The organism is Litorisediminivivens sp. KMU-197, from assembly GCF_056858395.1.
This window is the reverse complement of record NZ_JBXEQG010000014.1, coordinates 1-57671: the sequence shown is the minus strand read 5'-3', so window position 1 is coordinate 57671 and position 57671 is coordinate 1. Positions and strand designations below refer to the sequence as shown.

Here is a 57671-nt window from a genome sequence, read left to right as displayed (position 1 = left end):
TGTCGATCATGTCGGGGTCGGCCCAGCGGTCGTTGAGCTCGCTGACGTCCAGCTTGAAAGGCTTTTTCGAGAATTCAAGCAGGTGAAACAGGAACAGTGGCGCGTCGGCATGGGCAAAGGCCGCATGGTTCGTCATCGAAGAGGCCCCGGTAATGCGGGGGTTCAACTCGCCCAGCCAGATGTCGCCGGTCTTCTTGTCGATCAGGAAGTCCAGTTCGAAATACCCGCGATAGCCCTCTTTCCGCAGCTGTTCGCCGAACTTGAAGGTCAGCTCGCGGGCCTTCTGACGGGTCTTGGGCGGAAAGGCAGTCGAAAATATCTCGTTTCCGCACCAGCCACCGCGATAGGGGGTCAGTTCCTTGAAGCCCACCAGTTCGGTCATCAGCGGCCCGACGATGGTGCCCTGCTTGGTGGCGCAGGCCTCGATGGCGGACCCGCGGCAATCGATCCGCTTCATGATCTTGATCTCGCCCTCGCCGACGATCTCGCTTTCATGCTTGCGGAAATCGGCTTCGGACTTGATGAAGAACGTGGTGTGGCCGGAGTCGCCGAAGGCCGACTGCAGCACCAGATCATGGCCAAGCCCGGCCTTTTCGCAGATCTCGAGCAGGTGGGCGTAGTCCTTCACCTCGGACAGGGTGTTGGGCACTGAGGGCACGCCGGCCTTGTTGCCGATGCGCACGGTCTCGATCTTGTTGTCCATGTTGGTGCGCAGCTTGGCCTTGGGGAACCAGACTTCGCCGCCCAGCTCCTTGACCAGCTCTTCGGTCTTCTCGTCAAACATAAGGAACACAAACTTGGGCTTGCCGCCGCGTGCCTTGACGTAGTCGATGACCTCCTTGTGCTGGAGCAGGTAGTTGTTGATGTCCTCGATCGACTCAAATTCGTCATGCGGCACTTCCGAAGGCACCAGCACGTTGGGATGGCGGCCGTCGAAGCAATCCATGTAGCAGATGTACTTGAAATTCTTCACCCATTCATCCAGCCCCAGCAGGTTGAAGTTGGTGGCCGAGACAAAATAGATCGGGTCCGCATTGGTGTGGAAATGGCGCCGGATCTCGGAAATGTTCTTCAACGTCTTTTTCGGCATCTGTCATCCCTCTCCGTTGGATTTTTCTGTCAGGTTGGCAAGCGCTTCCGGCGTGAATACCCGCAGGCCCAGATCGGGGCGGAAGCCATGGATTTCGCTGACGTCCAGCGCCTGCATGAAGGTCATGATCTCGGGGCTGATCACCTGTCCCGGCACAAGGATCGGAAAGCCCGGCGGATAGGGAATGATGAACCCGGCCGAGACCAGTTCGTCCCCATCCGACAATCTCTTGATGAGCTGCGCGTCGATCGGCAGGTAATCGCAGTTGTCCTCGTCATAGGCGAGGAAAAAGGCCGAGCGGATGTCGCCCTCGGGCGTTTCGGCACACCGGCGGAACGCATCGTGGAAGCGGCTGAAATCCGGCAGCGGCGGGACATGCTCGATCAGTGCGGAGACGCGGTTCTCGAAGCTGCGTTTCTCCATTTTAGAGGCGTCGTCGAGCAGGTCGTCCAGTTCGTTGGCGATCTCGACCAGCACCTCGATCAGGTAGGCCACTGACGACCGCGTGGTGCCGATGTTGGTCATGAACAGCACGGTATTGCGCGAGGTCTTGTTGATCTGGATGCCGTATTTGTCCATCAGGATCTTGGTCTTGAAGGTGTCCCCGTCCCACCCGGTTCCACCGACCGCAAGCGTGATACGCGTGGGGTCGAGCACGAATTCGTCGAGGTTCCAGACCGTCCACTGATCGACCCAGCCGTGATCGGGATCGTAATACGTCTCCATCCCGCTTTCGCGATAGGCTTCGGGGATCATGTCGCGGGCGCTGAGCACGCGGAAGTATTTCTTCAGCAAGGGATGCGTGCCGATGGCACGACGGATCGACATCGCGCTTTCGACCTGCCGCTGCACGAACTCGTAGCCCTCAAGCTCGACCTGCCTGCGGCCCACATCGAGCGAGGCGATGATCTGGTAGTTCGGGCTGGTCGAGGTGTGGGTCATATAGGCCTCATGGAAGGCTTGTTCGACTTCGCCCTTGAAGTCCTGATCGTTGACGTGGATCATCGACCCCTGCCTGAGCGAGGTCAGCGTCTTGTGCGTCGATTGCGTGGCGTAGGCCCGCACACGCGCGTCGGGCGGCGGCACCAGCCGGGTGTCCAGCCAGGTCTCTTCGTCGGCGTCCTTTAGCTCTTCCTGCTGGCGTTCCCATGCTTCGGCTGTCGCCGGCGTGCGCAGGGTCTCGCGTAGCTGGTTGGCGACGCCCATGGCTGTGCGCTGGCGATAGGTCGGGTTGAAGCGCGCAAAGGCGAACCAGGCCTCGTCCCACAGGAAGATCAGGTCTTTCTTGATGGCCAGGCATTCCTCCATCACCCGCTGCACGTTGTAGACCAGCCCGTCGAAGGTGCAGTTGGTCAGAAGCACCATGCGCACCCGGTCCAACTGACCGGCGGCCTTGAGCCTCAGCAGGTGGTGCTTGATCTCGCGCAGCGGCACCGCGCCATACATCGAGAACTGGTGCAGCGGATAGCTGTCCATGTAGACCACGTTGGCACCGGCCAGCACCATGCCGTAGTGGTGCGACTTGTGGCAGTCGCGGTCGACCAGCACGATGTCGCCGGGCCGCACCACCGATTGCACCACGATCTTGTTGCAGGTCGAGGTGCCGTTGGTGGCAAAGAACGTGTGCTTGGACCCGAAGGCCCGTGCCGCCATGTCCTGCGCTTCCTTGATAGGACCGCGCGGCTCCAGAAGCGAATCCAGCCCGCCAGAGGTAGCCGATGTCTCGGCGAGGAAAATGTTGGGGCCATAGAAGGCGCCCATGTCCTGAATCCAGTGCGACCGCGTGATCGACTTGCCCCGGCTGATCGGCATCGCATGAAACACGCCTGTGGGCTGGCGGGAATACTCCTTGAGTGCGGTGAAGAACGGCGATTTGTAGCGCGCGCTGACGCCGCGCAGGATGTTCAGGTGCAGCTCGAGGAAGTCTTCCTGATTGTAGAACACCCGCCGGCAGCGGCCCAAATCCAGCCCGGCGATGTCTTCGGCCGAGCGGTCGGTGACAAGGTAGGCGTCCAGTTCGGGGCGGATCTTCTCGATCAGGCGGCAGGCTTCCGGCCCGTATTCATGCGGCTGGATCTCGTCCATGCCCTCGGCGTTGTTCACCCGGCTCAGATACTGGCTGAGGATCGGCAACTCGAGCCGCGATTTCAGGCTGAGACCGGGGCGGATCACCACCGCCTGGACGTTGTAGTTGAACAAGATTCCGATCAGCGCATCTTCGAGCGATGGCACCACCACCGGCTCGTAGATGAACGGATCCTCAGACCGGCGCATCCGTTGCAGGCTCTGGCGCAGGAAACGGTCCTGTTGCTCGCTCACGTCGTCGACGATCAGAACCTCGAAATAGGGCCGCCCCAGCGCGCGGGCCTCGGGCGAAAGTGCGGATTCGTCTTCGAAGTCCTCGTTGTCAGTATCCTCGGCGTGCAGCGGAATGGTCCGCCGCCGATAAGCACCCGAGGTCAGGGCACGGGCGATGCGGCGCACGGCGGTCGAGAGGTCTTCGACATTGCCGTGATGGAGCATGCGCCGAAGCATTTCGAAGGCATGACCGCCGGGAAAGGCCCAATAGCGTTCAATTGGCTCCAGCACCTCGAAGAGGGCGTCCGCCGTGGCGATGAGCTTCTTGCCCTTCGCCCCCTCCGCGCCAAATCTATGCAATCCTTCCGCGGCTTCCCGCAGGGCGCTCCACCTGTCCGCGCGCAACTGGGTTGCGCTGTAATAGTCGCGGATCGATGGCAGTTTTCCGTCCGAAGATTGCGCGCTCACGTCGCCCTCCTTGCATGGGCCGGCTAATTGCCAGCCCTTATTGTTGTCTAATCGGCCCCCGTCTTGCCGTGAAACACAGCGAAGTTGTGCGGCGGCACACCGGGTTCGTCGACCGGGCCGAGTGTGGTCCGCGGATCGGCGGCCGCAAGCCCGCGCGCGGTGCCTTTGCGTGGGATCTCGAGCGGGCCCAAGGTGTTGAGATAAGCGTCGGTGCCGCTGGCGCGGTCGTAGACGCTGAAGTTGGCCTCGCGGTCACGGAAGCTTTTGAGCACCTGACCCAGGCCCTTCATCCCGGTCTCGCGTTGGCGGCGGACCTGATCGAGGTCGATCTCGATCGGAAACATGTCCTCCTGCCCTGCCGACTGGTGCAGCACCGTGGCCGAGGGATCGACCACAAGCGACCGCCCTACCCCGCCGGAGCCCAGACCGTTGACGTCGAAGACGTAGCACTGGAACTGCGCCGCGGTGGCCCGCGCGATGGCAAGCTCGGCGTCGCGATCGGTGGTGCCTGTCAGGACCGGGTGCAACAGCACCTCGACGCCCTGCGAGGTCAGCTGGCGCGTGGTTTCCGGGAACCAGATGTCATAGCAGATCGACAGGCCGAAACGGCCGACGTCCGGAATGTCGAAGACGCAGAATTCGGTGCCTGCGCTGATCCCGGCCTCGTAGGGGCGGAACGGGAACATCTTGGAGTATTTCTTGACGATCTCGCCCTCGGGGTTGATCACCACCGAGGTGTTGAAGATCCGGCCGTCCGGCATCTTTTCGAACATCGAGCCGGGTATCAGCCAGATGCCGTGACGGCGGGCGTCGTCCTGAAACTGCGACAGCGTGTCGTTGGGGAACGGCTGCGCGAAACGGTCCAGCGGACCGAACGGCGCCAGTTCGGAAAACATCACCATCTGGGTCCAGGGAAACCGCGCCATCACCACGTCGATCCGTTGGCGCATGCCTTCGACGTTCGAATGAAGCGCGCCCACGTGCATCTGGATGCCGGCAATCGCAAAGGGAGTCATCTTACGGGTATCTCCTGAGGCGGGGCACTGCTCTGATCGGCCGCCGCCCTCTTGTTATCTGTAAAGCGGCACACATTGCATCAGCGCACCACCATGACCGGCCGGTCCGCATGGCGCACCACGCGGTCGGCGTTCGACCCCACGAGCAGGGTCATGAATTCGTCGGGCGGGTGCGAGGCGACGACGATCACGTCGGCATCCACATCCCGCGCGGCGGAGAGGATATGCTCGGCGACGTGACCATGGCCGACATGGGCCACTGCCTTGGCGTCTCCGGGCAGGTTGTCTTCGATGAACGTGTCCAGATCGTCCTTCATCTTTTGGAGCGCCTTCGTCTCGAAGTCTGCTGGCAGATAGGTCGAGACATAGGCCGCGCCAAGGTCATGCACGATACCGAGCACATGCAGCGTACCATTATTGCCGCAGAGTTTTTGCGCAATCGGCAGAGCCTTGGACCACGAAGAAGGGTGATTGAGGTCGATGGGCAGCAGGACGTTGTCGAACATCTGGTTTCTCCTCAGGCCGTTACCGGCTCTGGCTCGGCCCGGCGGCGTTGCAGGACCACCACCAGAGCCAGCAGCAAGAGCGCCGGGATGAACATCCAGTATTTCGAAGGCTGTTGGGCAGGCACCTGCACCGCGTCGATGGTCTGATCCCAATCGAGACCGGCTTCCGCCGCCGGGGACCCGAAGGCCACGTTGTCGATGATAACATCGTCGCCTGTTATGATCTCAAGCCCCGCAGCCGCCATCCGCTCTTCTCCGGTCTCGCCCGCAGGCACTGGCAGGAGCGCGGTGAACGTCACCGGGTCGCCCACCGCGTTAAGGCCCGAGATGGTCAGGCGGACATCTTCGCCGACCGGCGTGTCGGCCATGGCCTGTTCGATCTGCGCCGGCGGCACGTTCTCGAACGGGTCGACCACCATGTCCATCCAGAACCCGGGCCGGAACAGCGAAAAGGCGATCAGCAGCAGCAGCACCGTTTCCCAGATCTTGTTGCGTGCCAGGAACCAGCCCTGCGTCGCCGCGGCGAAGAGCAGCATCGCTATGGTTGCGGTTATGAAGACGAATATGCCCTGAAGCCACGTCACCTCGATCAACAAGAGATCGGTGTTGAAAATGAAGAGAAACGGCAAGGCCGCCGTGCGCAGGCTGTAGAAGAATGCCACCACCCCGGTTCTGATTGGGTCACCACCCGACACGGCGGCGGCCGCGAAACTGGCCAGGCCGACCGGTGGCGTCACGTCGGCCATGATCCCGAAGTAGAACACGAAGAGGTGCACCGCGATCAGCGGCACGATCAGCCCGTTCTGCTGGCCCAGCGTCACGATCACCGGCGCAAGCAGCGCCGAGACAACGATGTAGTTGGCCGTAGTCGGCAGACCCATCCCGAGGATCAGCGACAGGATCGCCGTCAGCACGAGGATCGCCATGATATTGCCACCTGACAATACCTCGACCACATCCGCCAGCGCCGAGCCCACGCCGGTCTGGCTGACCGATCCCACGATGATGCCTGCCGTCGCCGTGGCGATGCCGATGCCGATCATGTTGCGGGCGCCCGCTTCCAAGCCCTCGATCAGCTCGCCGACGCCGCGCTTGATCGCGCCGCCGAAGTCGCCTTCGCCACGGAACATCGCCTCGATCGGACGTTGCGTCACGAGGATGAAGATCATGAAGGCCGCCGCCCAGAAGGCTGACAGGCCGGGCGACAGGCGGTCCACCATCAGCGCCCAGACCAGCACCACCACCGGCAGCAAGAAGTGCAGGCCCGACCGGATGGTCGGCCCCGGCAGCGGCAGCTTGGTGACCGGCGCGTTGGGATCCTCCATTTTCAAGCGCTTCTCTTTCGACGAGACCCAGAGCAAGCCCACGTAGACCGCCACCAGCAGCACGAAGATGATGTAGCCGGCGGTTTCAGGAAAGGCAGGGCGGATCCAGCCCATACCGTAGTAAACCGCGAAGCTCAGCGCGCAGATCACCGCGATGGTGAAGGCAAGCGACAGCAGCCAGGCCACCAGCGGTTTCGGCTCATAGGCGCGCGGCAGGCCCTGAAGGTTGGCCTTCATCGCCTCGAGATGGACGATATAGACCAGCGCGATGTAGGAAATCACCGCCGGCACGAAGGCGTGTTTCACCACGTCGAAATAGGGAATGCCGACATATTCCACCATCAGGAAGGCCGCGGCGCCCATCACCGGCGGCATGATCTGGCCGTTGACGGAACTCGCCACCTCGACCGCGCCGGATTTCTCTGAACTGAAGCCCACCCGTTTCATCAGCGGAATGGTGAATGTCCCTGTCGTCACCACGTTGGCAATGGATGAGCCCGAGATCAGCCCGGTCATCGCCGAGCTCACGACAGCCGCCTTCGCCGGTCCGCCGCGCATGTGGCCCATCAGCGAAAACGCGACCTGGATGAAGTAGTTGCCCGCGCCCGCCTTATCCAGAAGCGAGCCGAACAGCACGAACAGGAACACGAACGAGGTCGAGACGCCCAACGCGATGCCGAAGACGCCTTCGGTGGTGATCCACTGGTGGTTCACGACTTCCGAAAGCGAATTGCCCTTGTGCGCAATGATGGACGGCATAAGCGGGCCGAGGAAGGTATAGGCCAAGAACACGGTGGACACGATCATCAGCGCGGGTCCAAGCGCCCGGCGCGTGGCCTCGAGCAGAATCAGCAGGCCGATTACCGCGACCACGAAGTCCTGCAGGATCGGGGCGCCGACCCGCGTGGCGATCTGGTCGTAGTAGACATAGAGATAGAGCGATGACAGCGCTCCGATGATGGCCAGCGCCCACTCCCATGGCGGCACCCTGTCCTTGGGCGAGCCCAACAAGATGGCGGCTACGATGGCGATCCCTATCAGGGGTATCCACCAGATTGGCGTGTCGTCCTTGGCGCCGTAGATGAACAGAGCGCAAAGCAGGATGGGCACACCGATGGCCAGCACCATCTGCACGGTCGTCCTTGCCGACGGATAAGCGGCATAGGCAAGAAACAGGGCGAAAGCCAAATGGAAGGACCGCGCCTCGGTGTCATTGAAAACGCCCCAGTTTATAATGAAGGGCAAAGGGCTGGCGATCCAGAGTTGAAACAGCGACCAGACGATAGCTGTGATCATTATCAGGCGCGATATGGCGGCAGATGGCGACCGCCCCCCGGTATCGGACGAGGCGACGAGCTCGTCCAGTTCGGCCTGACTGAGCCCCCCATGACCTGCCGCCGTGTTCTCGACCGCGGCCGCTTCGAACTGGTTCCTGTCGTCTGTCATGAGGTCACCCATTTACTGTAGGACGGTTCCGAGCCCGCCCCGTCAGGGAGGAGGCACCCCCGCATTGCAGGCGGAGGCGCGTTTGTCAGAAGGCTGCGCGGATCATTCGATCCAACCGCGCTCCTTGTAGTATTGCTCGGCGCCTGGATGCAGCGGCGCTGAGAGACCGGCCGAGATCATGTCCTCTTCCGCAAGGTTCTCGAACGCCGGGTGCAGCCCCTTGAAGCGATCGAAGTTGTCGAACACGGCCTTCACGACAGTGTAGACCACATCGTCCGGCACGTCCGCCGAGGTCACAAAGGTCGCACGGACACCAAAGGTTTCGACGTCTTCGTCGTTGCCCTTGTAGAGCCCGCCGGGAATGGTCGCCTTGGCGTAATAGGGGTTCTCATCGACCAGTTTGTCGATCGCATCGCCCGTCACGTTCACCAGCTTGGCGTCGACGGTCGAGGTCGCTTCCTGAATCGAGCCGTTGGGGTGGCCGACGGTATAGACGATGGCGTCGACCTTGTTGTCACCCAGCGCCGCCGACTGCTCGGCCGGCTTGAGTTCCGAGGCCAGCGCGAAGTCTTCGGTCGACTTGCCCATGGCGTTCAGCACCACTTCCATCGTACCCCGCTGGCCGGAGCCGGGGTTGCCGATGTTGACGCGCTTGCCGAACAGATCATCGAAATTGGAAATCTCGCTGTCGGCACGGGCCACGACGGTGAATGGCTCGGGGTGAACCGAGAATACCGCACGCAGATTCTCGAAGGCGTCGCCTTCGAACTGCGATGAGCCGTTGAAGGCGTGATACTGCCAGTCGGACTGGGCCACGCCCATGTCCATGTCCCCGGCCTTGATGGCGTTGATATTGGCAATCGAACCACCGGTCGAAGGCGCGGTGCACTTGAGGTTGTGCTCCGAGGTCCCGCGATTCACCAGACGGCAGATCGACTGGCCGACCACGAAGTAAACGCCGGTCTGACCGCCGGTGCCGATGGTGATGAAACGTTCCTGCGCGGAGGCAACCGATGCTGATACCGATAGAGTCGCGGCAAGTGCCACCTTAGTTAACTTGTTCATTTGTCTCCCTTTCTTGCGCTTGGTTCTTACATGCGGCAAAGCGCTGCCGGTTTTTACGTTAACAGGTTGTCACCGTTGCGCAACTCCACCGGAGCTGCGACAACAAAACACTTGATTTTCAGGACCTGCGATTGCGCCCCGCCTAAAAGGTCGGCGGCGTGCAGGCACTGACTATGACGCACCTCTCGCCGCCAAGGTTGCGGAAGCGGTGCGGAATGCGGCTGTCGAAGAGGTAACTGTCGCCGGGGTTGAGCACCCGGATATGATCGCCGACGGTGATCTCGATGATGCCCTCGATCACCACGCCGGCCTCTTCGCCCTCGTGCGTCAGCATGTCTGGGCCGGTATCGGCGCCCGGCGGATAGACCTCGTGCAGCATTTGCAAGGAATGGCGCGAGGCATTGCCCACCTGCCGCAGCGACACCCGGCTGGCGCCGTCACCCATACCCATGTCCTGTGGCGACAGCTCGACCAGCTCGTCGGCCGTGTAGAAATACTTCGGAACGCCCTCGGCTTCGACCTCGGAAAAGAACTGCGACATGGTCATGGGGATCGCGTCGACAAGGCTTTTCAGGGAAGCGACAGAGGGGCTCGACTTGTTTTGCTCGATCAGCGAGATCGCGGCGCTGGTCAGCCCTGCCCGTGCGGCCAGATCGCGTTGGGACATGCCCTGCGCTTCCCGTATCGCCCTGAGCCGACTGCCGATATCCATTCGCGATTCTCCGTCCTGACCCGTCAATTAAAGTTGTCAGGCCGCGCAGGCCTTCGTCAAGGGGAATTCAGGCGATTGATTTCAAACGTATTATTTCTCAGAAACGCGGAAATTGACAACTAAACTAGACATGCGATAAACATATTTATCACGCCAAACCGTTCTGGGGAGACCCGTCATGACTGCCACCAAGAAGCCCGCGAAGCCGCGGACCCGCACCGCCAAAGCCAAGACTGCCGCAAAACCGGCGTCGAAGTCCGGCGCCAAACCGTCGCAGGCCGAGAAGGTCACGACCAGCGCGCTGGAAACCGTCGGCGTTGCCGCCACAGGCTCCAACGCCGACCTGCTGGCCCGGCGCGAAGCTGCCGTGCCGCGCGGGGTTGCCTCTGCCGCGCCGATTTTTGCATCCTATGCCGAAAACGCCGAGCTTTGGGACGTTGAAGGCAATCGCTTCATCGACTTCGCCGGTGGCATCGCGGTTCTGAACACCGGACATCGCCATGCTGGCGTGGTTGCCGCCGCGAAGGCGCAGGAAGATCGCTACACCCACACCTCGTTTCAGGTCGTCCCCTACGAGCCCTATGTGGCGCTGGCCGAGAAGCTGAACGAACTGGCCCCGGGCGACTTCGCCAAGAAGACCCTGCTGGTCACCACCGGCGCCGAGGCGGTGGAAAACGCCGTCAAGATCGCCCGCGCCCATACCGGCCGCCCCGGCGTGATCTGCTTCAACGGCTCCTATCATGGCCGCACCCTGCTGACGCTGGGCATGACCGGCAAGATCAGCCCCTACAAGAAGGACGTCGGCCCCTTCCCGTCCGACATATTCCGCGCGCCCTTCCCTGACGCCCGCCAGGGCATCACCGTCGAAGACAGCCTGAAAGCGCTGGAGATGCTGTTCCTGACCGACGCGCAGCCTGACCGCGTCGCCGCCATCATCCTCGAGCCCGTGCTCGGCGAGGGCGGCTATCACCCTGTCCCGGCCGAGATGTTTCAGGCGCTCCGCGCCATCTGCGACAAGCACGGCATCCTTTTGATCTCCGACGAAATCCAAGCCGGTTTTGCCCGCACCGGCACCTGGTTCGCCATCGAGCATTCCGGCGTCGCACCTGACCTCATCACCTGCGCCAAATCGATGGCCGGCGGTTATCCGGTGGCTGGCGTGATCGGCCGCGCCGAGGTGATGGATTCGCTCGCGCCCGGCGGGCTGGGCGGCACCTATGGCGGCAATCCGGTGGCTTGTGCCGCAGCGCTGGCGGCGATCGAAGCCATTGAGGCGGAGGGCCTGCTGGCCCGCTCCAGCGCCATTGGTGAAACCATGCGCACCCGCTTCGCCGACATGGGCGCCCGTGTGACTCCGTTCCGCATGTGGGACATCCGCGGCCTCGGCGCGATGCTGGCAGTCGAGTTCGTGACCGACTTCGACACGGCCACCCCGGATGCGACCTTCACCAAGTCGGTGATCGGCCACGCGATGAAACGCGGGCTGATCCTGCTGGCCTGCGGCATGCACGGCAACGCGGTGCGGATAATGGTGCCGATCACGGCATCGGACGCGATCATCGACGAAGGCATGGCGATCTTCGAAGCCGCGCTGGCCGACGCTGTGGCCGACGAGCAGCGTCTCGCCGCTGAATAAGACAAAACGGGCGCGGGGTATTCTCCGCGCCCTTTGCTCTTCTGCCGTCCGCCACCTAAACTGGTTCGCGTCGCTGCCGTCCCTGATGCAGGAGATCCCCCAATGTCGCACATATTTCCGCGCCACTGCCGCTCGCAACCGCCCGTCGCGGTTGGGGGCGATGGCTGTTATTTGATCGATAGCTCCGGCAAAAGCTATCTGGACGCCTCAGGCGGGGCTGCGGTGTCCTGCCTCGGGCATTCGGACGATGCGGTTCGCAAGGCGATCAAGGATCAGGTCGACACGCTGGCCTATGCCCACACAGGTTTCTTGACTTCGAAACCCGCGGAGGCGTTGGCAGACCTGCTGGTGAAACATGCCCCGGGTGATATAGACCGGGTATATCTGGTCTCGGGTGGTTCGGAGGCCACCGAGGCCGCGATCAAGCTGGCCCGTCAATACTGGGTCGAAAAGGGCGAACCGAAGCGCGGCCGTCTCATCGCCCGCAAGCAGAGCTACCACGGCAATACCATCGGCGCACTGTCGGCCGGTGGCAACGAATGGCGCCGAGCCCAGTTCGGCCCTTTGCTGCTGGACGTCAGCCACATTGACCCTTGCTATGACTATCGCCTTCGCCGCGCGGACGAAACGCCCGAGGAATATGGCCTTCGCGCCGCCCAGGCGCTCGAGGACGAGTTGCTGCGTGTCGGCCCCGAGACCGTCATGGCCTTCATGGCCGAGCCGGTGGTCGGAGCGACGGCCGGCGCCCTGCCCCCTGCCCCGGGTTACTTCAAACGCATTCGCGAGATTTGCGATCAATACGGCATCCTGCTGATCCTTGACGAGGTGATGTGCGGCATGGGCCGGACCGGCAGCCTGTTCGCCTGCGAACAAGACGGTGTCGCACCCGACATCCTCTGCATCGCCAAAGGCCTGGGCGCGGGCTATCAGCCCATAGGCGCGATGCTTTGTACCGCCGAGATATACAAGGCCATCGAAGCTGGCAGCGGGTTTTTTCAGCATGGTCACACCTACATCGGTCACCCCACCGCTGCGGCCTGCGGCCATGCAGTTGTCAGCGCGATTCTCGACCGGGACCTGGTGACGCGGGTTCAGGTTCAGGGCGACAAGCTGGCGGCGAAGCTGGACGAGGTCTTTGGCCAGCACCCGCACGTGGGCGACCTGCGCGGGCGCGGGCTGTTCCGCGGCATCGAACTGGTCGCCGACCGCGCCAGCAAGGAGCCCTTCGATCCGGCCAAAGGCGTCGCCGCCAAGATCAAGAAGGCAGCGTTCGAGGCCGGTCTGATCTGCTATCCGATGTCCGGCACCATCGATGGGCGCAAGGGCGACCATATCTTGCTTGCGCCGCCCTTCATCATAGAGGATGAGCAACTGGACGAGCTTACGACCAAGCTCTCTGGCGCGATCGATGCGGTGATCTGAAATTGGGCTCTCATGAGGCGATGTCCGGCTTCCTTCCTCTTCTGCCGTCCGATTGGCCGCCAGCCATATCCGATATGCGCTCGGGTTTCGCCGGCGGGTTGAACGTTTATCGCGTCATTGCGCATCATCCGCAGCTTCTGCGCGCTTGGGCGCCGCTGCGCGACCACGTGGTCAATGGCACGGCCCTCGGCCCGCAGTCGTCCGAGATCGCGATCCTGCGCACCGGGCATCGGCTCGGGTCGTCCTATGAATGGGCACAGCATGTACAGCGCGCGCGGGCGCGGGGGTTGTCGGACGTGCGGATCAGCGCGGTGGCCGGGCCGATCGCCACGATGACACCGGCGGATGCCGTGGTGTCGAAAGCGGTCGACGACCTGTTCGATGGCAACGCTCTGTCTTTCGCATCCGCCGAGGCGCTGGAGCGAGACTTCGGCAAGGCTGGCGTGCTCGACCTTGTTGCCACCGTGGGGTTCTACTGCGTGCTGGGATGGGTCCTAAATTCATTCGATGTGCCGCTGGACGACGACATTTCCAAGGCGTTGCAGGCGCAACCCCTCGACCCGGACCGCACCTGAATACATATGCTGAAACAAGAGGTTGATAATGCTGAAACCCGTGACCGGTCTGAAAGACCTGCTGAACGACACCGCCCTGCTGAAGACGCAAGGCTATCTTGCCGGCCAGTGGACCGACGGCGAGGACGGCACCACCTTTGCCGTCACCAACCCGGCGCGCGGTGATGCGATTGCCGAGGTCGCCGACCTGAGCCGCGCGCAGACCGCGAAGGCCATCGACGCCGCCTATACCGCGCAAAAGGAATGGGCGAAGTGGACCGGCAAGGAGCGCTCGGCGGTTCTGCGCAAGTGGTTCGACCTGATGGTGGAGCACGCCGACGATCTCGCCACCATCCTGACCGCCGAGCAGGGCAAGCCCCGCGCCGAGGCGAAGGGCGAGATTATGTACGGTGCGTCCTTCATCGAATGGTTCGCCGAAGAGGCCAAGCGCGTCTATGGCGAGACCATTCCCGGCCACCAGCGCGACAAGCGCATCACCGTCATCAAGCAACCCATCGGTGTCGCGGCCTCGATCACGCCGTGGAACTTCCCCAACGCGATGATCACCCGCAAGGTCGGGCCCGCGCTGGCCGCCGGCTGCGCCTTCGTTGCCCGTCCTGCCGCCGAGACCCCGCTGTCGGCGCTGGCCTTGGGTGAACTGGCCGAGCGCGCCGGCATTCCGAAGGGCGTGCTGTCGATCATCCCCTCGTCGCGCTCGTCCGAGATCGGCAAGGAATTCTGTGAGAACCCCAAGGTCCGCAAGCTGACCTTTACCGGCTCGACCGAGGTCGGCCGCATCCTGCTGAAACAGGCCGCCGACCAGGTGATGAAGTGCTCGATGGAGCTGGGTGGCAACGCGCCATTCATCGTCTTCGACGACGCCGATCTGGATGCGGCGGTCGAGGGCGCGATGATCTCGAAATACCGCAACAACGGGCAGACCTGCGTCTGCGCCAACCGGCTTTACGTGCAGGCCGGCGTCTATGACGCCTTCGCCGAGAAGCTGAAGGCCAAGGTCGAGGCGATGGAGGTAGGCGACGGGCTGACCGGCGCGCCGCAACTCGGGCCGCTGATCAACGAGGATGCGGTGAAAAAGGTCGAGGAACACATCGCTGACGCCAAGTCCAAGGGCGGCGAGGTGATCTCGGGCGGTGCGCGGCACGAGATGGGCGGCACGTTCTTCCAGCCGACCATTGTCACCGGCGCCACCCGCGACATGGATTTTGCCACTGACGAGACCTTTGGGCCGCTGGCGCCGCTGTTCAAGTTTGAGACCGTGGAAGAGGTGATCGAACTGGCCAACGACACAATCTTCGGCCTCGCCTCCTATTTCTATGCCAAGGACCTGAGCCGTGTGACGCAGGTGCAGGAAGCGCTGGAATACGGCATGGTCGGTGTGAACACCGGGCTGATCTCGACCGAGGTCGCGCCGTTCGGGGGCGTCAAGCAATCCGGGCTGGGCCGCGAGGGCAGTCATCATGGCATGGATGAATTCATGGAGATGAAATACATCTGCACCTCGGTGTGAGGCCAAGGGACCTTCGCCCAGCCTGCGCGTGATGTCAGGCTGGGGGACAGCCCCCAAACCCCGGCGCGTTTGAGCATTGAAAAGTCCTGTCGCCGGGTTTCCGTAAAGTCATCCTCTGCGCTCCGACCTCTTGTGGACGGCGCGGGGGGTGCAGACTATGTAAGACATGTTTTTTGGCAGCGTTCGCGCGGCAGAGATGGTCTCTCTTACATCCTGGAGGAGGCATACAGTTGATCGAAACGACGCAGGACGAGCCTGGGGCCGTGACGGAGCAGGCGCTTTATGCCTGCCCGACCTGCGATACGTTGCATTCCGAGCCGAACGTGCCGGACAATACCACGGCGCTCTGCCGTCGCTGCGGGCGGGTGTTAGCCGCCCCGCGCGAGAACGCGGTGGTGCGGGTCCTCGCCCTGGCGATGACCTCGACCATCCTCATGGTGGGGGCGATATTCTTTCCGTTCATCGACCTGTCGGCCGGTGGGCTTTATAACAAGGCCTCGATCCTTGACGCGGTGATGGTGTTTTCATCCGGGCTGATGCTGCCGCTGGCGGTGGTTGTGGCGCTGCTGATCGTACTGATCCCTGTGACGCGGCTGGCGGCGGTGATCTACACGCTCTGGCCGTTGATGTGGGGCCGTGCGCCCTTTGCCCATGCCCGCACCGCGTTCCGCATCGCCGAGCGCCTGCGCCCCTGGTCGATGGCCGAGATATTCGTCGTCGGCGTGGCCGTCGCGCTGGTCAAGGTCGGCGGGTTGGCGACACTCAATCTTGGCCCCGCCTTCTTCGCGCTGGTCGGGCTGGTCATCGTAACAACGTTTCAGGACACCACCATGTGCCGGTACACGATATGGAAATCGCTGGACACCCAGGCGCGCTGAGCACAGCGCGAGATGCAGGGCTGGTGGGCTGTCCCACCTGCGGGCTGGTGCATGCGCCTGACGCGCCGGAATGCCTTCGCTGCGGCAGCGCGCTGGCGCCGGGCGGCCGGCGGTCGCTGAACGCGGTCTGGGCCTGGCTTATCGCTGGCATTGTTGTCTACATCCCAGCCAATCTCTACCCGATGCTGCGTACGTCGACCTTGCTGGACAGCAGCGAGGCCACCATCGTCGGCGGCGCCATCGAATTGCTGAGCTATGGCAATTATGGCGTGGCCTTCATCGTTTTCTTTGCAAGTATCGTGATCCCGGTTGGCAAGTTCGTGGCCATCGCCTATCTGGCGCTCAGCCTGCGGCCAGCGGCGCGGGCGCAGATACACCAGCGGCACCGGCTCTACGAGGTGGTGGAATTCATCGGCCGCTGGTCGATGATCGACGTATTCGTGGTGGCGATCCTCTCGGCCCTTGTCCAACTGGGTTCGGTCGCTACCATCAACCCCGGAATTGCCGCCGTCAGCTTCCTGTTGTCGGTGGCGTTCACCATGCTGGCGGCCATGAGCTTCGATCCGAAGCTGATCTGGGACGCCGATGAGGAGCCGCAATGACCAAACCGACCCCTGCCGACCCCGTCGTGCGCCCGGCGCGCGGCGCGACCCGGTCGCGCCTGTCGCTGGTCTGGCTGGTGCCGCTGATCGCGGTTGTCGTCTCGCTGGGCATCGCCTGGCAAAGCTATGCCCAGCGCGGCGCCCTTATCGAGATCGCGTTCGAAAGCGCCTCGGGGGTTGCCCCGGACAAAACCGAATTGCGGTATCGTGACGTGACCGTGGGCCTGGTTGAGACCGTACGCTTTTCGCGCGACCTGTCGCAGGTGATCGTGGGGGTCCGTGTCGACAACACCTTGGCGGCTTTTCTCGATAATGATGCACAATTCTGGGTGGTTCGGCCGGAGGTCTCGGCGCAGGGTATCAGCGGGCTGAACACGGTGCTTTCTGGCGTCTATATCGAGGGCCAGTGGGATTCCGAGGCCGGCTCACAGCGAAGCCGGTTCACCGGTTTGGACCGCGCGCCAGTTAGCAGCGGCGAGGGCACGGCGATCCGACTGACCGCGCGTGACGGCAATTCGATCGTCGCAGGCGCGCCGATCCTCTATCGCGGCATCCCGGTCGGTGCGGTCGAGGCCCCGGTCCTGTCTGAGACAGACAACCGCGTGGTCATCAACGGTTTCATCAATGCGCCCTACGACCGGATCGTGACCGAGGACACCCGTTTCTGGGATATCTCGGGCGTTTCGCTATCGTTGAACTCGGCCGGGGTATCACTGAACTTTTCCTCGCTGGCCTCACTGGTGCAGGGCGGCATCAGCTTCGACACTTTGGTGGCTGGCGGCGAGGCGATCGGGGAAGACCATACTTTCCCGCTCTATACCGACGAAGAGGCCGCGCGTGCCAGCCTGCTGAACGATCCGACGGCAGAGCGGCTGCGGGTGATGGCAATCTTCGATGGCGCTGTGGGCGGGCTGTCCGAGGGTGCGGCGGTGCGCTTCGGCGGCATTCCGGTTGGCGAGGTCGATGATGTCACGATGATTGCCGCCGATGTCGGAGCGCGAAAGGTAGTGCAATTGCAGGCGGTGCTATCAATCTTGCCCGCCCGACTGGGACTGGGCGAAGAGGCGAGCGCCGAGGAGGCCATGGACCTCTTGCGCAATCAGGTCGAGGGCGGCATGCGGGTACGTCTGTCGACCGCCAGCATGTTGTCCAGCGAGCTTGTAGTGGATCTGGCACAGGTCGAAGACGCCGAAGAAGCTACCATCGTGACAGAGCCTGATCGCCTTCCGCTGCTGCCGACGGTCGAGCCGGACCTGGCCGACCTGAACGCAACCGCCGAAGGTGTCTTCAAGCGCATCAACAACCTGCCGGTCGAGGAATTACTGGCTTCAGTGCAGGGGCTGATCGACTCGGCCAACGCTCTCATATCCTCCGAGGACACGCGCGCCATCGCCCCTGGCATCAACGCAACGCTGGCCGACATTCGCGGCCTAGGACCGGAGCTGACCGACACCCTGGCAGAAATTCGTGGGCTTGAGCCCGAAGTCACGAAGACACTGGCCGAGCTTCGCGGTCTGGCACCGGAATTGAATGACACGCTTGACGCCGCCGAAGACACCTTGGCCTCGTACCGGCAGATCGCCACCGGTTTTCAGGACAGCGGCGCGACCGAGAACGTGAACAACGTCTTCGCATCTGCATCCTCCGCCGCTGATGCGGTGGAACGTGCCGCCGCCGAGCTGCCCAAGTTGACGACGCGGTTGCAATCCCTAGCGACCCGCACCGAAGGCGTCCTGCAAAGCTACGACGACAGTTCACGCCTGATCAACGGCGCACTGACGACCCTGCGCGATGTGTCGGAGGCTGCCGACGCGCTGCGCAGCCTCGCCCGAACCATCCAGCGCAATCCCAACTCCTTGCTGATAGGCCGATGACATGATGATCCGAAACCTGATCGCGACGTTCGCCCTGCTCGTCCTGGCCGCCTGCGGCGACGACGAGATGCAGTATCTGGTGGAAAGCAAGCCCTCAGACCTGCGCGTCACCGCCCGAGTGCACACGTTGCTGGTGCGCACCGTTTCGCTGCCGACCTATGCTGCGGATCAGAAAATCGTGGTCCAGGGCGCAGGCGGCGTGGTCAAGACCGAGGACTTCGGACTGTGGGCGGACGAACCCGAGCGTGCGACAACGCTAAGCATCAGCCGCAACCTCAACGCCATGACCTCGGCCCATGTGGCGCCCGAACCATGGCCCCTGCCCGAACCGCCGCAGGGCGTTCTGGACATCCGCGTCGAGACCTTCATCGCCACCACTGACAACACGTTTCGCATGTCAGGCCAGTATTTCATGGGATCGGAAATCCCGGACCCAATTACAAGCCTCGATCCGGACGTCCCGCCAAAGGTTCTCGCCCCGCCCTTGCGCGATAAGTCGAAGCTTTTCGATATCGTGATCCCGCTGGCAGTCCGAAGCCCTGCCGCCATCGCTGCCGCGCAGACCCTGGCCGTGACTCAACTGTCCGAACAGATCGCCCGAGACCTCGCGCGGTGACTTTGCCCCCGACCCCTGTGGATCAGATTTCGACGAGAGCCGGACGAACGAGTTCCGACCACAGAGCCGCCAGGTCGGGGCCGACGCCGGGATCAAATACCATCGCTTCCGGCCCGTCCGCGCCCCGCAGAAGCCCTACCGTGACTTCGGCCCCTGCCGGTTGAGACAGCAGAAGCAGTTCGTCGTCCCTTAATATCGCGGTGAAGCTTGCCTCGTGCAGACAGCTGTCAACCACGGCCGTCACCTTGCTGCACAAACCTGTTTGGGCGCGCTTCATCGAGGTCGCGCCAGTCGAAGACCGGACAGCGATCAGCACCTCCTTACTGGCAGCGTGAAGGTGCTGAAGCCGCTGCGCACTGTCCAGGATGTCCCATCTCAGTCCCATTGACTCCAACACCGCGGCTGGCGCGATCCCGTGGCCCTCGGCTTCGGTCCGGCAAAAAGTGATCTTTAGCGGCCTCTGATCGGGGAATGCCGCGCGCAGCAGCCTTGCTAGCTGCACGGTCTCATCCGGCAAGAGTGGTCTGTCCAGAAAATCACCAAAGGCGGCCTGCCCTGCCCTGTCACTCGCCGAAACGACCGAAAGCACGCGGCCTCCTGCCGCGACAAGCCGCAGGCAAGGCGCACCGTCAGCCGTCACCGTCATCAGCCTTGGCAATTGGCAGGTCCCGACCGCATCCAGCACCAAGCCGCAAGCCTCATCCACCGTCGCGGGCCGGACCACCTGGCTGGGGACTACACCGCGGGCCGCCACCCGCGCCAGTGTGGCGGCGACATCGGCCAGCGTCGTCATGCCCGACGCGCGTCCTGTGAGGCCACCCTCAGCGCGGCGGCCATGTCCTCAACCACGTCCGATAGCCCAGCACTCGGGGAGAATACGCCGATCAGCGCCTCCGACCCTGCGCGCACGAAAACCTGTACCCCTGTCGGTCCGGCAAGCATCGCTGTTGCAGAGCCAAGCGCAAAAACGCGGCAGGCGGTCAGGCAGAGCCCATCCAGTTGATCCTGGTCCAGCCGCAGGGCAGCGTCCGACCTCAATACCGTCCGGGCCGAAATGTCGGCCAGCAGCAGCACCTCGCAACCGTCAAGGCGCGCGCGTAATGTCAGCAGATCGTCTAGCGTCATGAAGCGAGCCTCCGCTCTCCTTCATGCCATAGCCTGGGTTAACGGCACCTTAGCGCGCCTATGCCGGGCTGCGCGCCGATATTCCTCGGACGACCCGCCGCGGCACCACCCGACCCCCTGACCCTGTTTGCTTGGCCGCCACCGGAGCGCGCGGCGCGGCAGATTGTGCATCCGGTCTGAGCTCCGGTTTTGGCTCGAGCACCAGCCCGCTGAGCCCGGCCTCCAGAAAGCGCACCAAGCCTGATGCTCCGCTTGCGTCCAGCGTCGCTTGGTCGTCCCGCCCGGCTATGGCTTCGGTCAGGGCGATGGGCAACACCTCGCGGAACATGCCGCCGGTTTCGTTGCGGACACGATCCAGCACCCTGCCCCGATCAATATCGTTCCTCAGCGTGTCGACCCGGGTGACCAGCAGCAGGCTTCGTGACCAGAGCTCTTCGGGAACCTGCTCCCACAGGGCCGCCTCGGACTGTCGCCAAGCCTGATTGGCCGGGGTACACCAGATCACCAGATCGACAAGCGTCAGGACCTGGGCCCAGTGGTCCGGTGCCATGCACGGATCCGAGGTGCCGGGCATGTCGATCAGGTCGCAGGCGTCCAGCACGTCCGCCTGCATCCGGACCGAGATCATCCGCGTCGTCTCTGTCCCGGCGTCGCTCCAGTCGTCCGCATCCATGGGCACATAGTCGCCGTCAGAAGTCATGCGCGTAACGCGGTCTTCGCCGAGCTGATACCACACCGGCGGCAGCTGCGTCGCGGTGACCTGGACCGGGGAAAGGTCCCGGCTGAGCAGAAGGTTCGCAAGGGTGCTCTTGCCAGCGCTGAACTCGCCCATCAGCGCGACACGCGGTTTGCGGTAGGTGGCTTCGACAGTGAACTGGGTGTTCATCGGTATGACCTTTCGGAGTTGCTTTGCATGACACGGATCCGCGCCCCGCGCCGGTCTTCAGAGGCGCCCTCGGCGAAGCTCAGCAAAGTGTCGCGTTGCGCGTGAATGAAGGCCTGTATCGCTTCGCGCAGAGCTTCGGCATGCGGATCTGCACAGTCCCGGCGCAGTGCGTTGACCATCGGGACGGTCTCTTCGAGTATAAGCCGCGCGAAATCGTCGGCCATGGCGCGCGCGCCGCGGCGTTTGCGCCAGAGCCGCGACCACCAGCCGCCGCGCAGATCCAGCGCGATGGTCTGGCCCAGACCGACCGGAGCCGTAGCCTCGGGCAACGGCGGAGCCATCAGCCTGTTCACGCCCTGCCCTGCGTCGAACCCGCTGGACAGAAGCGCTTCCATCTCGGTTACAGCCGCCTTGAGCGCGTCCTGCCCGGCCTTGCTGGCCCCCTGCGCGAAGACCTTGTAGGCAGTGCGCAGCAGCATCCGAAGCCCGGCCGGATCATAGCTCCACACCTCCCTGTCTCCGCGGGTTTGCAGATGGTCGGTGAGCGAAGAGGTTGCCCGGGCCAGAAAGGTGCGGCGGGCGTTCTCGGTACGGGCGGCGAAGGTTTCCTGCACCGGTTGCAGGCGCTGTTCGAAATCCCTCAGCGTGTCCTGCTCGATCTTGCGGAACCGGTCGGCCATCTCACGGGTACTCATGCGGCAGACGCTGCCGTCAAAGGTCTGCGCGTCCAGACCGTCTTCGCGGGCTCTGATTCCAGCGCTCAGATTGCTCAGACCTGCCGCGACGGTCTCTTCCAGTGCCGCGCCACTGCCTGCGGTAACCCGGTCCGCTATCGCCTGCCCCAGCGCCGGCACGCCAGACATTTCCCAGATGATCTCGATTGGATCACGCTGGGCCAACTCGGCACTCAAATGCGCTTCGGTCCAAGCGATCAGCGCTCCCGCGCTGCCTTGCCCCAGCTGATCCACGGTGCCCTGCACCGCGTGGTTGGCCCAGTGCCCGCTGCCAAAGAGGATCTGCGCCTCGGTCGGCCCATGAAACCGTTTCAGGACAGCCTCTATGCTGCGGCGGATTTCTGGCACGTCCTGAACCGGATCTGCTAGATCGTCGATGCGGTTGACGAAGATGATGACCTCGCGCGCCTCGACGTCAGAGATTAGCCGGATAAGCCCCAGATCGACCGCTGACAGTGCCTGCTGGGCCGAAAGCACCACGACACAGAGGCGCGCCTCGCGCAGTGCCTTCAGGGTGATCTGCTCGCGGATCATGAAGGTGTCGTTGACGCCGGGCGTGTCCTTTATGCAGAGACCCAGAGGGGTGTCCGCCCCAAGCCAAAGATCGGCGGACTTGGTAATGTCGGCAAAGCGGCCGCGCTTGCGGGAATCGGCGAAATGGTCGAGCGTCCAGTCCTCTTCGGGTTCGTTCCAGAAGTCGTCACCAAGGCAAACATAGCGTTCGATCAGTTCGGCATCGAAGCCATCGTATTCGTGGGTTTGGCCGAGAAGCAGGTGAAACTTGCGCCCCAGCCGCGCCTTTGATTTCTCGCGTATCTGCTCAAGCTGTGCGCGGACCTTCGCCAACTCCTCGTCAGCACCGGCGCGGGCCGCCATTTCGCCCACCCGTCCCCCCTGCCGAAGCAAGCTGTCCCACTCGGTGTCCGTGAAAAAGCGAAAGCTCGACCGACGGTCGTCTCGGTCCGGTTGCAGGTGCAGTGAGGTGACCACCGAAGTCCAAGGGTTCACATCCGCCGGCAGCAGTCCGGGCGCGCCGGTCAGAGCGTTGACGAGCGTGGTCTTGCCCGCCTTGACCTGCCCGATAAAGGTTACCCCCGGCTCAAAATCGCGGATCTGCTGACGCAGGCGTTTCGCCTGTCGGGAAATGGCGCGCAGGTCGGTGCCGGAGAAGCGGTCAAGCTCTGCGTCGAGCGTCGCCAGCCGGTCTGCCAATAGTGAAAGGGCCTCGAAGGGCGAAGGCAATCCCGCGGCTTCGCGGTGGTCTGTATCGGTCATCTCGGTCTGCCTTCTTCTCGGCTGCCTGACGCGGGCTCAGGCCGCCAGCAGGGTTTCCATGTCGTAGCGCACCTGAAGCAACAACTGCGCCGCGTCGGCTGCCTGTGCCGGTCCGCCTTCCATTCGCAGCAAAACCGCGAGGTCCCGGGCCTCTTCGAAAAGTCTCAAGAGCTGCGGCCAGGTCTCTTCGAGGGGCTCGGATTGCAGGGCGCGGCTGGTCAATGTGTCCAATAGGGTTGTTGCGGTCTCCAGCACCTCAGCCGCACCTTCGTCGGACAGCCCCTGCCGCAGCCCATCGGCAGCACTGCGCAGATGCGAAAACAGCCGCGCCAGATCGGCCTTGGCCTCGGGCCGGACGAATGGGCCTTCGGCAATGTTTTGCGGAATGTCGGAGACGCCTGCGCTGTATCGGCGCAGCAACAGGCGGGCGGCATGGAGGTCCTGTTCTCTTGCCTCTTCGACCACTGCGGTGATGTGCCGGGAAACGCCCGCATAGCCAGACTGACCGGCAGGCCGGAACACTGCCTCGAATGGTGGGTCAGCGACGTCCTTGAAGTCAGTCAGCACCAGAAGGCCGTGATTGCGCAAAGGCTCCGGTGCGGCCAGCCACAGGCTGGCTTCCTCTGCTGCAAAACGCTGCGAGCACCACAAGCAGATATCGACCCGCGACGAGGCCCAGGCCATTGCCGCCGCCGCATCACGCGGATCAGCCTCGCATGCCACCAACAGCAGGCTACGCCCGTTGAGAACGTCGGAGGGTGCCTCCACCTTCAGGAAGACCGGCGCCTGGCCCAAAAGTTCCGGCGACGGTAACCCTGCCCTTTCCAGCAAGGATCCGTCCGCAAGCGTCGCCAGTGTGTTTGGCACGGGACCGTACGTCAGCGTCAACGTCGGCATGTCAGCGGCGTCCAGCGGCAACCCCGACAATTCGCGCAAGAGCTTTCGCTTCCCGGACCCGGGAAGCCCAAGAATGCCGATACATGCCGGCGCCTCCAGCCGTTTCAGCATCGCTTCGCATGCCGCCCGTGCCTTCGCTGTGGGAGCGGAATGCGCCAGATATTGCAGGTGCCCTGTCACCTCCTGCCGCGTCATGGCGCCCTTCTGCCGGTCAGGCATCCTCCCAGGCCTAGTGTGATGCGGCGGATCATACCCGCTGCCGGTTGCGATCGCCGGGTCAGGCGGATCACGGCCACCGATGTGTTGTCTTGATCGGGCAACGCGCGCTCTTGCACAGCGGCCAACAAGGCCTGCGCAAGGGTCGCACTCGGGCGAAAGCGGTAGGCCTCGCTCATCTTAGCGATTTCGGAACCCGGCAGGGTTTCGATCCCGTCACTGCCGAGGATGACGATATCGCCTCGTTCAAGTGTCAGTGGCTCGTCCGGGCAGTCGATCCTGGGTACGGGTCGGCCGGTCATCGCCGAGGTCAGACAACTGCGATCGGGGTGGGTCTCTGCCTCGGCAACCCCTATGGCGCCCCTTGCGACCATCATGTCGATTTGCGGAGCCATCGAGTGATCTTCGTTGAGGCGATGCAACACGCCACGGCGCCACAGGTACAAGGGGCTGTCGCCGACGGAAATCCACCGCAGCTTTTCCCGATATGCCATCACGGCGAGCATGGTTCCGCCGGTGTCCTTGCCGATGTGACCGGACTCGATATTATCCCTGAGCTTCCGGTTCGCGCTGCCCAGTGCGGCCGTCAGGAGGGTCTTCGCATTGTCCTGCATCAGACCGTGGCGGGCCGCCGTCAGGAACAGTTCACCGAACATTTCGCCCGCAAGTATGCGGGCTGCGAGATCGCCATCCTCATGGCCACCCATGCCGTCCGACAAGACCGCGAATCCCAGTTCCTCGCCCGGGGGGAAATGCGCGATGACAGCGTCTTCCTGACGGGCGCGGGCGCCTCTGCTCTGGGCGGCGTGAGCCTCTGCTACAAGGTCAGCCATTATGACCTTCCTCGTCGACCCGCCATGAGTAGTCCGGCGTGCAAAAGGCCACGAACCGCAACATGGTCTTGCCGATCCGCAGGGTATCGCCATCGCGTAGTTCTTCCGTGCTGAGCAGTGGATTGCCATTCAGACGGACAATGTTGGCCTTGCCGCCATGGCCAACGTAAGTCCGGTTTTCCTCTTCATCGAAGGCGATCGATACATGCCCCTTGCGCGAAATGGCGCTGTCACCGAAGTCGAGCGCAATGGTCTGGCTTGCGTCGCGCCCAAGTGTGGATAGCCCGGCTGTCAGCGCATAGGATGCGCCCCTGCCCGGCCCCTCGGTAACGACCAGCCAGCCGATGGGAAAGCGGGTCATTGCCGACGAGGCCCCAGGTATGGCGTCCAGTACATCGGTGTGTGCGAAATCGTCATGAAAACCCAGAAGACGGGTTTTCGCCCGGTCGTTGGAAGCGTTGGAAACGCTGGGTTTAGGCGGCAGTGGGTCCTCCGAGCACTTGGCAAGGATCGCGCCTGTTGTTTCAACTTCGGGCTCCGATCCAGAAACCGCGGGCGGATTAATATCCCAAATCTTTGGTCGAGGCGTTGCTGGCTCCGGGCTTGCCTGGGTCACGATATCTTCACATCCATCCTCCGGTGCGCCCGCCAGCGTTGGGCGAACCGGACGCGGACGAACACCATCCGGTCCCGGAACATGGGCGCGGCCGTCCCGCGCACGGGCGATGTCGCGGTCTTCCGCCAACGACAGGTCTCGGGTTTGCGAAGTGCACGGGTCTACCGGGTCTTCGACGCTCGGGCGACTGACTGGCGGACGGCGGCGTGCGATCAGGTTCTTCAATCCGGACATGTCATCCCCTTTCTGCAAGGTGTTTGCGTGGCACGGGAGCGATCCGATCCAGCAGCCTTCCCAGCAAGGATCGCGGGGATGAGGGTGCGATCAACGCGACTTCCTCCGGCGCGGCCTCCTCGGTGCTGGTCTCATTGAGAATGGCCCAGTAATCGCGATCAGGAGGCCAATTGTTCGGAGGCGCCGGTTCTATTTCGACAGGCTTCGGGATGGATGTCGCGATGGCCTTGTGGTTCTCTTCAACCAATGTTGCGATCTGGCTGGAGATGTCCGGCGCTACAGTTCCGCCCTGCCCTGCCGTTTGTGCGTCACCACTCAACGCGGCCAGCCATGCCTCTGCCGATGGCAGACGGTCCCGCGCAAACAAGCTCATGCACCGGTCGATGGAGGCCAGAAGCTCCGGATCGTGCGCAGGATACTTTCCGAGCAATTGCTCATACGGATCCGGTCTATGCTCTGCCACAGCCGCCAAACGCAGCGAGGAATTCGGTGGCGGCGTGCCGGTTATCAAGTGATAGAAAGTTGCTGCGAGGGCGTAGAGATCACTGGCGGGAGACTGGGTACTGCCCGCGATGTAGAACTCCTGCGGGGAGTAACCATCCTTGACTGTATAGACCCTGCTGAGGATACGGCTGGCCTGGGTAACGCTTTGAAGGGCGGCGCCGAAGTCGATCAGGACCGGTGTGCCGGTCAGATCCAATATGACGTTGTCGGGCGAGATGTCGCGGTGCAGCACGCCGCTGTCATGGACATAGCTCAGAGCTTGCAGAAGGATGACTGACAATTCCCTCAGGGCCGCGGGAGACCGAACCTCGGGATGCTGTTCCAACAGATCGAGAAGGTCGGTGCCTTCGACGAAATCCAGCGCCATGTAGGCGGTGCCGTTGGCCTCGAATATCTGGTGCACGCCGACGACATTGGGATGGTCGAGCTGCGCAAGCGTCCGTGCTTCCTTCTGGAAGAGCGTGACAGCGCGATTGAAATCCACTTCGTAGGTTTGCGATCTCAGCCGTACGGTCCGCCCTGCCCGGCAACAGATTGCGTTCGGAAAGCACTCCTTGATCACGACCTTCCTGCCGAGGGAGTCATCCGCAAGGTAGGTTATCCCAAAGCCACCGCAGTTGAGATAGCGTTTGATGACATATTGCCCGTCGCAGAGCTCGGTTCCGGTCGGCAGTTCGTCTCCTGCCGGTACAGGTTCTATCGAGGTCGGGCTTGGACATAGGATATCAGCTTGCATCCTGCGAATTCACGCGCAAACACAGGCTCACAGGTGAAGGTTTTGCGCCAGAACTGTGGCTCTTGCAGCCAATGCGATTTAAATGCTGAAGGCCCTTGTTTTTGCGGTCAGCCATGCGACGGGTATCTCAGGGGTTGGCCATGGCCAACTTTTGGCTGGGAACAGTGGACTATTCGGGCAAGATAGCCGTCAGGGTTTGTAACCTTGGAAATTCGGTTGGCTATCCAGTCCTGATGCCGAAGGGTTTCAAGGGGCCCAAGTTTTCTCAGAGACGTCAGAACCGTTTCCGCGCTTATCCCAAGCAATCGCCCAATATCCAGGATCAACCTGTGCAGGCCCTGTACGGTGTTTGGTATGTCAGGATAATAATGCGGTATGGCGGAGAGCTTGCACCAAATCTCTGCCATGGTTTGCGACGCGGTGTTATTAGTATCTGGTTTTTCTGGTTCTTTGTGCCGGACGTTTTGTCCGTCAGTGACGGGCACTTGGCTTGCTTTCGTCGTGTTGTCGACGGCTGGTTCAGCATCTGGAAGGGTAATGGCCGATGCCAGGATTTCGGTCAGTCTGGCAAGTACAGCGCGGGCTTCAGCCAATGTCGTTCCGACCCGGCGCAACAGGTTGCGGGTGTTTTCGATATAAGTGACGTGGGCACCGGGCAAATTGAGTTTCAGGCACTTGCTCCGCAAATCCTGAATACAGGCTTTCAGTCCGCGAAGCTCCTCGGCTTCTTGCCGACGGGTTTCAGCCATGGCGATCAACGCGGCTGACTGCGCAAGAAGCGGGGACAGGTCGATCCCGAAGGCACCGACGATCCGACCCTTGCGGTGTACTGGAAAACGCTTGCCATTGGCGCTGTCGCGGCGGTGGATCAATCCGACGTTTTCCAACCGTTCGAGGTGGCGACGCAACTGGCGGTCGCTGATGCCCTTGGCACGGAAGCAGAGGGTGTCGTTGGCGGCAAACACCGTAAGCAGGGTAAGCGGTGTGATCGGCAGGTCTTTCCCGGTCTGCGGATGCTTGCAGGGCAGGCAACTCAGCAGCGCGTCCAAGACAGCAACCGATGCCGGCCGAAGCCCCAGATCGCGGCCCACAGTGTTGACCGCGGTCATCAGGGCGCGGCGGGTTATAGGGGCGAAGCCAGGTTGGTCTTCAATTCGGCCAAGGCCGTGAAAGCCCACCGGTGCGTAGCGGGCACAGCTATCCTGTGCCTCGACGAGCGTCGTCGTGACTGGTTCAGATCTCATTCATTTTCAGACGGCAAATGTCTACCGGTCACCGAAATCGGTGTTGCAGCGATTCGTTTTTGGGGGTACCAATAGAGTGCTAGTAAATCGGGACCCTCTGGAGTGCTTAACCGCCTTCGGGGGGTTTCTTTTTGCGCTTCTGTCTGCCTCCTTGCTGCTCGGTTTTGGTTCGTGGTATGATGTTGGCCGCGGCCAACATCAACGTTATCAATGGTTTATCACTGTTTCAGCTGCTTCCACTCCACATAGAGTGCCGCCAAGCGGTCTTCGACAAAGCCTATAAAATCCTGCTCTGTCCTGTCCGATATCTCGATCACAAGGCGCTTGCCTTTGGATTTCGCTGCCAGGGGCGCGTTCTTCACCTTGGTCAAAGGCGATGAAGTCTTTTTTTTCGCCGGCTGGCTCGCGGCGGTCAGGTCATAGGCCTGAAGGGCCTTCACAAGGCTTGTCAGCTTCTCTGCCGGTGTGCCTCTGGCCGGAACCATTGCAAGCAATGCATCTCCGGCCACCGCGTTATTGGCCGTCACCAGCCGCCTGAGTTCCAGCCAGGGTCTGCGGCCGGCATCATGTGCCGCACCGATCTTGTAAATCACGGCGTCAGGCACATCGCGTGCCACGCCGATCAACTTGCTCAGAGTGCCCTTGTCGACTGCCAACACCTCGCCGATCTCAGCGCGGGTGAACCCCTGCGCTTCAAGCCTTGCGGCAAAAATTGCCTGTTCGATGAAGCTGCGTTCCAATCGGGCGGAGTTTTCCAGCGCTTGTGAGACAAGCGCCTCACGCTGGTCCATCTCCTTGATGTAGGCCTTGACCTTGATCCCGAGCGCGCGGCAGGCGGCGATACGGCGACGTCCATAGACAACTTCGTAGCGGGGCCCGGCGCCACGGCGATAACGAAGCAGGGCAGGGAGTTGCTGACCTGACGTCCGGATCGATTCGATCAGGTCGCTCAATCCATCGGACACGTCAAAACGGTCCGCAATCTCTGAATCTGCGATCTCGGAAATATCGACCTGTTGGGCCGACTGGGCCGAGACCTGCGACAGCACGTCAGACATGCTTTTTAGGGAGCGCGGAGCGGCCTCTTGGGGCGGGGTGACCGGCAAATCTGCCTCAGTGGATTTCGTACCCATTTGGGCGAGGCTCTTTGCCAGCAGGTCACGCTTCATCTTTGCCTCCCCGACCCCAGGCACTCTGGATCATCTTCTCGATGTCATTGGAAAATCCGATCGCAGACTCCAAGGCCCGGTCATAGGTCTTGCGGTTCTTTGAGCCCACGAGATCAACCTCGAAGATCGTCTTCTGCGACAACCCGGCCTCGCTGACCGCCGATGACTTGACGAAGGGCGTGTGGATAACGCTGTCGCCAAGCAGCTGACGGATCCATTCGGCCAGATCCTGCTGCGTGCTGATTGCGGTGTCGAAGCGCGTGAGCAGATATGCAAAATTGTCGTAGGCCCCTATGCCGCCATTGGAATAGAGCACCTCGAGGATCCCTGAAGCCATGGTCAAGAACTGGCTGGCCGAGGCCAAGTCCACGCGTTCGGGGATGATTGTCATCAACAGCGACGTGGACGCGCAGACCGCGGCCATGGTCAGGTAACCAAGCTGCGGTGGGCAGTCGATCAGGACGATGTCATAGTCGTCTTCCACTTGCCGCAGGGAATCGCGGATTCGGTTGAAGAACACAGGCTGTTCGCCACGGCTCAAAGCGGTTGGGGTCTCGGTTTCGAACTCCGACAGCATGATGCCGCCGGGGACAAGGTCGAGGTTCGGGAAATACGTGGGCCGCAAGATATCGGTTATCGGTACGCGGGACGTATCGCCATCGTTGTATCGGATCGCATCGTAAAGCGTGCCGCCCTGACGAAAATCAATTTCGGGCTGATACCCGAAAAAGGTTGTCAACGATGCCTGGGGATCAGCGTCCATCAGGCAGACCCTATAGCCGCGCAGCGCCAACCGCATGCCCAGCGTCACCGTGGTTGTCGTCTTGCTGGACCCGCCCTTGAAGTTGACCGTAGACCAAATCTGAAGCTTGTCGCCCGCACGGCGGCCGGGCAGGAACTGGTCGGGGTCCTTGGCGCTCTGTGCGAGGATCTGTCTGATCTCAAGGATATTCTGGGCGGTATAGAGCCGCTTGTTTCCCGGACCCTGTTCAACGTCGGGGATGCGACCGTCGAAATGCGCTTTGCGTAGATACCCGTCGCTCACCCGCAAGAGTTCACCCACTTCGGCAGTGGTGAAGCTGCGCAGTGTCTTGGCCTCTTTCGGCGCAAGAAACAGCTTTGACATGTGCTCCAGCGCTTCGGAGAGCCTGTCGGCATCCGTTTTTAGCTTGTCATGCAGCACAGGGTGCATAGTGTCCGCTCGTTTTCTATCGACCTGTACCGCGTTACGACACCCCGCCTGAAAGGGATGATGCTCTAGAAACGCCGAGGTCATATTTTTTTGTCTTATCGCGTTACAGGTATGCCGTTAGAGAGATTGAAACTCAAGAGAAATGTGTCGGTGCCACTTGTGGTTCGATAAGTTGAGACCACAAGGTCGTGCGTGCCAGAAGCCACCGCCGAGCAGATCGTAAATCCAGATCAATGAAATTACTCGAAAAAATTGCCTTCCACTTATCCACAGCTTAAAGCCATAGAAGGGGACGGCATTTCAGTTAAGTAGGGTGAGTAACGGCGAGCTAGCCTATGCGAGGGGCAAAGTGTCTGGACGAATGACCAATTGCGAATCCCTAGTCTCGAGTAAAACTGATCCCGATTGCCGGCATAAAGCCGGAGTCCCGTTACTTGAACTTAAGCTTGCCTACCATCAACACGATCAAGAAACTGCGACATAATTATCGGACGTCGCGTTGCTGGTTAACCAGCGGCGGTTAGACTTACTAACTGAAGGCGTATCCGCCGTCGCGATCATCGCCTGAGGGCTTGGCCGCGTGTTTCGGAACGAAGTGGGTCAGCGCATCAATGCCAAAAGGGAGATCACGATGATCACCGCTGCGGCCCCCAAAAGTACGGGTACGCGGGAACGGGCAGGACGGGTCTTCCCAGGCGCGGCCTCGGGAATTGTGCGCAGCGGCGTCTCGGAGGTCCGGGCGGTTTCGATGGCTCGCGCGGCACGTGCTTCAGCGACACTCGGGGAGGCACCTCCGGCCTCGGCATCAGTGCCAAGCGGCGCGGCGGCGGGGTCGGGTGCGTTCACCTTGTCTCCGGTACGCCCGCTGTCGATGTCATTCCGCAGACGATTGGCCTCGGCAGGACCACTAGGTCGCGCCGCGTGGGAGGGATTTCCGCTTCGGGCCATGAAGTCTGCTCCTTGCCTGACGCTTGCCCAACGGCGCGTAGAAGCGAATGTTCCAATCTTGCAGTCACGCGGCATCGGCGGAATGCGCTAACTCGGAACCCCGGTGACCTCCGGGCGTTCATCCTTCGTCGAAGCTATATCGAGGATCAAATGGACCCGCAGACACGACATGTACTCGTTGTCGAAGATGATTACCTGCAAGCTGAGGAGATTGTGCGGTTCATTCGCGGCACCGGTGTAGAGGTGTTAGGACCCGTGGCAACCGTTGAGCGTGCGATGTCGTTGGTGCCCGCTTCGAACGCTGCCGTGCTTGACATCGATCTGTCCGGCGAACTTGTCTTCCCTCTGGCTGACGAACTGGTTCGCCGCGGCATACCCATCGTGTTCTATACCAGTTGGCCCGGTGACAAGGACTTGCCGCGCAGGTTCTGGTCTGTTCCGATCATCCGCAAGCCGATCTTCGACATTCGTGACGCGGCAATCGTCACCTTCGCCGCACAGTCGTTCGAGACGGTTGACGACGTCCGTAACGTCCTGCCGAAGCTGCGCGTCGCGGCACGATTGATATATTGCGATCCGGTGGTCGCCGACCGGTTGGTTGAGCGCATTTTGAAGGATGCGATCTCTCATGTCAGCGATGGCAACAGCCTCGGGGAGGGTGATGCCAAGGTGCGCTGGCTGATCGAACGGATGCGTCATCTTCTGGATTGCCATGGTACAGACATCATGAACTGAGGCGTCCGCGGGACCACGATTGGATACCGCGGTGTCTTGGATACGTTTACAGATATTTGACAGCTCGCGGGGTTGAACATCGCCCGGATATGCGCGGATATAACAGTTGCCGGTCCAGTCGTGTCTACAATGTAGCCGGCATGATCCATGCGGAAGGCCAATGACATGACCGACAAAGACGATGTGGCCAAGCCCTCGAATGAGGCGCAATTCGATCAACACGTAAAACAGCAGCTGTCTGAAATCCGCAAGGAAGATACCCCTGAGCGTCTATTGATCCTTGCGCAGGAATTGCAACGGCTTCTGCGGTCCGCAGAGAGCTAAGTTGCCTCGGACTTCATTTCCTTACCCAAGGGAACAATGACAGTACCCCCACGTTTTGGTTGTGACGCAAAGCGGTGTGGGGGGCGCGATGCCATTTGAAGAACCTTCTATACTGGATCCGCAGGCTACGATCGAATGGCTGCCAGCGCTTCGTGCCTTCGCGCGATCCCTGACCCGCAACATCGACGAAGCCGATGACTTGGTTCAGGATACGCTGGTCAAGGCAATCCGCTACCGTGAGAAGTTCCGCGAAGGCACGAACCTGCGGGCCTGGCTGTTCACCATCATGCGCAACACCTTTTACAACACCCGCGCCAAGGCCGGGCGAGAGTTGACGGGCGCATCCGACTGCGTCTCGGGTGAACTAACGGTTCCGCCAACGCAGGAATGGTCAATACGCGGACAAGAGGTTATGGCAGCCGTCAACCGGCTGCCCGTGCATTACCGCGAGATATTCATCTTGGTGATCATGCTGGGCGAAAGCTACGAATCCAGCGCGGAGATTTGTCAGATCGCCGTAGGTACGGTGAAGAGTCGCGTCAACCGGGCGCGCGCGATGGTGATCGAGGACCTCGATGACGATGCAGTGTGAACAGGTCGTGTCTGCACTTCGTGGTGTAACCCGGCTCGTCCTAGGGCCACGGGCGGTCGGATAATGTCATGGAACCAGGTCCAAAACGCCAAGACTCCAACGAAGAAGGCATGGTCCAGCTATGCTGCATTGATGCACTGACCTGCGGAGACACCACGCTCAAGTCCGTCGTTCGGCAGCTGTGCAGTGACACGAGCCTGTCATATGTAATCAAAGCCGAAGGGACCATACCCGAGCAGCTTGCAGAGGTGCTTGCTGCTCACACCGATATGGCCGTCCATCCGGTGGGGGACCAGACTGAGGTAAGGGCAGGGCGCATCTACGTGATCCCGGCGGGAAGCGTGCCTTCTGTCCAAGGCGTTAGCATGCGTGTCACGAAGGTGCCCACGCAAGACGGTTCGCAGAGCCTGCGTACGGCGAGCCGGTATCGGCAGTTGCTCGACGCGATTGATGATGGCGTCAGTATACTCGACGCGATTTTCGACAGTGACGGCGCTTTGTCAGACCTGAGGGTGGTCGAGGTCAATGCGGCCTTCGAACGCCAGACCGGTCTGGCGCAACCCGAGGGGAAGTCCCTGCTTGAGCTTCTCGGCACCTTCGAAGACCACTGGCGTGACGCTTTTTCGAGCGTGGTCCGTAGCGGTGAAGCCGAACGGATCGAGGCAGGATCGGTCGCGTTGTCCCGGGTTTTCGAATGCTACGTTTTTCCCTTCGGCGCGCCTGATGAGAACCGCGTCGGCACCCTGTTTCGCGACATCAGCGACCGCAGACAGGCCGAACAACGGCAGGACTTGCTGACCCATGAGCTCAGCCACAGGGTCAAGAACACGCTGGCAGTGGTTCAGGCTATCGCGCGGCGCCCGGTCAATGATGACATGACCATGGCCGATTTCCGTGATCGTTTCCTCGGACGGATCAAGGCTCTGTCACGCGCGCATGACGAGCTTTTCAAAACCCGCTGGAAATCCGCGGACCTTGGCGAACTGGTCAAGGAGACGCTGCACGCCTACGGTAGTGCGGACGACGGGCGGCTGACGTTCTCGGGCCCCGATGTACGACTTTCCCCTCGGCAGGCGCTGTGTCTGGCACTGGTGTTGCACGAACTCGGCACCAACGCGGCCAAACATGGATCGCTTTCGTCCACGAAGGGCCGGCTGGCAGTCTTGTGGAGCATAGAACAGGGCGACGCAGGACAAGACGTCGTCCTTACATGGCGCGAACGGGGCGGCCCGTCTCCGACTTGCACCGATCCCGAGGACGGCTTCGGCATGCACATGATCAAGCAGGCCTCAGCCTATGAACTGGATGGAAAGGTGCAACACGTGCTGAAGCCCGAAGGACTGGAGCTCTCGATTAGGTTCCCATTGGCCTGACAGGATCGTTTGTGCGCCGCCACAATTCAGTGTCCGGCTGCTTGATGGATGTTTTAAGCATTCCTGAAGGTCCGATGATCAAGACACCAGCAGGTTGGTTCGAAGGATCAGTGTCCGCCGAAGGCCCCGAACAATCCAACTGCGCCGACCAAGATCAAGGACAGCGCCCAGATCAGATCGAGATTGAACCAGGTCCGCGACAGAAACCGCAAGCCCAGCCAGAAATAGAACAGCAGCGCCAGCGCCCCCCCGGCGACAACCATTGCAGCCGTATGTATCGCCGCGACGACAAGAGCCGTGCCGATATTGGATGCCATGAGCGACAGCGCGGCACTGTGGCCGGTATCAAGCGTGTCTGCCTCGCACAGCCCGAGGTACATCGGCACCAGCATCAGCCCTGCGCCATGTGCCAATGCGGCAAGGAAGGACCACATCGCCAATTGCGAAGGTGGCACCCGTGACAGGAACCGCGGGTGCCGCCGGTTGATCAGCAGGTACAGGCCCATCGCAATCACCACCAGCGCCGCCGCGATCCGGAATTCGCGCTGCCAGTCGACCAGCGCCACCATCAGCGAAAACGGCATCAGGATCACGGTCATCGACAGGAAGTGTCCCCCCGCCAGCGCAGCCAGTGCGCGGGGCAGGGCGGTCGCGCGGCGCTCCATCAGTGCCGCGGACACCGCGAGGGGCCAGCCCATGCCGGGGTTGAGACCGTGATAAAGCCCGACCGCGATGACGGCCCACCACAGGCCGAGATCGCCGGTCATGACGCTCCCCGCCCGCCGAAGAAGCAGCCCCGGACCTGATCCGGGGCCGCCGCCTCTGTTGGGCGACCGCGATCCTGGGCAAGGCCCAGGGCGGCCTCGGCGCAAATCACGCCGACGGGTAGCAGAAGCTGTCGGTCGAGCAATCGCCGCCCTCAAGCCTGATCTGGTGGCTGCGGTAGCCCTCGGGGAATTCCACCCAGAAGTCAGGATCCAGTTCGAAGGACCCGTTCTCGTTCTTCGCCATCACCATCGCTGCCCCACGCTCGCCGGGATAGAACTGATCGTCCCAAGTCGAATAGAGCGAATTGGTCCAGTAGACCCGTTTTCCGTCGCGGCTGATTTCCACCATCTGCGGCCCGTAGCCAAAGTCCTTGCCGTTCGGGTGTTTGGCCTTCTTCACGATCCCCCCGATCTCGACCTTGCCGGCAAGCGTCGGGTTCATAGGGTCCGAGACATCGTACTGATGCATCTCACCCGTTCCCCAACAGGCGACGTAGAGGTACTTGTCGTCCAGCGACAGGTCGATGTCCGTCACCAGCGGTGGCACCGCTTCGAACCCCTTCAGCAAATCCGGAAGGTCATCGGCAGAGGCCGGCTGCGGGTCGATGGTGATGGTCTTCTTGGCTTCGAATGTGCCATCGTCATTGCGCCACCATGTGAAGATCGACCCTTGAAGGTTGGTCGTGTCCACCACAACGCCGCAAAATCCGTATTGCTTGGCCGGATCGTGGGCAGGCCGGATTTCCAGCGCCATCTGGTGATTTTCGCCCAAGTCGATGGTCTGAACGCATTTCCGCGCCCTGAGATCCCAGAAATGGATCGAATGTCCGTACTTGTTGCTCAGGAGGTCTTCGGCGACGATACCGTTTTCGAACTGCGGCGGCAGGCCCCATTCGGACGACACCATGTAGTCGCGTGGCAGGTTCCACCAGAAGTCGTAGTGCTTGTCCTGTGCGCCCCGGTCCATCTCATAGCGACCGCGGATTTCGAAGGTCTCGCAATCCATGATGAAGATGCCCGGAGGTCCGTCAGTGCCGTCCTCGCCCGCGCCGCCAAGGGTTGAAACATAGATGCCCTCAGGTCCACAGTGGATGGTGTGGGGTCGGGAATATCCGGTCTTATCCAGCAGCTCTTCCGGTTCGATGATCTTGTGGATCTTGGCTTCCAGAGGCTCTTTCACATCGATCACGTAAATCCGCGAGCTTCGGATGCCGGGGATGATTAGGTAGCGCCGTTCAAGAAAGGCATGGCCGGTCAGCGGCGACAGTGCCGAGGAGCAGGCGTTCCAGCCGAAGTGGTGGAATTCGTCGCCTTTGTTGGGCATGAACAGGCTGTGCCTGATCTCTCCGTAGGTGTCGGAAGACGGGTCGACGTCAACCACAGCAAGGCCGTCGGGCTGCGAGCCGTCGGGACTGAGCAAAAGTGTAAATGCAAGTTTCTCGACAGGCCCCTGCATGGCCAGCTTGGCCGAGGGGTAGAATGTCGGATCTGGTCTTAATGTCATGATCTTCCTCCCAGAATAATCTTCAGTTGCTTCGTGAAACTCGGCCTCGCTTGCCTCGGGCGGCTTATCCTGCCGCATTGGTCCATTGGGGGTCCGAACGGCCCTCCCAAGCCGTCCGAACCGATTTTCTCGCCGGTCAGGCGTTAACGTCGACGACGACGCGCCCCTTGACTTGCCCCTTGAGGATATCACGCCCCAATTGCGGCAGGTCGGACAATGTTACGGGCTGCACCATGGCCTCCAGCTTGTCCATCGGTAGGTCCTGAGCGATGCGCTGCCAGGCGCGGACGCGGTTGTCATAAGGCTGCATGACGCTGTCGATACCCAGCAGGTTGACGCCCCGCAGGATGAACGGCGTGATCAGTGCGCCCTCGATGGCCGCGCCACCCGCAAGGCCGATCGCCGCAACGGACGATCCATACTGCATCTGTTTCAGCACCCGGCCCAGCATCGCGCCAGCCACGGCATCGACACAGCCACCCCAGACCTCGGCCTCTAACGGTTTCTTCGTCACCTCGGTCAGTTCTTCCCTTGCCACGATGCGGGCCGCGCCGAGCCCCTTGAGGTAATCCTCCTGATCGGGTCGCCCGGTTACGGCCGCCACTTCGTGCCCCAGCTTGGCCAACAGGGCGGTCGCCACAGAGCCGACGCCGCCCGCCGCGCCGGTGACCAGCACCGGGCCGTCCTTGATGCCCTGATCCTCAAGCGCCATCACCGCCAGCATCGCGGTCAGACCGGCAGTGCCCACCGCCATCGCCTGACGGGTATCGAGCCCATCGGGCAGCGGCACCAGCATGTCAGCCTTGACGCGGGCCTTCTCGGCATAGCCGCCCCAGCGGTTCTCGCCCACCCGCCAGCCGGTCAGCACAACCTTGTCGCCGGGCTTGTAGCGGTCGTCGTCCGAGCTTTCGACAGTGCCGGCGAAGTCGATGCCCGGCACGTGCGGATAGTTGCGGACCAGCCCGCCGCCCGGCCCGATGCAGAGCCCGTCCTTGTAGTTCACGGTGGAGTATTCCACCGCGACGGTCACGTCACCTTCGGGCAGTTGGTCTTCGCTGACCTCGGTCACGCTGGCGGATGTCTTGCCCTCGTCGTTCTTTTCGACAAGCAGTGCCTTGATCATGTGGTCTCTCCTCAGTTCCAGAATTTCGCTTCGACGGTGGCGGGGCGCGCGCCGTCGGGGGTCTCGACCGTAAGTCCGGTTCCAGGGTCCCAATGGGTCATGCGGACCATGCCGATCCCGACATTGACCCCGAAGTCCGGCGACCAAGCGGCCGAGGACACGCGGCCCACCACGGCGTCGCCATCCTTGAGCGGCCAGAAGCGGTCGCAGCCGCCGGGGAGCGGCTCACCACCGATCTCGATCGGGCGGATTTGCTTGACCGGTCCTTCAACCGCCACCCGTAGCAGCGCGTCGCGCCCGATGCAGCCGATGGCGGTCTGCGTGTTGCAGAACCGGCCCAGTCCGCATTCGTGCGGGGTGTTGTCGTCGGTCATGTCGTTGCCGTAGGACAGCAGGCCGCCCTCAATCCGCTCGATCCCGTTGGGGCAACCTGCGTGCACGTCCATCGGTTTGCCCGCTTCCATCAACGCGTTCCACAACGGCATGGCGATGTCTGCGCCTTCGACGTATATCTCGAACCCCCCTTGCTTTGAATAACCCGAGCGCGCCACCACAAGGTCGCGCCCCTGAAAATCCAGCTTTTCGTAGCGGAAAAAGCGGATGTCGCGCACGGCGTCACCGAAGACAGCGGCCATCAGGTCGTCCGCCTTCGGCCCCTGAACCGCAAGCGGCGAGACGTCGGGCTCATCCACCAGCACGTCGAGCCGATAGCCATAGGCCAGACCCTTCACCCAGTAGAGAAGGTCGCTGTCGGCGATCGAAATCCACCAGCGGTCCTCCGCAAGTTTGACCGCCACCGGATCGTTCAGCATGCCGCCGGTCTCGTCGACGATCGGCACGTAGTAGCACTGCCCCAGTTCCATCGCACGCAGGTCACGCGGCGTGAGCAGTTGCATCAGCCGCCCGGCGTCCGGCCCGCGCAGCTCGACCTGGCGCTCGCAGGCCACGTCCCAGACTTGCACCGCCTCTTTCAGATGCCGGTAATCCTCTTGCATGGACCGGAAGACAGTCGGCAACAGCATGTGATTGTAGACCGTATAAGCCTTGATGCCGGCAGCCTCGACCCCTTCGGAGAATGGGGTGCGCCTAGTCCGGCGGGACGGGGTGATGAGCGCCATTCAGCCAAGTTCCTTGATGCGGTTGCGGAGTTGGAATTTCTGTATCTTGCCGGTTGAGGTCTTGGGGATAGCCTCGAAGATCACTGACTTGGGGGTCTTGAATCCGGCCAGATGCTCTCGACAGAAGGCGATGATGCCGGCCTCGTCGGCCTGCGAGCCCGGCCGCAATTCGACGAAGGCGCAGGGCGCTTCGCCCCATTTGTCATGCGGCCGTGCCACGACGGCAGCCGTCTGCACGTCGGGGTGGCGATATAGCACCGCCTCAACCTCGACCGAAGAGACGTTCTCGCCGCCAGAGATGATCACGTCTTTCAGCCGGTCGCGGATCTGGATATAACCGTCGTCGAACACAACCGCGCCGTCGCCTGACCAGAACCAGCCATCCTGCATCGCGTCCGCCGTGGCCTCGGGGTTCTTGTAGTAGCCCTTCATCACGGTGTTGGCGCGGATGGCGATCTCGCCCTGGGTTTCGCCGTCACGCGGCACCGGCTTACCGGTCGCACGGTCTATGACCGCGACGCCCTCGACCATTGGCAGCGGCACGCCTTGCCGTGCGCGGTGGCTGGCCTGCGTCGATGCGTCAAGCTCGGCCCATGCGGGCTGCGGCAAGCATTGCGAAATATGGCCATAGGTTTCGGTCAACCCATAGACATGCATCACCTCGGCCCCGAGCGCCGCCATGCGCTCCAAAATGGCCGGGGGCGGGGGGGCACCCGCTGTCATCACGTTGAGCGGCGGATCGAAGGGTGTCTTCGGCGCGGCCTCGCTTTCGGCCAGCATTTGCAGGATCACGGGCGCGGCGCCGAAGTGGGTGACGCCTTCGGCCTCGATCGCGGCGACAAGGTCTTCGGGCGCATTTGAGGCCGGGAACACCATGGTGCCGCCCAAAATGGCAAGCATCCAGGGATGCCCCCAGCCGTTGCAATGGAACATCGGCACCACGGACATATAGACCGGCCGGGCCGGGACTGCCCAGGCCGCGACCGTCCCCATTGCCATCAGATATGCGCCGCGATGGTGATAGACCACGCCCTTGGGCCGCCCGGACGTGCCAGACGTATAGTTCAGCGCCATCGCCTGCCACTCGTCGGACGGCAACCCGTCGCCCTCCAGCGGATCGCCCAGCAGGTCGGCAAAGGTCATTTCGGTCTGCACGGGCGTGCCGGGCAGAGGTATCTCGATGACCTCCGGCCGGTTCTCGGCCTGATCGAGAGCCTCCCGCACCAATCCGAGCATATCCGTCGAGGCAAGGATCAGCCGGCTGTCCGAATGGTCAAGGATATAGGCGATCGTCGCTGCCTCGAGCCGCGTATTCAGCGCCGACAGCACCGCCCCCGCAATCGGTACGGCGAAGTGCGCCTCGAACAGTTCCGGCAGGTTGGGCGCCAGCACCGTCACCGTGTCGCCCAATCCGATGCCCCGCGCCGACAGCCCACCGGCAAAGCGCCGCACTCGGTCGTGAACCTCGGCCCAGGTCCGGCGCACGTTCCCCTGAATAGTCGCGGTATGATCGCGATGAACCAAGGCCGCCCGCGTCAGGAACGACACCGGTGAGAGCGGCACATGATTGGCCGCTCCCGCTTCTAACGCGTCGAAATGCTGCTGCATCTCCTGCCTCCCGGCTTCAGCGTGGTCCGCGCCAGTCGATCTGGCATATCTCGGCCGAGCGGCCGTCGAAATCCCAGACCCGACCATGAGCCCGTACCCGGCTCTTGGTGGCGGTGGCGACGGTGATGTCGGCGCCCATCCAGTAATCGGTGTTGGTAATCACCGTTTCCTTGCCCTCGGAGTTGGTGACCGGCACCACCTCGCCCTGAATTTTCTTGCCGACCATCAGGCGCCGCGCATTGCCTTCGGTCTCGAAGGTCACGGGCGCGCGCTCGGCGCCAAGGAACTCGGACACCAGCATCCCGAACAGCCCCGTCGTGCCGCGTGCCGCGCCAGAGAAGACGTTGACCAACGCCTCATAGGCGGCCTCGCTGGCGTTCTCGTCAATATAGGCGGCGGCCTTCCAGTTGCCGCGTCCCATGTTGCCGGGGATGTCCATGATCAGCCCGACGTTCAGGCCCGACAGCGACTCGTCGCCGTATTGGCCTTCGTCGATGCGGATGCCGACCCAGGCCTGGCAATAACCCTCGGTGGGCGGGTGCTTGCCGAGGCTGACCACGCAGGGGCAGAACACCGTGCAATTGCAGTTCAGGATCAACTCGCCCTTGATGGACCAGTCGGGAATCTTTGTGGCGTCGAGTGGCATGTGTCCTCCCTCAGAACAGCGGTAGTGCAAGGCCCGCGCCAATTAGCGCAACGCCCAGCGGTTTCGTCAGATACCGCCCCAAGTCGGGCAGTTTTTCCAATGTCATCAGCACCATGGCGAGCCCCATGAAGGCCAAGTTCATGGTGCCGCCGATAAAGGCCAGCAACATCAGCGCCCAGCAACAGCCGACGCAATCGATCCCCAGCCGAAGGCCGTTGCGGAAGGGTCCTTCCTCCCAATGCTGCATGAAGAACGTCAGGGGCGCTCGGCAGCGCGACAGGCAGGCAGCCTTGGTGTCGGTAAATTGCCAAGCCCCCGCGCCGATCAGCAACGCCGCGGTCAACCAGACAGACAGGCTTTGTCCTAGTGTCCCGATCAGCCCGACCCGGTAGAGCGCCACCTGGGCCGCCGCCGCAGCCACGGAAAACCCCAGCCAGACAGCCAAGTAACCGCCGGTCAGAGCGCCGAACCCGGTCGAGGTCACGTGACCCAGATCATCGTAAGTGCGCAAGGCGGGCAGGGCGGTCGGCGCCATCATTGCGGCACTCATCAAGGCCCACATCACGAAGGCCGGCGTGAAACCCGAAGCGCCCAGCAATCCGCCGCAGAGCGCCTCGATCAAACCGCCGCCGTAGCTCGCCTCCAACGCACGCAGCTCGGGTGGCACCGCCATGGCAAAAAGCGCGGCCCAGGCCAGCAAAAGGCCCGAATAAAAGGCAATCCAGTGCCCTCGGCCGACCGATATGCCACGCAATGCCAGCATGTTTCTCCCTGCGCCTTGCCACGGACACCCGTGTCAGGGTATAAAATGCCTGACAATTAAATGTAAGACAAATGAAAAAAGCACCTAGAAATCAAGGGCCTGACCTTCCGGCACAAATCGCGAAATCGCTTCGAGACGCGATTCTCTCGGGCGAACTGACTGCTGACGACCGTCTGCCCTCCGAATCGGACCTTGCCGAAACCTTTGCGGTATCCCGTCCGACAGTGCGTGAGGCGCTTAAGCGACTGGCGGCGCAATCGCTGATCAGGACCGAGCGCGGTGCATTTGGTGGGGCCTTTGTTCGCCGGCTTTCTTACGCCGAGGCGCAAACGCTACACGCAACCACTTCGACCCTGCTGCTGTCAATCAACGAGGTCGATTTCAAAGTGGCCTGTGAAGCGCGCTACGCCATGGAGAAGTCCTGCACCGCTCTGGCCTGCGCACGACGCGGTGAACAAGACGTCGCCGCGATGCGCGCCGAGATCGCGCGTCAGGGAACCCAAGGTCTCAGCGACGAGGATTTCTGCGCCTCAGACGTTTCGCTGCACCGGCGGCTCGTGGACGCCGCGGGCAATCCGATCCTGTCCTATCAGTTGGCGGGGGCGGTGGAGGCGATGCAGCCATTGATGAACATGATCACCTTTTCGGCCCGCTCGCGCGAGCAGATCGTCGGGTTGCATACGCGGCTGACCGACGCCGTCGAGGCCCGCGATGCGGCGCAGGCGGATGAGGCGCTTTCCGACCTGGAGCTGTATACGCTGGAGTTGGGACAGGGTTTCATTGCGGCGCGCAAGGCCCGGACGGAGTAACATCGTCTCAGGCTTCGTGACGATGTCCTCGAGTGATTTGCGGCTCCAAGCCTGATCCGGGTTTCAGCCCAAGGTCGTTCCAGGGGCATGTGTCCCGTTCTGGACAGGTGGGCGATTGCCGTCCGCCTCGACAGGTTCAAGGCCACGACCTTCCAGACTGTTTTACCTTGCTCATAGCGCGCTTCGGTGTAAAGCAATAGCATATCAATTCACCGATCCGGACCCTACCCGCTGTGACAACGCCCACCCGCACCCAAGCCTTGCCGCTGTTCCTGCAGATCAGCGAGTTCCTCATGCGCGAGATTGCGGCAGGCCGGCTGGTGGACGGCGAACGCCTTCCGCCCGAGCGCGACATGGCTCGGCTGCATAACACCTCGGTCACCACTTTGCGCAAGGCACTGGCAGAACTTGAAGCGAAGGGCCTGCTGGAGCGTATTCAGGGGTCGGGCAACTACATACGCGCGCGGCACGGACAGGTTTCAGCCGGGGAATATTCGATGTTCCGGTTGGAACTGCGCGAAGGGGGCGGGCTACCCACGGCCGAGCTGCTCTCGGTCGACTTGACCGGGAAAGATCACTCATGGGGCACGTCGGAGCAGGCCACCCGCGTTCGCCGCTTGCGCCTGTTGGGCGGTCGGCCCGTTGCGGTCGAGGAGATTTGGCTCGACGCGGATGTCGGGCAGGTCGAGGCGCACCAGATCTCGGAATCGCTCTATCGCCATTACCGGCTAAAGTTGGGTCTCTGGATCACCCGCGCCGAGGATCGCGTCACCATCGCGCCTGTGCCCGACTGGGCGCCGGCCCGGTTCGGCCCCAGGCCGGGTATGGTCACCGGTTTTGTCGAGCGCTTCAGCTGGGGCCAGCGCCCCGAGCCGGTTGAGTTTTCCCGCACCTGGTTTGACACCGAGGCCGCGCAATACGTGCAACGCATGATATGAGGATTCCGACATGACCACGACCCGTTATGGCGTCATTGGCTGTGGCATGATGGGGCAGGAGCACCTGCGCAACATCGCGCTGCTCGACGCCGCCGAGGTCGCTGCGATATACGAACCGGATCCCGGCATGGCAGCCGCCGCGCAGTCCCTTGCGCCTGACGCTGTGCTTTGCGACAGCCTCGACGCTGTGCTCGATACCCCGGGGCTTGACTGCCTGCTGATCGCCAGCCCCAACTTCCGCCATGTCGAGCAATTGCAGCTGATCGCAATGCGGAACCCCCTGCCGCTGCTGGTCGAGAAACCGCTATTTACCGACCCGCTGCACCAGCCGGACATCGAAACCCTGATAAGAGGCTACCCTGCGCCGATCTGGGTCGCGATGGAATACCGTTACATGCCGCCGATCGCCGCGCTGCTGGCCGAGGCTGAACAGGCCACCGGCGGTGTCCGGATGTTGACTATCCGCGAACACCGCTTCCCGTTCTTGCACAAAGTCGGTGCCTGGAACCGGTTCAATCGTTTCACCGGCGGCACATTCGTCGAGAAGTGCTGCCACTTCTTCGACCTGATGCGGCTGATCCTGAAATCCGAGCCGGTGCGCATCATGGCTTCGGGCGGGCAGGCGGTGAACCACATGGACGAGGATTACGACGGTCAGCGTCCCGATATCTTCGACCACGGCTTTGTCATTGTCGACTTCGCCAACGGCACTCGCGCGTTGCTTGAGCTCTGCATGTTCGCCGAAGGCGCGCGCTATCAGGAAGAGGTTAGCGCAGTCGGCCCTTTGGGCAAGATCGAGGCACTGGTGCCTGGCCCCGGCCGGTTCTGGCCCAAGGATCTCGGTCCGCCGCCAGTACCGCAGCTTATCGTCAGCCCGCGCCATCCCAAAGGCCCCGAATCCCGCGACATTCCTGTCGATCCCACGCTGCTGGAGGCAGGCGATCACAATGGCTCTACCTTCTACCAGCACCAGAGGTTTCTGGAGTTGGTGCGCGGAGAGCGGCAGACCCCTGACGTCAGCCTTCGCGACGGGCTAATTTCCGTGCTCATGGGGCAGGCAGCGCAGAACTCGATCCTGCAGGGGCAGACCGTAGAGCTGAAACTCTGACCGCACACCGCATAATTGATACACTATTGATATAGGTTTGGCTTTGCCCTAGTTTGCCGCCCACGCCGCCCGCTGCAGGAGCTTCACCCATGACCATCGTTCCGGTCACATCCGCCGACCTCGACGCCGCCGAAGTGTCGTGGTTCGCCGCGCTCTGCGCAGACGATTACCGCTTTCTTGGCCAGCCTGATGGCGACCTTCGTTCCAGCTGGGAGCATTGCTCGAACATTCTCAAGACCGCCGAGGACTATGGTTTCCGCAACATCCTGTGTCCCTCGTCCTATCAGGTGGGCCAAGACACGTTGAGCTTTGTCGCCGGCTGTGCCTCGATCACAGACCGGATCAACATGCTGGCCGCCGTGCGCTGTGGCGAGATGCAGCCGATCATGCTGGCGCGCACGCTGGCGACGCTGGATCACATGCTCAAGGGCCGGCTGACGGTCAACATCATCTCTTCCGACTTCCCTGGTCAGCGCGAGGACAGCAAGTACCGCTACCGCCGCTCGCACGAGGTGGTCGAGATCCTCAAACAGGCCTGGACGCAAGACGAGATCAATTACGAAGGCGAAATCTACAGATTCGACGGCGTCACGACAGACCCCGCCAAGCCCTACCAGACTGGCGGCCCTCTGCTCTACTTCGGTGGCTATTCCCCCGACGCGCTGGAACTGTGCGGCAAGCATTGCGACGTTTACCTGATGTGGCCGGAAAAGCAGGAGGATCTGGCCGAACGCATGAAGGCGGTCAATGCGGTCGCCGAACGCCACGGGCGCACCCTCGACTATGGCCTTCGAGTGCACATGATCGTTCGCGAGACCGAGGCCGAGGCCCGCGACTACGCCGATCATCTGGTCAGCAAGCTGGACGATGAATATGGCAAGCTGATCCGCGACCGGGCGCACGACAGCATATCACTGGGCGTCTCGCATCAGGCCCGCGCGCGTGAACTGGCCGACCAATTCGGCTACGTGGAGCCGAACCTCTGGACCGGCATCGGCCGCGCACGGTCAGGCTGCGGGGCGGCGCTTGTCGGCTCGGTCGATCAGGTCATGTCGAAGATCGAGGAATACAAGAAGATGGGCATGCGCAGCTTCATCTTTTCGGGTTACCCGCATCTCGATGAATGCAAGCACTTCGGCGAACTGGTCATGCCGCACCTCAAGACATGTTCGCTGCCACACGAATACGGCCGTGTGCCGTCCGAGACACCGAAGACGCCGCTCGGCGCAGGAGACCGTAAATGACTCAACGTCTGTCCCTTGGCGACACTCTCGCGATCTCGCGCATCGTCTATGGCATGTGGCGGGTGGCCGACGACAGCGACACTTCTGCCGGGCACGTTCAGTCCAAGATCGAAGCCTGCCTGGAGCAAGGTATCACCACCATCGACCAAGCCGATATCTATGGCGATTACGGGGCCGAGGCCGTGCTGGGTGCAGCGATCAAGGCGGCGCCCCATCTGCGCGACCGCATCGAGATCGTCACCAAGTGCGACATCGTCGCGCCGATCGGGAAATATGCCGATCGCCGGGTCAAATATTATGACACCTCGGCCGCGCATATCACCGCATCGGTCGAAGCCTCACTGACCAACATGGCGACCGACCGCATCGACCTGCTGCTGATCCACCGCCCGGATCCCTTTATGGACCACCACGAAACCGGCGGTGCGTTGGATGGCCTCGTTTCCTCCGGCAAGGTTCGCCACGTGGGCGTATCGAATTTTCGCCTCAACGACTGGACCCTGCTGCAATCGGCGATGAAGACGCCGCTGGTGACCAACCAGATCGAGGCCAGCGTGCTGCACCCCGCACCCTTCCTCGACGGCGAAGTCGCCTGGATGCAGGAACGCGCCATTCACCCGATGGCCTGGTCGCCGCTGGGCGGCGGACGGCTTTACGCAGAAGATGGCCTGTCGGTCCGCGCCGTGCTGGACCGGATCGCCCAGGATCAGGGCACCGACGCTGCCGCCGTCGCCGTGGCCTGGCTGCTGGCGCACCCGGCGGGGATCGCGCCGGTGCTGGGCACAAACAACCTCGACCGCATTCGCGCCATTGGTCAGGCGGAGACCGTCACCATGGACCGCGAGACCTGGTTCGAGGTCCTGACCGCCGCCATGGGGAGCGAGGTGCCATGAGCCTGCAAGAGAAAATGGCTCATTTTACCCCCAATGAGACGCCCAGTCCGGAAGACAGCCGTGCCCTGCGCGGCGCGCTGTCGCGCTTCGGCACCGGGGTCGCCGTGGTCACCACCGAGGGTGATGACGGTCCCGTCGGCATGACGATCAACAGCTTCTCTTCGGTGTCGCTCGACCCGCCGTTGGTGCTGTGGTCGGCGGCCCGCACTTCGCGCCGATATCCGCATTTCGCGAAGGCGCAGCACATGGCGATCCATATTCTAGGTGCTGATCAGCTTGACCTCTGCAACAATTTCGCCAAATCGGCCTCAGCCTTCGATCAGGCCGATTGGCAGCGCGACACCAACTTCGTACCTGTCCTGAACGGTTGCCTCGCTCGGTTCGACTGCGCGGCCTACGCGGAATACGATGGGGGCGATCACGGTATCCTCGTCGTTCGTGTATTGCGCGCGGCGTTCCGCGACGGCGCCCCGCTGCTTTGCTATCAGAGCGGTTTCGGCCGCTTCGACCCCCAGCGCTGATGGAGACGGCGCGGCTTCCTGACCGGTTGGCCGCGTTGCTCGGCCCGCGCTTTGCCGAGGCCTTGCCTGCCTCGGTCACCTCGCGCGGTCAGCAGGACTTCAACGGTTGGGTGCTTGAGGATGTGATTTTTTCCTTCGCGGACGGCGAAACCGCCCCCGCTTGGTTTGTCCGTCCGCCAAACAGGCACCCCCCGGTACCAGCGATTATCTACGCCCACGCCCATGGCAACAGGTATGAACTGGGCCGCGATGAGCTGGTTCAGGGTCGAAGCTCGCTGCAAACCAATTATGCCAGCGACCTGATGAAGCTCGGCATCGCGGCGCTCTGCATCGAATTGCCCTGCTTTGGTACCCGCCAGACGCCGTCGGAATCCGCTCGCGCCAAGGCCTGCCTGTGGCGCGGCGACACGCTGTTCGGCCAGATGCTTGTGGAATTGCGCGCGGGCGTCGATTTCCTCAACTCGCATCCGGGGATCGCCCCTGACCGCATCGGCGCCATGGGCTTCTCGATGGGCTGCACCCTGGCATGGTGGCTGGCCGCGCTGGACCCGCGGATCCGCGCGACTTCGGCCCTCTGCTGTTTCTCCGATCTGGATGAACTAATGACGCAGGATGCCCATGACCTGCACGGGATTTACATGACGATACCGGGACTGCTGACCCTCGCACGCACCGGGCAGATCGCGGGTCTGATCGCACCGCGCCCTCTACTGATCACGATCGGAGCGCAAGACCCGCTTACCCCGGCCTCGGCCTTTGCCATCGCCCGGGCCGATCTGGAGACCGCCTACGCGGGCGCGCCCGACGCCCTGATGTTTCACATCGAGCCCGACGAAGGTCACCGTGAAACCCCTGCGATGCGTACCGCGGTGCTGGATTTCCTCAGCCGCTCGCTGGCCCCTGTGGACGAGGCGACGACGGGTGTTTGACATCTGGTATACCATTGTGCGTGATGGTCGCTGGGACCGGTGGAGGGACGGGCGGACATGACCGCGGAGACACTGAAAAGCGCAGCGCTGATCGGAGCAGGGATGGTGGCCCGTACCCACGTTGCTGCCATCGCGGCGTCAGAAACCGTGACCCTCGCAGGCATCGTTTCACGGAGCGGAGACCGGGCAAGGGCGCTTGCTGGCGAGGCGTCCAAGCGGGCCGGTACGGATGTCGGCACCTACACCTCGGTCGAGGAGGTCGCCGCCGATCCGCAGGTCGACTTCGCCATCGTCCTGACCCCGCCCGATGCCCGGGCCGAGATTATCCGCCCGCTGGCCAAGGCGGGCAAGCATATCTTGCTGGAAAAGCCCGTCGGGCGCAGCGCCGAAGAGGCCCGCGAGATCGTGCAGATCGCTTGCGATGCAAAGGTGCGCCTTGGGATCGTCTTTCAGCATCGTATGCGTGCGGCTTCACGCAAGGCTGCCGAATTGGTCCTATCAGGTGATCTTGGCGCGCTCGGCCTCGTGGAAATTGCCGTGCCGTGGTGGCGCGAGCAGGTCTATTATGACGAGCCCGGTCGAGGCACCTATGCCCGCGATGGCGGCGGGGTGCTGATTTCGCAGGCGATCCATACCATCGATCTTGCGCTCAGCCTCGCCGGCCCGATCCGGACCGTTCGCGCCATGGCGGCCACCACGCGTTTTCACGCCATGGAGTCAGAGGATTTCGTCGTCGCGGGGCTGACCTTCGCGGGTGGCGCTGTGGGGTCACTGACCGCCAGCACCGCGTCCTTTCCCGGCAAGCCCGAGACAATCACCCTGCATTTCGACCGCGCCAGCCTGCATCTCGAAAGCGGGACCCTTCAGGTGCGCTGGCGCGATGGCCGGCAGGAAAGCTTTGGCGCGAGCGGCGGCACCGGGGGAGGGGCCGATCCCATGGCCTTCACCCACGAATGGCATCAGGACATCATCGAGGATTTCGCAGCCGCGCTGTCGGAGGACCGCGATCCTGCAATCACCGGCGAGGCGGCGCTGGCAAGCCACGAGTTGATCGATGCCATCATCCGCTCGGCCCGGTCCGGCGACACTGTGGAGGTGACCCAATGACCCTACGTTTCGCGGTCATCGGCATCGACCATCGGCACTGCTACGGCATGGCCGGCAATATGATCGACGCCGGTGCCGAATTCGCCGGCTGGTGGACCGAGGGCCATCCGGGCACCGAGGAGGGTTTCCTCAAACGGTTCCCTGACGTGCCCCGCGCGAAAAGCGCCGATCATTTGCTGGAAGACGCCAGTATCGGTCTGATCCTGCTGGCCGGCATTCCACGCGACCGCGCCGCCATGGCGATCCGCGCGATTGATGCGGGCAAGGACGTTATGTCCGACAAACCCGGCTGCACGACGATAGAGCAGTTGGACGCGATCAGGGACACCGTGAAACGCACCGGCCGCATCTGGTCCATCGACTTCTCCGAGCGTTTCGAAGTGCCCGCAGCTACAATGGCCGCCGACCTCGTGGCCGAGGGCGCAATTGGCAAGGTCGTCCAGACTGTCGGTCTTGGCCCGCACCGGCTGAACCGTCCGACGCGGCCAGACTGGTTCTTCGACCGCGATGCCTATGGCGGCATTCTGACGGACATCGCCGGCCACCAGATCGACCAGTTTCTGTTCTTCACCGGCTCCACCGACGCCGAGGTGACGCTGGCCCATGTGGCCAATTACGCCAACCCGGATGACCCGGGCTTGCAGGACTTCGGCGAGGTCGCGCTGCGCAGTGCGCAGGGCCACGGCTATGTCCGCGTTGACTGGTACACGCCGGGCGCGCTGCCCAACTGGGGCGACGGGCGGCTGACGATCCTCGGCACCGAAGGATACATCGAGCTGCGCAAATACGTTGACGTCGGCCACGAGGGCACCGACCACCTTATCCTCGTCAACGGCACGCGGTGCGAGCGTTTCGATGCCTCCGACGCCGGGCTGCCCTACTTTGGCAGGCTTATGGCGGACATCCGCGACCGGACCGAAACCGCGATGACGCAGAGGCATGTCTTCAAGGTCTGCGAATTGGCGCTGACCGCTCAGGCGATGGCCGAGGCGAAATGATCCGCGTCGCGATCATAGGGGCCGGCATCGGCGTGGAGCACCTTGCGGGGTATCGCGACCTGCCGGGACGCTTCAAGGTGTCCACGCTCTGCGATCTCAACCTCGACCGGGCGCGCGCAGCGGTGGGGAAGGACCCAATCACGGTGACCGACGACCTTGACGCCGTGCTTGCCGATCCGGACATCGACTTGGTGGATATCTGCCTGCCGCCGCACCTGCATTTTCCCGTCGCCAAACGGGTCTTGTCAGCCGGAAAACACGCGATCTGTGAAAAGCCGATCACCCGGTCGCTGGCCGAAGCCGATGCGTTGATCGAGGCCGAGAAAGCCTCGGGCCGCCGAGTTTTCCCTGTGTTTCAGTACCGCTACGGCCGAGCCATGGCGCAACTGAAGGCCCTTCAAGAGGCAGGCGTCACCGGCAAGCCCTATGCCGCCAGCCTCGAAACCCACTGGAGCCGTGACGCGCAGTATTACGCGATTCCGTGGCGCGGGACATGGCATGGCGAGGCGGGCGGCGCGCTGCTCAGCCATGCAATCCACGCCCACGATCTGTTGTGTCACGTGATGGGTCCGGTCGCGGAGGTTTTCGCCATGACCGACAGCCGCGTCAACAAGATCGAAACCGAAGATTGCGCCGCGCTGAACTTCCGCATGGAAAGCGGCGCTCTGGCCACCAGCTCGGTCACGCTGGGGGCGGCCAGCGATGAGACCCGGCTACGCTTCTGCTTTGCCGGCCTCACCGCCGAAAGCGGCCGCTCGCCCTATCGTCCCGCGCAGGAGAGTTGGCGCTTCATTGCCCGCGCCCCGATCACTCAAGCCGAGGTTGACCTGATAACCGAGGCGGTGCCGGAAACGTCGGGAGGCTTCACCGGCTTCCTCTCCGCCGTCGCAGATGCGCTCGGCGGGCAGGGCGGGGGCGAGGTGACGTTAAGGGACGGGCGACGCGCGATCGAACTGGTGACTGCGATCTATGCCTCTGCCCGGAATGGTGCCAGTATCGCGCTACCGTTGGAGAGTGACGCAGAAACCTACCACGGCTGGATGCCCGACCCGGCATCCCAAAACCAACCAACAGGAAACCAGAGAGGATCCTGACACATGAAAAAAACCATTCTCACATCCACGGTGCTCACCGCCGGTCTGGGCGTTCTCGCCACCGCTGGCGCGGCGCAGGAAATCCGCTTCATGTGCTATTCGGACGGCAACGAATGCGAGGTCTACGATGACCTGCTGACCCGGTTCGAAGAGCAGAACGAAGGCGTCGACATCGTCGTCGACGTGGTGCCTTATCAGGCCATCGTCGAGAACCTGCCGGTGCAGCTTGCCGCCGGCACCGGGCCGGACATGGCCAAGATCACCGACACCGGCGGTCTGAACGAATACTACCTCGACCTCGCGCCGCACATTGACACGGCCTATTGGGACGACGCCTTCGGCGAGACCCTGAACTGGTACCGCGTCGGCGACCGCAACAGCTATTACGGCATGCATTCGCAGCTGACCATCACAGGTCCTTTCGTCAACGCCACACTGTTCGAACAGGCCGGTGTCGAGATGCCGGGCGAGGGTGCGACCTGGGACGATTGGGCCACCGCCGCGACCAAGGTGGCCGAAGCGACGGACGCCGATTTCCCGATGGCCATCGACCGCTCGGGTCACCGCGTTGCCGGGCCGGCGGTTTCCTATGGCGCCAAGCTGGTTCAGGACGGCAAAGGCACATTCGAGGGTTTCGGACCTTTCGCCGAGGCCTTCGTCGGCTGGAACGAGGATGGCACCATGGCGCGTGACGTCTGGGCCAGCCAGGGTGGCTCGACCTACGCCGACGCAGCGCAGGAGTTCATCAACGGCGAGGTGGTATTCTACTACTCCGGTTCGTGGCAGGTAGGCCGTATGGACGAACAGGTCGGGGACTTCTTCGACTGGAAAGTCGTAGGCTCGCCCTGTGGTCCGGCAGGCGCCTGTTCCGGCATGCCCGGTGGTGCCGGGATCGTCGGGTTCGAGCAGACGGAGCACCCCGAGATCGTCGCCAAGGCGATCGACTTCCTCGCGCAGGAAGACATCTATGCCGAGGCCGCGGCCCGCACCCGCAATCTGCCGGCGCATCTGGGCGTCGCCAAGTCCGGTGTCGATTTCGAAGGCGCGACGCCTGCCGCGCAGGACGCGCTGACCGCCTTTGCCGCGTCCCTGCCGGACGTTGCCCCTGAAGCCTTTGCCTATCAGGGCTATTCCGGCAACCGCGCCATGTTCGGCATCACTGTCGAGCGCCTGAGCCAGGCCATCGTCGGCGAACTGTCGGTCGAGGACGCCCTGGCGCGGATGGACGAAGACCTCGCCTCTGCCATGGAAGAAGCGCAGTAAGCGCGACTGTCCCCCGCGCCATCGCCGCGCGGGGGGCCACCGAAGGGGAGGGACAGATGCTGCGGATCATCACGCCCGTCATGCGGGTGATCGAGATACCCATGCTTGCCTTGCAGCGGATGCTAGGTATTAACCGCCTGGCTTGGGTGTTCCTGGCGCCGAACCTGATTCTGTTCGGGCTGTTCGCTTTCCTGCCGGTCATCCTCAATGTGTTCTACGCCACCACCGGCAGCGATAATGTGCTGCTGGCCGACCGTCCCTACATCGGCGCACGCAACTTCGTGACGCTGACCGATTGCGCCAGCTATCTGGACCCCAATACCTGCCGAGAGGACAAGTTCTGGCGAGCGGTCTGGAACACAATGTGGTTCGTAACGCTACAGGTGGGCTTCATGGTGGGCTTCGCGCTTCTGACCGCGGTGATCCTCAACCGCGACATCCGCGCGCGCGGCTTCTTCCGCTCGGTGTTCTTCTTCCCGGTGCTGCTGTCGCCTGTGGTGGTGGCGCTGATCTGGAAGTGGATTCTCCAGCGCGAAGGCGTGCTGAATGCCTTCCTCGACTGGACCGGCGTCGGCGGGGTCAATTGGCTTGTCCATGCCGACTGGGCCTTCGGCTGGTCGGTCTTCATCTCGGTCTGGGCGCACATGGGGTTCTACACGCTGATCCTGCTGGCGGGGCTTCAGGCAATCCCGCGCGACGTCTACGAGGCAGCCATCATGGACCGCGCCTCGGCATGGCGCACCTTCCGCCGGATCACCCTGCCGCTTCTGTCGCCCACCATGCTGGTGGTGCTGGTTCTGGCGCTGATCAAGGGCGTGCAGACCTTCGACGAGATTTACGCCTTCACCGGTGGCGGGCCCGGGACGGCGACGACCTTCATCATCCAATACATCTACGAGGAGGGCTTCGCCGGCGCGCCGCGTCTCTTTGGTCTTGCCGCTGCCGCGTCGCTTCTGGTGGCGGCCGTGCTGGTGGTCCTGACGCTGGTGCAACTGTGGGTCAACCGGAGGAACGTCAATGGCTGATCCGGCAGCGCCGGCACAAAAGGCACACGTGGTCGGGTGTCAATACCGCGTGACACACCCAAGGGAGCAGCCGCATGTCTAGGATATGGTCCTTCCTCACTGCCACCCGCGGCCGCGACAGGCTCCACTGGACCGATTGGGTGTCCTATGCCTATCTCACCCTCGGCATCCTGCTGATGTTCGGCCCGGTCGTCTGGCTGCTGCTCTCCAGCTTCAAGACCCCGAACGAGCTTGACCGCTTCCCGCCGCGATTCCTGCCCTATGCGCAAGAAACCCTTGAGATAGACGGCTTCGACGACCCGCTCCTTGCCTTCACCGTCACCGAGGGCGAGCTTGCTGGAGAAGTCGTTGGCCAGACCCGCCGCGCCGCCGGCCGCGCCGAGGTGGTCCTACCGTCGGACCCCGACAGTCGCATCCGGCTTCAGGCCAGCCAACTCGAACCCATCGAAGACGTCGCCTTCGCCACCGAGAACTACACCTCGCTCTTCGAACGCTTTAACTTCCTTCAGTTCTTCTGGAATTCCACCTTTATTACTGTCATGGCCACGGCGCTGATGCTGCTGGTCAACTCCATGGCCGCCTTCGTCCTGTCGAAATACGAATTCCGCGGCCGCACAACCGTGCTGCTTCTTGTCATCGGCACGCTGATGATCCCGCAGACCGTGGTGCTGGTGCCGCTCTTCCTGATCGTCACCGAGATGGGCATGTTCAACTCGCTCTGGGGCGTCATCATTCCCGGAGCGGCCACGCCGACCGGGGTCTTCCTGCTCCGGCAATACATGATCACCATTCCCGACGAGATTCTCGATGCTGCGCGGATGGACAAGGCCAGCGAGTGGAAGATCTTCTGGCGCATCATCGTGCCGCTCTCCGCGCCGGCCATCGCAGTGCTGGCGATCCTCGCCATCATGTGGCGTTGGAATGATTTCCTCTGGCCGTTGATCGTGCTGACGCGGTCCGAGAACTTCACCCTGCAACTGGCGCTGAATTCCTTTCAGGGCGAATTGCAGACCGACTGGCCCAGCCTGCTGGCCATGACCGTTCTGACGCTGCTGCCGATCGCCTGCGTCTTCATGTTCCTGCAGAAATACATTGCCACCGGCATCGCCTCGACCGGCGGAAAATAGGAAAGGGCTGAGATGGCCAGAGTCGAACTTCGCAACGTGAAGAAATCCTTCGGTGCGGTCGATGTCATCGAGGGCATCGACCTCGACATCGCGCATGGCGAATTCTGCGTCTTCGTCGGGCCGTCGGGCTGCGGCAAGTCCACGTTGCTCAGGATGATCTCGGGGCTGGAAGGCATCACCAGCGGCGAAATTGCCATCGGCGACGAGGTGGTCAATCACATTCCCGCCGCCGACCGGGGGCTGGCGATGGTTTTCCAGAGCTACGCGCTCTACCCGCACATGTCCGTGCGCCAGAACCTCAGCTTCGGGCTGGAGAACATCAACACCCCCAAGGCCGAGATCGACCGCAAGGTCGAGGAGGTCTCGAAGATGCTGCAGATCGACATGCTGCTCGACCGCCGGCCCAAGGACCTGTCGGGCGGCCAGCGTCAGCGCGTCGCCATCGGACGCGCCGTGGTGCGCGAACCCAAGGTCTTCCTGTTCGACGAACCGCTGTCAAACCTCGACGCCGAGCTGCGCGTCGGCATGCGGGGCGAGATCGTGGCCCTGCACCGACGCCTGCAGAATTCGATGATCTACGTCACCCACGACCAGGTCGAAGCGATGACCATGGCCGACAAGATCGCCGTGCTCCGCCTTGGCGAACTCGAACAATTCGGCCGCCCGCTCGATCTCTACAACCGACCCGAGAACCTCTTCGTCGCCGGTTTCATCGGCTCGCCGCGAATGAATTTCATCAAGGGCCACGTGGACCAGAACGACCGTCGCGCCCTGATCCTCGACACCGGTGAACGCCTGCAACTGCCCGAAACCGGTTTCGCGCAGCGCCCCGGCGAAGCGGTCACGCTGGGCATTCGCCCCAACCACCTGCAAGCCTCCGACGACGGCCCCATCGCGCTCGAGGTCGCCTCGGTCGAGCAACTCGGCGGCGACAGCTATGTCTACGGCCAGCTTGCCAACGGCACGCCGATCACCCTTCACTTGGCCGGCCAAACGGCAGTGACCATGGGCGAAAGCATCGCCATCACGCCCGCAGCCCAGGAAGTTCACCTCTTCGATACGCAGACAGAGCAATCCCTGCGCACCGGTTGACCCTTCATCTTGCCGGGTAAACTCCGGGGGTTTGGGGGCCGGCCCCCACCAAACAAACCTGCGCGCGCAGCGCTCAATATGAAAAGGGCGGCCCGAAACGGACCGCCCTCATCATGTCCAATGCGGCCGCGGCTTACTTCCAGCCAACCTGATTGAAGATTTCCTGCGCGTTCGGCAGGTTCTTCGCCACCGCTGACAGCGAGACTTCGTCAGCCTTGAACGCGCCCAGTTGGTCCACGGCTGCCGTCATTTCGACCGCTTCTACAACCGGATACTCATTGTTACCGGCGGCGAAGTACTGCTGCGCCTGATCCGACGCAAGGTACTCGAGGAACTTCACCGCGTTGTCACGGTTCGGCGCGTGCGCCGCGATGCCGCCGCCCGACAGGTTCATGTGCGCGCCGGTGCTGTCCTGGTTCGGGAACACCCAGCCGAAGGTGTCGATGTGTTCGCTCACCCCGTCGACCTCGCTGGCCAGAGCACGGGCGAAGTAATAGGTATTGCCGACTGCAATCTCGCACTCGCCCGAGGCGATACCGCGTAGCTGGTCGGTGTCGCCGCCCTGCGGGTCACGCGCCATGTTGTCCAACACCCCCTGCGCCCAAGCCAGTGCCGCCTCTTCGCCGTCGTTCTCGATGATCGAGGCCAGCAGGGTCTGGTTGTAGGTGTTTGTCGAAGACCGAATGCAGATCATGCCCTTGTATTTGGGATCCGCCAAGTCGGCATAGGTCTGCGGCGGTTCGCTCACGTCGTTCTTGTCATAGAATATTATACGTCCGCGCTGCGAGAAGCCGAACCACTGGTTGTCGCTGTCTTGTGCCGAGGCCGGCACGCGCTCTTCAAGGATGTCACTTTCGATTGCCTGGAACACGCCCTCGTTCTTGGCACGTTCGAGCCGCGAGGTATCGACGGTCAGCAGCACATCGGCCGGGCTGTTCGCGCCTTCCGAGACCATGCGCTGGATCAACTCGTCAGCCTTACCTTCGATGCGGTTGATGACGATGCCGGTCTGGTCGGTGAAATCCGAATAGAGCCGCTCGTCGGTGTCGTAATGGCGGGATGAATAGAGGTTCAGCTCACCGCCGTCCTGGGCAATTGCCCCGGTCGCGGTGGCGGCCATCAGCAGGGCGGGAAGCGTGAGTTTCGGTGTCATGTGACGTGTCCTGTGCTTCGTGAAACGTAATGACACAGTGAATTGCAGGTCTTCCGGAACAGTTCAACCCTTTCTGATAGAAAAACTCGGGTATAAGCTGCATTTCTGATTTATTTAGTCGGAATTTGGGTCGGAGCAGTCTCAGAACTCCGCGAACCCGCGACGTTCGAGC

General features: G+C 62.5%; 52 protein-coding genes (1 of these 52 running past the window's edge). 26 read left to right on the top strand and 26 right to left on the bottom strand.

The window, feature by feature from the left end; translation table 11 throughout:
* From AC04PT_RS18810 to AC04PT_RS18780, 7 genes are all read right to left on the bottom strand, one after another.
* Positions 1–1090 carry the 5' portion of a biotin carboxylase gene (locus tag AC04PT_RS18810; protein WP_482875327.1) on the bottom strand. 362 nt of this gene lie to the left of the window's left edge, so only the first 1090 of its 1452 coding nucleotides appear in the window; its start codon is at positions 1088–1090; its stop codon lies off the left edge, out of view.
* A 3-nt stretch (positions 1091–1093) separates the two neighbouring features.
* Positions 1094–3856: an aminotransferase class I/II-fold pyridoxal phosphate-dependent enzyme gene (locus AC04PT_RS18805; protein ID WP_482875326.1), complete on the bottom strand. Its 2763-nt coding sequence runs from the start codon at positions 3854–3856 to the stop codon at positions 1094–1096.
* A gap of 47 nt (positions 3857–3903) precedes the next feature.
* Positions 3904–4872 carry a carbon-nitrogen hydrolase family protein gene (locus AC04PT_RS18800; protein ID WP_482875325.1) on the bottom strand — a complete coding sequence of 323 codons (969 nt, stop codon included), beginning with the start codon at positions 4870–4872 and terminating at the stop codon, positions 3904–3906.
* An 80-nt stretch (positions 4873–4952) separates the two neighbouring features.
* The gene (locus AC04PT_RS18795; protein WP_482875324.1) at positions 4953–5378 is read right to left on the bottom strand and encodes a universal stress protein; all 426 of its coding nucleotides are present in this window, start codon (positions 5376–5378) and stop codon (positions 4953–4955) included.
* Between the two features lie 11 nt (positions 5379–5389).
* Complete coding sequence (locus tag AC04PT_RS18790; protein ID WP_482875323.1) at positions 5390–8149, bottom strand: TRAP transporter permease; 2760 nt, start codon at positions 8147–8149, stop codon at positions 5390–5392.
* Positions 8150–8251: 102 nt separating this feature from the next.
* The gene (locus AC04PT_RS18785) at positions 8252–9214 is read right to left on the bottom strand and encodes a TAXI family TRAP transporter solute-binding subunit (RefSeq protein ID WP_482875322.1); all 963 of its coding nucleotides are present in this window, start codon (positions 9212–9214) and stop codon (positions 8252–8254) included.
* A 142-nt stretch (positions 9215–9356) separates the two neighbouring features.
* The gene (locus tag AC04PT_RS18780) at positions 9357–9926 is read right to left on the bottom strand and encodes a cupin domain-containing protein (RefSeq protein ID WP_482875321.1); all 570 of its coding nucleotides are present in this window, start codon (positions 9924–9926) and stop codon (positions 9357–9359) included.
* Positions 9927–10104: 178 nt separating this feature from the next.
* On the opposite strand from AC04PT_RS18780, the gene gabT reads away from it, so the two are divergent.
* The 8 genes from gabT (at position 10105) to AC04PT_RS18740 (ending at position 19036) form a co-directional block, all read left to right on the top strand.
* Complete coding sequence (gene gabT / locus AC04PT_RS18775; RefSeq protein WP_482875320.1) at positions 10105–11562, top strand: 4-aminobutyrate--2-oxoglutarate transaminase; 1458 nt, start codon at positions 10105–10107, stop codon at positions 11560–11562.
* A 102-nt stretch (positions 11563–11664) separates the two neighbouring features.
* On the top strand, positions 11665–12984 hold the full coding sequence (locus AC04PT_RS18770) for an aspartate aminotransferase family protein (RefSeq protein ID WP_482875319.1): 1320 nt from the start codon (positions 11665–11667) through the stop codon (positions 12982–12984).
* A gap of 74 nt (positions 12985–13058) precedes the next feature.
* Complete coding sequence (locus AC04PT_RS18765) at positions 13059–13559, top strand: carboxymuconolactone decarboxylase family protein (protein WP_482875318.1); 501 nt, start codon at positions 13059–13061, stop codon at positions 13557–13559.
* A 28-nt stretch (positions 13560–13587) separates the two neighbouring features.
* Positions 13588–15066, top strand: a complete 1479-nt coding sequence (locus AC04PT_RS18760) for an NAD-dependent succinate-semialdehyde dehydrogenase (RefSeq protein ID WP_482875317.1) — start codon at positions 13588–13590, stop codon at positions 15064–15066.
* A gap of 230 nt (positions 15067–15296) precedes the next feature.
* Positions 15297–15944, top strand: coding sequence for a paraquat-inducible protein A (locus AC04PT_RS18755; RefSeq protein WP_482875316.1), 648 nt, complete (start codon positions 15297–15299; stop codon positions 15942–15944).
* Positions 15914–16546, top strand: coding sequence for a paraquat-inducible protein A (locus AC04PT_RS18750; protein ID WP_482875315.1), 633 nt, complete (start codon positions 15914–15916; stop codon positions 16544–16546). Before AC04PT_RS18755 ends, AC04PT_RS18750 begins: the two co-directional genes overlap by 31 nt.
* The gene (locus tag AC04PT_RS18745; RefSeq protein WP_482875314.1) at positions 16543–18420 is read left to right on the top strand and encodes a PqiB family protein; all 1878 of its coding nucleotides are present in this window, start codon (positions 16543–16545) and stop codon (positions 18418–18420) included. Before AC04PT_RS18750 ends, AC04PT_RS18745 begins: the two co-directional genes overlap by 4 nt.
* A 1-nt stretch (position 18421) precedes the next feature.
* Complete coding sequence (locus tag AC04PT_RS18740; RefSeq protein WP_482875313.1) at positions 18422–19036, top strand: PqiC family protein; 615 nt, start codon at positions 18422–18424, stop codon at positions 19034–19036.
* A gap of 22 nt (positions 19037–19058) precedes the next feature.
* Here the strand turns inward: AC04PT_RS18740 and AC04PT_RS18735 are convergent, their stop codons facing one another.
* The 11 genes from AC04PT_RS18735 to repA all read right to left on the bottom strand — a co-directional run bounded on the left by AC04PT_RS18735 (position 19059) and on the right by repA (position 30781).
* Positions 19059–19829, bottom strand: a complete 771-nt coding sequence (locus tag AC04PT_RS18735) for a hypothetical protein (protein WP_482875312.1) — start codon at positions 19827–19829, stop codon at positions 19059–19061.
* Positions 19826–20161 (bottom strand): hypothetical protein, encoded by a 336-nt coding sequence (locus AC04PT_RS18730; RefSeq protein ID WP_482875311.1) that lies wholly within the window; start codon positions 20159–20161, stop codon positions 19826–19828. The genes AC04PT_RS18735 and AC04PT_RS18730 overlap by 4 nt, the downstream gene beginning before the upstream one ends.
* Positions 20162–20219: 58 nt before the next feature.
* Positions 20220–21047 (bottom strand): dynamin family protein, encoded by an 828-nt coding sequence (locus tag AC04PT_RS18725; protein WP_482875310.1) that lies wholly within the window; start codon positions 21045–21047, stop codon positions 20220–20222.
* Complete coding sequence (locus AC04PT_RS18720; RefSeq protein WP_482875309.1) at positions 21044–23056, bottom strand: dynamin family protein; 2013 nt, start codon at positions 23054–23056, stop codon at positions 21044–21046. The genes AC04PT_RS18725 and AC04PT_RS18720 overlap by 4 nt, the downstream gene beginning before the upstream one ends.
* 36 nt (positions 23057–23092) lie before the next feature.
* Entirely contained in the window at positions 23093–24064 is a 972-nt protein-coding gene (locus tag AC04PT_RS18715; protein WP_482875308.1) for a hypothetical protein, read from the bottom strand.
* An 80-nt stretch (positions 24065–24144) separates the two neighbouring features.
* Positions 24145–25002 carry a PP2C family protein-serine/threonine phosphatase gene (locus tag AC04PT_RS18710; RefSeq protein WP_482875307.1) on the bottom strand — a complete coding sequence of 286 codons (858 nt, stop codon included), beginning with the start codon at positions 25000–25002 and terminating at the stop codon, positions 24145–24147.
* Positions 24995–25852: an FHA domain-containing protein gene (locus AC04PT_RS18705; RefSeq protein ID WP_482875306.1), complete on the bottom strand. Its 858-nt coding sequence runs from the start codon at positions 25850–25852 to the stop codon at positions 24995–24997. The genes AC04PT_RS18710 and AC04PT_RS18705 overlap by 8 nt, the downstream gene beginning before the upstream one ends.
* 1 nt (position 25853) lies before the next feature.
* Positions 25854–27092: a serine/threonine-protein kinase gene (locus AC04PT_RS18700; RefSeq protein WP_482875305.1), complete on the bottom strand. Its 1239-nt coding sequence runs from the start codon at positions 27090–27092 to the stop codon at positions 25854–25856.
* A 107-nt stretch (positions 27093–27199) separates the two neighbouring features.
* Positions 27200–28336, bottom strand: coding sequence for a helix-turn-helix domain-containing protein (locus tag AC04PT_RS18695; RefSeq protein ID WP_482875304.1), 1137 nt, complete (start codon positions 28334–28336; stop codon positions 27200–27202).
* 218 nt (positions 28337–28554) lie between these two features.
* Positions 28555–29505: a plasmid partitioning protein RepB gene (gene repB / locus AC04PT_RS18690; RefSeq protein ID WP_482875303.1), complete on the bottom strand. Its 951-nt coding sequence runs from the start codon at positions 29503–29505 to the stop codon at positions 28555–28557.
* Positions 29495–30781 carry a plasmid partitioning protein RepA gene (gene repA, locus AC04PT_RS18685; protein ID WP_482875302.1) on the bottom strand — a complete coding sequence of 429 codons (1287 nt, stop codon included), beginning with the start codon at positions 30779–30781 and terminating at the stop codon, positions 29495–29497. The genes repB and repA overlap by 11 nt, the downstream gene beginning before the upstream one ends.
* 1014 nt (positions 30782–31795) lie before the next feature.
* Between repA and AC04PT_RS18680 the strand changes: the two genes are divergently transcribed.
* The 4 genes from AC04PT_RS18680 to AC04PT_RS18665 all read left to right on the top strand — a co-directional run bounded on the left by AC04PT_RS18680 (position 31796) and on the right by AC04PT_RS18665 (position 34669).
* Entirely contained in the window at positions 31796–32380 is a 585-nt protein-coding gene (locus AC04PT_RS18680; RefSeq protein ID WP_482875301.1) for a response regulator, read from the top strand.
* A 165-nt stretch (positions 32381–32545) separates the two neighbouring features.
* A complete protein-coding gene (locus AC04PT_RS18675; RefSeq protein ID WP_482875300.1) occupies positions 32546–32704 on the top strand; it encodes a hypothetical protein in 159 nt (52 codons plus the stop codon).
* Between the two features lie 88 nt (positions 32705–32792).
* A complete protein-coding gene (locus AC04PT_RS18670; RefSeq protein WP_482875299.1) occupies positions 32793–33296 on the top strand; it encodes a sigma-70 family RNA polymerase sigma factor in 504 nt (167 codons plus the stop codon).
* A gap of 68 nt (positions 33297–33364) precedes the next feature.
* Positions 33365–34669, top strand: a complete 1305-nt coding sequence (locus AC04PT_RS18665; RefSeq protein ID WP_482875298.1) for a sensor histidine kinase — start codon at positions 33365–33367, stop codon at positions 34667–34669.
* 107 nt (positions 34670–34776) lie between these two features.
* Here the strand turns inward: AC04PT_RS18665 and AC04PT_RS18660 are convergent, their stop codons facing one another.
* From AC04PT_RS18660 to AC04PT_RS18630, 7 genes are all read right to left on the bottom strand, one after another.
* On the bottom strand, positions 34777–35436 hold the full coding sequence (locus AC04PT_RS18660) for a hypothetical protein (RefSeq protein ID WP_482875297.1): 660 nt from the start codon (positions 35434–35436) through the stop codon (positions 34777–34779).
* A gap of 106 nt (positions 35437–35542) precedes the next feature.
* On the bottom strand, positions 35543–36940 hold the full coding sequence (locus AC04PT_RS18655) for a selenium-binding protein SBP56-related protein (RefSeq protein ID WP_482875296.1): 1398 nt from the start codon (positions 36938–36940) through the stop codon (positions 35543–35545).
* Positions 36941–37076: 136 nt separating this feature from the next.
* Complete coding sequence (locus tag AC04PT_RS18650; RefSeq protein ID WP_482875295.1) at positions 37077–38063, bottom strand: oxidoreductase; 987 nt, start codon at positions 38061–38063, stop codon at positions 37077–37079.
* Positions 38064–38074: 11 nt separating this feature from the next.
* Complete coding sequence (locus AC04PT_RS18645) at positions 38075–39181, bottom strand: dimethylsulfoniopropionate demethylase (RefSeq protein ID WP_482875294.1); 1107 nt, start codon at positions 39179–39181, stop codon at positions 38075–38077.
* Positions 39182–40789: an AMP-binding protein gene (locus AC04PT_RS18640; RefSeq protein ID WP_482875293.1), complete on the bottom strand. Its 1608-nt coding sequence runs from the start codon at positions 40787–40789 to the stop codon at positions 39182–39184.
* Between the two features lie 16 nt (positions 40790–40805).
* Positions 40806–41435, bottom strand: a complete 630-nt coding sequence (locus AC04PT_RS18635; RefSeq protein ID WP_482875292.1) for a DUF1326 domain-containing protein — start codon at positions 41433–41435, stop codon at positions 40806–40808.
* 10 nt (positions 41436–41445) lie between these two features.
* Positions 41446–42198 (bottom strand): DUF2182 domain-containing protein, encoded by a 753-nt coding sequence (locus AC04PT_RS18630; RefSeq protein WP_482875291.1) that lies wholly within the window; start codon positions 42196–42198, stop codon positions 41446–41448.
* A 71-nt stretch (positions 42199–42269) separates the two neighbouring features.
* Here AC04PT_RS18630 and AC04PT_RS18625 point away from each other — a divergent pair, with 71 nt between their 5' ends.
* From AC04PT_RS18625 to AC04PT_RS18560, 14 genes are all read left to right on the top strand, one after another.
* Positions 42270–43007, top strand: coding sequence for a FadR/GntR family transcriptional regulator (locus AC04PT_RS18625; protein WP_482875290.1), 738 nt, complete (start codon positions 42270–42272; stop codon positions 43005–43007).
* A 233-nt stretch (positions 43008–43240) separates the two neighbouring features.
* Entirely contained in the window at positions 43241–43945 is a 705-nt protein-coding gene (locus tag AC04PT_RS18620) for a GntR family transcriptional regulator (protein WP_482875289.1), read from the top strand.
* A gap of 10 nt (positions 43946–43955) precedes the next feature.
* Positions 43956–45053: a Gfo/Idh/MocA family protein gene (locus AC04PT_RS18615; protein ID WP_482875288.1), complete on the top strand. Its 1098-nt coding sequence runs from the start codon at positions 43956–43958 to the stop codon at positions 45051–45053.
* Between the two features lie 89 nt (positions 45054–45142).
* A complete protein-coding gene (locus tag AC04PT_RS18610; RefSeq protein ID WP_482875287.1) occupies positions 45143–46297 on the top strand; it encodes an LLM class flavin-dependent oxidoreductase in 1155 nt (384 codons plus the stop codon).
* Positions 46294–47190 (top strand): aldo/keto reductase, encoded by an 897-nt coding sequence (locus tag AC04PT_RS18605; protein WP_482875286.1) that lies wholly within the window; start codon positions 46294–46296, stop codon positions 47188–47190. Before AC04PT_RS18610 ends, AC04PT_RS18605 begins: the two co-directional genes overlap by 4 nt.
* 14 nt (positions 47191–47204) lie before the next feature.
* The gene (locus AC04PT_RS18600) at positions 47205–47711 is read left to right on the top strand and encodes a flavin reductase family protein (RefSeq protein WP_482875285.1); all 507 of its coding nucleotides are present in this window, start codon (positions 47205–47207) and stop codon (positions 47709–47711) included.
* Positions 47711–48640 (top strand): alpha/beta hydrolase, encoded by a 930-nt coding sequence (locus AC04PT_RS18595; RefSeq protein WP_482875284.1) that lies wholly within the window; start codon positions 47711–47713, stop codon positions 48638–48640. The genes AC04PT_RS18600 and AC04PT_RS18595 overlap by 1 nt, the downstream gene beginning before the upstream one ends.
* 57 nt (positions 48641–48697) lie before the next feature.
* A complete protein-coding gene (locus AC04PT_RS18590; protein ID WP_482875283.1) occupies positions 48698–49747 on the top strand; it encodes a Gfo/Idh/MocA family protein in 1050 nt (349 codons plus the stop codon).
* Positions 49744–50745, top strand: a complete 1002-nt coding sequence (locus tag AC04PT_RS18585; RefSeq protein WP_482875282.1) for a Gfo/Idh/MocA family protein — start codon at positions 49744–49746, stop codon at positions 50743–50745. The genes AC04PT_RS18590 and AC04PT_RS18585 overlap by 4 nt, the downstream gene beginning before the upstream one ends.
* Positions 50742–51839: a Gfo/Idh/MocA family protein gene (locus AC04PT_RS18580; RefSeq protein WP_482875281.1), complete on the top strand. Its 1098-nt coding sequence runs from the start codon at positions 50742–50744 to the stop codon at positions 51837–51839. The genes AC04PT_RS18585 and AC04PT_RS18580 overlap by 4 nt, the downstream gene beginning before the upstream one ends.
* A 3-nt stretch (positions 51840–51842) precedes the next feature.
* The gene (locus AC04PT_RS18575; protein ID WP_482875280.1) at positions 51843–53102 is read left to right on the top strand and encodes an ABC transporter substrate-binding protein; all 1260 of its coding nucleotides are present in this window, start codon (positions 51843–51845) and stop codon (positions 53100–53102) included.
* A gap of 56 nt (positions 53103–53158) precedes the next feature.
* On the top strand, positions 53159–54127 hold the full coding sequence (locus tag AC04PT_RS18570) for a carbohydrate ABC transporter permease (protein ID WP_482875279.1): 969 nt from the start codon (positions 53159–53161) through the stop codon (positions 54125–54127).
* A 74-nt stretch (positions 54128–54201) separates the two neighbouring features.
* The gene (locus AC04PT_RS18565; protein ID WP_482875278.1) at positions 54202–55254 is read left to right on the top strand and encodes a carbohydrate ABC transporter permease; all 1053 of its coding nucleotides are present in this window, start codon (positions 54202–54204) and stop codon (positions 55252–55254) included.
* A 12-nt stretch (positions 55255–55266) separates the two neighbouring features.
* Positions 55267–56346: an ABC transporter ATP-binding protein gene (locus AC04PT_RS18560; protein WP_482875277.1), complete on the top strand. Its 1080-nt coding sequence runs from the start codon at positions 55267–55269 to the stop codon at positions 56344–56346.
* Positions 56347–56479: 133 nt separating this feature from the next.
* On the opposite strand, the gene AC04PT_RS18555 is transcribed toward AC04PT_RS18560, so the two are convergent.
* Entirely contained in the window at positions 56480–57499 is a 1020-nt protein-coding gene (locus AC04PT_RS18555; protein ID WP_482875276.1) for a Fe(3+) ABC transporter substrate-binding protein, read from the bottom strand.
* Between the last annotated feature and the right edge of the window lie 172 nt (positions 57500–57671).

Bases quoted from the DNA above. Each gene is read 5' to 3' on its own strand.
- AC04PT_RS18800 (WP_482875325.1), bottom strand. From the start codon at position 4,872: ATGACTCCCTTTGCGATTGCCGGCATCCAGATGCACGTGGGCGCGCTT.
- AC04PT_RS18795 (WP_482875324.1), bottom strand. From the start codon at position 5,378: ATGTTCGACAACGTCCTGCTGCCCATCGACCTCAATCACCCTTCTTCG.
- AC04PT_RS18790 (WP_482875323.1), bottom strand. From the start codon at position 8,149: ATGACAGACGACAGGAACCAGTTCGAAGCGGCCGCGGTCGAGAACACG.
- AC04PT_RS18785 (WP_482875322.1), bottom strand. From the start codon at position 9,214: ATGAACAAGTTAACTAAGGTGGCACTTGCCGCGACTCTATCGGTATCA.
- AC04PT_RS18780 (WP_482875321.1), bottom strand. From the start codon at position 9,926: ATGGATATCGGCAGTCGGCTCAGGGCGATACGGGAAGCGCAGGGCATG.
- gabT (WP_482875320.1), top strand. From the start codon at position 10,105: ATGACTGCCACCAAGAAGCCCGCGAAGCCGCGGACCCGCACCGCCAAA.
- AC04PT_RS18770 (WP_482875319.1), top strand. From the start codon at position 11,665: ATGTCGCACATATTTCCGCGCCACTGCCGCTCGCAACCGCCCGTCGCG.
- AC04PT_RS18765 (WP_482875318.1), top strand. From the start codon at position 13,059: ATGCGCTCGGGTTTCGCCGGCGGGTTGAACGTTTATCGCGTCATTGCG.
- AC04PT_RS18760 (WP_482875317.1), top strand. From the start codon at position 13,588: ATGCTGAAACCCGTGACCGGTCTGAAAGACCTGCTGAACGACACCGCC.
- AC04PT_RS18750 (WP_482875315.1), top strand. From the start codon at position 15,914: ATGGAAATCGCTGGACACCCAGGCGCGCTGAGCACAGCGCGAGATGCA.
- AC04PT_RS18745 (WP_482875314.1), top strand. From the start codon at position 16,543: ATGACCAAACCGACCCCTGCCGACCCCGTCGTGCGCCCGGCGCGCGGC.
- AC04PT_RS18740 (WP_482875313.1), top strand. From the start codon at position 18,422: ATGATGATCCGAAACCTGATCGCGACGTTCGCCCTGCTCGTCCTGGCC.
- AC04PT_RS18735 (WP_482875312.1), bottom strand. From the start codon at position 19,829: ATGACGACGCTGGCCGATGTCGCCGCCACACTGGCGCGGGTGGCGGCC.
- AC04PT_RS18730 (WP_482875311.1), bottom strand. From the start codon at position 20,161: ATGACGCTAGACGATCTGCTGACATTACGCGCGCGCCTTGACGGTTGC.
- AC04PT_RS18725 (WP_482875310.1), bottom strand. From the start codon at position 21,047: ATGAACACCCAGTTCACTGTCGAAGCCACCTACCGCAAACCGCGTGTC.
- AC04PT_RS18720 (WP_482875309.1), bottom strand. From the start codon at position 23,056: ATGACCGATACAGACCACCGCGAAGCCGCGGGATTGCCTTCGCCCTTC.
- AC04PT_RS18715 (WP_482875308.1), bottom strand. From the start codon at position 24,064: ATGCTGAAACGGCTGGAGGCGCCGGCATGTATCGGCATTCTTGGGCTT.
- AC04PT_RS18710 (WP_482875307.1), bottom strand. From the start codon at position 25,002: ATGGCTGACCTTGTAGCAGAGGCTCACGCCGCCCAGAGCAGAGGCGCC.
- AC04PT_RS18705 (WP_482875306.1), bottom strand. From the start codon at position 25,852: ATGTCCGGATTGAAGAACCTGATCGCACGCCGCCGTCCGCCAGTCAGT.
- AC04PT_RS18700 (WP_482875305.1), bottom strand. From the start codon at position 27,092: ATGCAAGCTGATATCCTATGTCCAAGCCCGACCTCGATAGAACCTGTA.
- AC04PT_RS18695 (WP_482875304.1), bottom strand. From the start codon at position 28,336: ATGAGATCTGAACCAGTCACGACGACGCTCGTCGAGGCACAGGATAGC.
- repB (WP_482875303.1), bottom strand. From the start codon at position 29,505: ATGAAGCGTGACCTGCTGGCAAAGAGCCTCGCCCAAATGGGTACGAAA.
- repA (WP_482875302.1), bottom strand. From the start codon at position 30,781: ATGACCTCGGCGTTTCTAGAGCATCATCCCTTTCAGGCGGGGTGTCGT.
- AC04PT_RS18680 (WP_482875301.1), top strand. From the start codon at position 31,796: ATGGACCCGCAGACACGACATGTACTCGTTGTCGAAGATGATTACCTG.
- AC04PT_RS18675 (WP_482875300.1), top strand. From the start codon at position 32,546: ATGACCGACAAAGACGATGTGGCCAAGCCCTCGAATGAGGCGCAATTC.
- AC04PT_RS18670 (WP_482875299.1), top strand. From the start codon at position 32,793: ATGCCATTTGAAGAACCTTCTATACTGGATCCGCAGGCTACGATCGAA.
- AC04PT_RS18665 (WP_482875298.1), top strand. From the start codon at position 33,365: ATGGAACCAGGTCCAAAACGCCAAGACTCCAACGAAGAAGGCATGGTC.
- AC04PT_RS18660 (WP_482875297.1), bottom strand. From the start codon at position 35,436: ATGACCGGCGATCTCGGCCTGTGGTGGGCCGTCATCGCGGTCGGGCTT.
- AC04PT_RS18655 (WP_482875296.1), bottom strand. From the start codon at position 36,940: ATGACATTAAGACCAGATCCGACATTCTACCCCTCGGCCAAGCTGGCC.
- AC04PT_RS18650 (WP_482875295.1), bottom strand. From the start codon at position 38,063: ATGATCAAGGCACTGCTTGTCGAAAAGAACGACGAGGGCAAGACATCC.
- AC04PT_RS18645 (WP_482875294.1), bottom strand. From the start codon at position 39,181: ATGGCGCTCATCACCCCGTCCCGCCGGACTAGGCGCACCCCATTCTCC.
- AC04PT_RS18640 (WP_482875293.1), bottom strand. From the start codon at position 40,789: ATGCAGCAGCATTTCGACGCGTTAGAAGCGGGAGCGGCCAATCATGTG.
- AC04PT_RS18635 (WP_482875292.1), bottom strand. From the start codon at position 41,435: ATGCCACTCGACGCCACAAAGATTCCCGACTGGTCCATCAAGGGCGAG.
- AC04PT_RS18630 (WP_482875291.1), bottom strand. From the start codon at position 42,198: ATGCTGGCATTGCGTGGCATATCGGTCGGCCGAGGGCACTGGATTGCC.
- AC04PT_RS18625 (WP_482875290.1), top strand. From the start codon at position 42,270: ATGAAAAAAGCACCTAGAAATCAAGGGCCTGACCTTCCGGCACAAATC.
- AC04PT_RS18615 (WP_482875288.1), top strand. From the start codon at position 43,956: ATGACCACGACCCGTTATGGCGTCATTGGCTGTGGCATGATGGGGCAG.
- AC04PT_RS18610 (WP_482875287.1), top strand. From the start codon at position 45,143: ATGACCATCGTTCCGGTCACATCCGCCGACCTCGACGCCGCCGAAGTG.
- AC04PT_RS18605 (WP_482875286.1), top strand. From the start codon at position 46,294: ATGACTCAACGTCTGTCCCTTGGCGACACTCTCGCGATCTCGCGCATC.
- AC04PT_RS18600 (WP_482875285.1), top strand. From the start codon at position 47,205: ATGGCTCATTTTACCCCCAATGAGACGCCCAGTCCGGAAGACAGCCGT.
- AC04PT_RS18595 (WP_482875284.1), top strand. From the start codon at position 47,711: ATGGAGACGGCGCGGCTTCCTGACCGGTTGGCCGCGTTGCTCGGCCCG.
- AC04PT_RS18590 (WP_482875283.1), top strand. From the start codon at position 48,698: ATGACCGCGGAGACACTGAAAAGCGCAGCGCTGATCGGAGCAGGGATG.
- AC04PT_RS18585 (WP_482875282.1), top strand. From the start codon at position 49,744: ATGACCCTACGTTTCGCGGTCATCGGCATCGACCATCGGCACTGCTAC.
- AC04PT_RS18580 (WP_482875281.1), top strand. From the start codon at position 50,742: ATGATCCGCGTCGCGATCATAGGGGCCGGCATCGGCGTGGAGCACCTT.
- AC04PT_RS18575 (WP_482875280.1), top strand. From the start codon at position 51,843: ATGAAAAAAACCATTCTCACATCCACGGTGCTCACCGCCGGTCTGGGC.
- AC04PT_RS18570 (WP_482875279.1), top strand. From the start codon at position 53,159: ATGCTGCGGATCATCACGCCCGTCATGCGGGTGATCGAGATACCCATG.
- AC04PT_RS18565 (WP_482875278.1), top strand. From the start codon at position 54,202: ATGTCTAGGATATGGTCCTTCCTCACTGCCACCCGCGGCCGCGACAGG.
- AC04PT_RS18560 (WP_482875277.1), top strand. From the start codon at position 55,267: ATGGCCAGAGTCGAACTTCGCAACGTGAAGAAATCCTTCGGTGCGGTC.
- AC04PT_RS18555 (WP_482875276.1), bottom strand. From the start codon at position 57,499: ATGACACCGAAACTCACGCTTCCCGCCCTGCTGATGGCCGCCACCGCG.